This window comes from Streptomyces katrae, from assembly GCF_000717655.1.
In the GTDB taxonomy this organism is placed as follows: Bacteria; Actinomycetota; Actinomycetes; order Streptomycetales; family Streptomycetaceae; genus Streptomyces; species Streptomyces katrae_B.
This window is the reverse complement of record NZ_JNZY01000009.1, coordinates 171,460-222,025: the sequence shown is the minus strand read 5'-3', so window position 1 is coordinate 222,025 and position 50,566 is coordinate 171,460. Positions and strand designations below refer to the sequence as shown.

Sequence of the window (50,566 nt, the reverse complement as noted above, 5' to 3'; positions counted from 1 at the left end):
GCGCGGGGGTTCGGGGGCGGGCTCCCGGCAGTGGTCGCCGCACCGGCGGGGGTCCGGGCGGAGCCCGGGGAACGGGGGAAGGGCGGGTCGGGGAGACGGCTCCGCGCAGCGGGCCCGCACCGGCGAGGCCGGGCCGGGGCTGGGCGGGGTCCGGCCGGGCACCGCTCAGGGGTGGAGGAGACGGGCCTTGGCCTCCTTGAACTCCTGCGGGGTCAGGAGGCCCTCCCGGGCCAGCTTCGCCAGCTCCGCCAACTCGGCGGCCAGCCCCCCGAGTGGCGCCCCCGGCCCCGCGGTCGGGCCGCCGGGCGGGGGGCCGGGCTCCGTTCCCAGTTCGGTGGTCGGGCCGCCGGGCAGGGCGCCGGGCTCGGCCACCGGTTCGGAGCCCGGCTCCATCCTCTCCATCCCCGGCTCCGCCCCCGGCACGGGCAGCGGCACGGCCCCCGGCTCCGCCCCAGGCTCCATCCCCGGCACCGCCCCCGGCACAGGCACCGGCACGGCCCCCGGCTCCGCCCCAGGCTCCATCCCCGGCTCCATCCCCGGCTCCGCCCCCGGCACGGGCCCCGGCACGGCCCCCGGCACCCGTCCCGCCGCTCGGGTCAGGAGGCCGCGGAGCAGCGGGTGGCCCGAGGGGCGGCGGGCCGGTTCGATTCGTACGCCGACCGGGCGGATGAACATCAGGCCGCCCCCGTCCGCTCCGGCGGGATCCGGACCGAGCCGATGATCCGCCCGCCCGCCGCCCGTACGGCGATCGCCGCGTCCTCGGCCCACACGTGCTCCACCACCAGCAGCAGCGCGCAGCTGCCCCGCTCCAACAGCTCCGCCGCCTCCTCGATGTCCTCCGCCCCGATCAGCTGCGCGGCCTCACGGTGCCTCAGCAGCCCCTGGAGCTCCATGAACTCGTCGAACTCCGCCGCCAGCACCTCACCCGCCGCCGCCTTCGACACCACGAGCCCGTCGATGAGCCGGACCACCCCCGCCTTGCGCAGCCCCATCACGGCCTCGACCGCCGGCACGCGCAGCTGCTCCTCCGGGAAGGCGAGGACGATGAATTCCACAGGTCCCATGTGCCGCGGCTCCCATTCGTGCCCTCGTGACCGTTTCTGGCGGCTCTTTGACGGCTCTCCGACGACTCTTCTGACGACTCTTCGGCACTCTATGACATAACCGGACATACCATCCGTCCACTTGCTACGTTTCCCATATGACCGCTCTGACGGCAGAGGTGGCGGAGCCCGCCCCGCCCCCACCCCCCGACGGCTCCGCGTCCAAACGCAGAGGTGTCGAGCTGACGCTCCTCGCCGGCGCCGTCCTCATCTCCGTCCTCGGCCACCACTACGTCGGCCTCGCCACCACCGGCCGCACCCCCCGGCCGGCCGGCCACTACGCCGCGGGCCTCGCCGCCGCCGCCCTGATCGCGCACCTCGCCGTCCGCTTCCGGGCCCCGTACGCCGACCCGCTCGTCCTCCCCATCGCCGTCCTGCTCAACGGCCTCGGGCTCGTCCTCATCCAGCGCCTCGACGTCACCACCCCCGCCCATCTCACCGCCGGGGATCAACTGCGCTGGTCCGCGCTGGGCGTGGCCCTCTTCGTCCTCGTCGTCGTCCTGCTGCGCGACCACCGCGTGCTCCAGAAGTACGCCTACCTCTCCGTGGCCGCCGCCCTCGCGCTGATGCTCGTCCCCGTGTTCTTCCCGGCCGTCAACGGGGCCCACATCTGGATCCGGTTCGCCGGACTCTCCTTCCAGCCCGGGGAGTTCGCCAAGATCCTGCTCGCCGTCTTCTTCGCCGCCTACCTCGCCGCGAACCGCACCGCGCTCGCCCTCACCGGCCGCCGGCTCTTCTGGAAGCTGCGCCTCCTGCCCGGCCGGGTCCTCGGCCCGATCCTGGCGATCTGGCTGCTCAGCGTCGGCGTGCTCGTCCTCGAACGCGACCTGGGGACCTCGCTGCTCTTCTTCGGCCTCTTCGTCGTCATGCTGTTCACCGCCACCGGCCGGATCGGCTGGATCGCGATCGGGCTGCTGCTGGCCGCCCTGGGGGCGTACGCCGTCGGCACCTTGGAGCCGCACGTGCACAGCCGGGTCGAGGACTGGCTGAATCCTTTTGCCTCCGTCGAGCGCGGCGAGGGGCCCGGCCAGCTCGCCCAGTCCCTCTTCGCTTTCGGGGCCGGCGGACTCCTCGGCTCCGGACTCGGCCACGGCCAGTCCTTCCTCATCGGCTTCGCCGCCAAGTCCGACTTCATCCTCGCCACCGCCGGCGAGGAGCTCGGCCTCGTCGGCCTCACCGCGATCCTGCTGCTCTACGGGCTCCTCGTGGACCGCGGATTCCGCGCCGGGCTCGCGCTGCGCGACCCCTTCGGGCGCCTCCTCGCCACCGGGCTCGCCACGATCGTCGCGCTCCAGGTCTTCGTCATCGCCGGGGGAGTCACCGGGCTGATCCCGCTCACCGGCATGGCCATGCCCTTCCTCGCCCAGGGCGGCTCCTCCGTCGTCACCAACTGGATCATCGTCGCGCTGCTCGTCCGCCTCGGTGACAGCGCCCGCCGGCCCCGCCCGCCCGGAGCCGAGGCCGCCGAAGCCGCCGAGGCCCGAGGGGCCGCCGAGTGATCCGGTACATCCGCTGGTGCGCGTACTTCTGCGCGCTGCTGCTCGTCGCCCTGCTCGTCAACGTGGCCCGGGTGCAGGTCTGGGAAGCCGCCGCGTACGGGGCGAACCCGGCCAACAAGCGCCCCGCCATCGAGCGCTACGCCCAGCCCCGCGGGGACATCCTGGTCGACGGGCGGCCCGTCACCGGCTCCCGGGACAGCGGCCAGCTGCTGCGGTACGAGCGGACGTACGCGGACGGCCCGCTGTACGCGCCGGTCACCGGGTTCTCCTCGCAGACGTACGGGACCAGCCTCCTCGAGCGTGCCGAGGACGCGATCCTCTCGGGCACCGACCCGGGGCTCTCGGCCTTCCCGCTCTGGTACGACCTCGCCCGCGGCCGCCCGGCCGGCGGGAACGCGGCGACCACCGTCCGGGCCGGCCTGCAGCGGGCCGCGTACACCGGGCTGGCCGGCCGGCGCGGCGCGGTGGCCGCGCTCGACCCCGCCACCGGGAGGATCCTCGCGCTGGTCAGCAGCCCCTCGTACGACCCGGAGGTGCTCTCCGGCACGGGCGCGGGCGTCAAGGCGGCCTGGGCGCGGCTGAACGCGGACCCCGCGCGGCCGATGCTGAACCGGGCGCTGCGCGAGACGTACCCGCCGGGCTCCACCTTCAAGATCGTGACGGCGGCGGCGGCCCTGGACGCGGGCGTGGTCACCGACGTGGACGCCCCCACGCAGACCCCCGACCCCTACCCGCTGCCCGGCACCAGCACCCTGCTGCCGAACGCGGGCACCGGCTGCCAGGACGCCTCGATGGCGGAGGCGGTGCAGTGGTCCTGCAACACGGTGATGGCGAAGATCGGGGTCCAGGTCGGGCTGCGCGGGATGGTGGACGCGGCCCGCCGGTTCGGTTTCGACGACGACGGGCTGCGGGTGCCGGCCTGGGTGTCGCGGTCGAACTTCGACACCGACATGAGCCCGGACCAGCTGGCGCTGTCCTCGATCGGGCAGTTCAACACGACGGCGACGCCGCTGCAGATGGCGATGGTGGCGGCGGCGGTCGCGAACGGCGGCGAGCTCAAGTCCCCCTACCTCGTGGACCGGACCACCCAGGACGACGGGGACCGGGTCCGGAGCGGGCAGCAGCGAAGCCTGGGCCGGGCGATGAACCCGGCGACGGCGCTGCGCCTGCAGGAGTTGATGGTGCAGGTGGTGGAGAACGGCACGGGCCGCAACGCCGCGGTCCCGGGCGCGGTGGTCGGCGGCAAGACCGGCACCGCCCAGCACGGCGTCGGCAACGCGGGGACCCCGTACGCCTGGTTCATCGGCTGGGCCAAGGCCGAGGACGCGCCGCTGCCGGGGGTCGCGGTCGCCGTGGTGGTCGAGGACGCGGAGGCGCACCGCGGGGACATCAGCGGCAACGGCGCGGCGGCGCCCATCGCCCGCGCGGTGATGGAGGCCGCGCTGTACGGGCCGCCGCCCCCGCCCACCCAGTGAAACGCCCTGCGGGGGAGCCGGCACGGCCGGTCCCGCCGGAGCCGTCGGCGCAGCGCCCGGCCCTACCGGCTTTCGTTCCCGGCGGCGGACGCCGTCTCGGCCTCCGCGCCCTCCGCGATGGCCGCCTCGACCTCCGCCACCCGGTCCGCCTCCTCCGCCGCGAACCGTTCGCGGTCCAGCGCCTCTGCGATCTCCTCGTCCTGGCTCATCAGCAGGTCCAGGTTGGAGTTGCCCATCTCGAAGACGCCCATGTCCAGGTACGCCTTCTGCAGCCGCTCGCCCCACAGCCCGATGTCCTTCACGCACGGCACGATCCGGCTGAACAGCAGCTTCCGGAACAGGTGCAGGAACTCCGACTGCTCGCTGAACTCCTCGGCCTCCTTGCGCGGGATGCCGAAGTTCTCCAGCACCTCCACCCCGCGCAGCCGGTCCCGCATCAGGTAGCAGCCCTCGATCACGAACTCCTCGCGCTCACGCAGCTCGGCGTCCGTCAACTGCTTGTAGTAGTCGCGCAGCGCCATCCGCCCGAACGCCACGTGCCGGGCCTCGTCCTGCATCACGTACGCCAGGATCTGCTTCGGCAGCGGCTTGTCGGTCGTGTCGCGGATCATCCCGAACGCGGCCAGCGCCAGCCCCTCGATGAGCACCTGCATGCCCAGGTACGGCATGTCCCAGCGGGAGTCGCGCAGCGTGTCGCCGAGCAGTGCCTGGAGGTTGTCGTTGATCGGGTAGAGCATCCCGACCTTCTCGTGCAGGAAGCGGCCGAAGATCTCGGCGTGCCGGGCCTCGTCCATCGTCTGGGTCGCGGAGTAGAACTTCGCGTCCAGGTCCGGCACCGACTCCACGATCCGTGCCGCGCACACCATCGCGCCCTGCTCGCCGTGCAGGAACTGGCTGAAGTTCCAGGCGGTGTAATGCTGGCGCAGCTCGCCCTTGTCCTTCTCGGTGAGCCCCGACCAGTGCCGGGTGCCGTAGAGGGTCAGCGCCTCGTCCGGGGTGCCGAGGGGGTTGTACGGGTCCACCTCCAGCTCCCAGTCGATGCGCTTGGCGCCGTCCCACTGCTTGTCCTTGCCCTTCTGGTACAGGGCCAGGAGCCGCTCGCGGCCATCCTCGTATTCCCAGCTGAAGCGGGCCGCGCCGGAGGCCGGAACCTGCCAGACGGCCGCGCCCGGGTCCTTGGTGTAGAGCTCGTGCGTCGACACTGACGCCCCCTCGCCTCGTGTACTTCCGTACAGGACTGGATGGTTGGCAGCGTCACACGTTGGTAGACGCGGGGTCAACAAGTCGTGCGCAGGGGATTGACGGTCTTGCTGACAAGCAGTCTCATAAGTGATGACCGCCGGTAACCCGATGAGCGAGGTATCCGAAGCCATGACGACCGTGACCGATCGAGGCGCGCTGCAGGACGCGCTCGGCCTCCTCAAGGACCGCGAAGAGATCGCCGCGCGACTGCTCGAATCCTCGGCCAAGCACTCCTTCGACCCCGACAAGGAACTCGACTGGGACGCCCCGCCCGTCGACGGCAAGTACTACTGGCCGCCCGAGCTGCTCTCCCTCTACGACACCCCGCTGTGGAAGAAGATGGGCGAGGAGCAGCGCATCGACCTCTCCCGCCACGAGGCGGCGGCGCTCGGCTCGCTCGGCATCTGGTTCGAGATCATCCTGATGCAGCTGATGGTCCGGCACATCTACGACAAGTCCCTGACCAGCAACCACGTCCGTTACGCGCTCACCGAGATAGCCGACGAATGCCGCCACTCGATGATGTTCGCCCGCATGATCCAGAAGGCCGGCGCCCCCGCCTACCCGGTCTCCCGCCTCAACCACAACCTCGCCCGCATTCTCAAGACGGTCTCCACGACCCCGGGTTCCTTCGCCTGCACCCTGCTCGGCGAGGAGATCCTCGACTGGATGCAACGCCTCACCTTCCCCGACGAGCGCATCCAGCCTCTTGTACGCGGCGTCACCCGCATCCACGTCATCGAGGAGGCCCGGCACGTCCGCTACGCCCGCGAGGAACTGCGCCGCCAGATGCTGACCGCCCCGCGCTGGGAACAGGAGCTCACGCGCATCAGCTGCGGCGAGGCCGCCCGCGTCTTCTCCCTGGCCTTCGTCAATCCCCAGGTCTACGAGAACGTCGGCCTCGACCGGCGCGAAGCCGTGGCCCAGGTCCGGGTGAGCGGCCACCGCCGCGAGGTCATGCAGACGGGCGCCAAGCGGCTCACGGACTTCCTCGACGACATCGGCGTGCTGCGCGGGGTCGGCCGCAGGCTCTGGAAGAGCTCCGGACTCCTCGCCTGAACCGGCTCTTGCGGGGCTACCCTGCGGGCATGACGACCGTACGCGCGTACCGCAGGCTGAGCGTCGAGGAGCGGCGGGCCCAGCTCCTCGACGCCGCCTTGTCGCTGTTCGCGCACCGGGCCCCGGAGGAGGTCTCGCTCGACGACGTGGCCGAGGCGGCGGGCGTCTCGCGGCCCCTGGTCTACCGCTACTTCCCGGGCGGCAAGCAGCAGCTGTACGAGGCAGCCCTGCGCTCGGCGGCGGACCTCCTCGAGCAGTGCTTCGCCGAACCGCAGGCCGGCCCCCTGACCCAGCGCCTCTCCCGGGCGCTGGACCGCTACCTGGCCTTCGTTGACGAGCACGACGCTGGCTTCTCGGCGCTCCTCCAGGGCGGCAGCGTCGTCGAGACCTCGCGTACGACGGCGACGGTGGACGGCATCCGCCGGGCGGCGGCGCAGCAGATCCTCTACCACCTGGCCGTCCCGGCCCCCGGCCCGCGGCTGCGGATGATGGTCCGCACCTGGATCACGGCCGTCGAGGCGGCCTCCCTCATCTGGATCGACGAGGGCAAGCAGCCGGACGTCTCGGCCCTGCGCGACTGGCTCGTCGACCAGTTCATAGCCCTCCTGACCGCGACGGCCGCCACCGACCCGGAAACGGCAGCCGCGGCGCGGGCCGCGCTCGCCCTCGAATCGGCGGACGGCCCGGTCGGGGTCCTGGCCCGACGCGTGATCCCCGTGGTCTCCGAGGCCGCCCACCTGCTGTGACACTGGTGGGGTGAGAAGCGAACCGACCCCCTTCGAGGGCGGCCCGATGGACGGCCGTGTCCTCCCGATCCTCGTCGGCCCGACCGGCCACCCGCCGAAGTGGTACGAGATCCCGGTCCCTTCGGCCGACGGCGGCCCTGCGACGGTCCTGCTGTACGAGCGGGTCCCGGCGGGCTACTCGAAGCGGCTGCACCTCCAGAAGGGCTGGAAGTACACGTACGCCCCGTCCGGCCGGAAGCCCAAACTCCGCTGGCCCTGGACCAAGCCGACCCCGCCGCCGGCCTGACCTCCTGAGCCCCTGGGGGCGAGGCCGGGTCCGGGCGCTCCAGGAGGCGTCAGCACCGGGCACTTCCCCGGAGGCTGTTCCGGGAGGATCTTCAGGGGCGTCGGCGGATCAGCCCTCGGTGCGCCCCCGGCGCAGCATGGCGAAGCCGAGCCCGGCGGCGCCCACGGCCGCGATACCGCCGCCCGCGGCGAGCAGCAGCACACCGTCACCCGGCCCGTCGGCCAGCGGGTCCAGGGCCCCGGAGGCGACCGAGCGGGCATGCGGGGCCGAGGCCTGGACGACGCGCCCGTCCCGGGTGCCGGTCTTGTACCCGTCGGCGGCGGGCGCAGCGCCGTCGGCGCCGGTCTCGCCCGTGTCGCCGGCCCAGGAGGACAGCCGGCCGTCGGGCTGGAGCGCCACGTGCAGCGGGCCGGAGCCGCCGAAGCCGGCGGCGCCGTCGCGGCTGGTCAGGGTGGCCGCCCTGGCGCCGTCGGCGGCCAGGATGTCGGCCTGGAAGCCGCCCTTGGCGATGCGGTAGACGTTCGCCTTGGACACGCCGTCCGCGAGGGCGAGGCTCTTGACCAGGGTCCGGGGCGCGCCCGCGGAGTGCGCGGCCGAAGCGGCGGGCACCCCTTCGGCGAGGGCGGCCGCGGCGGGCAGCCCGAGGAGGGTTCCGGCGCAGACGGTCACTGCGGCGGCTCGTACGAGAGTGCGGCGGTTGACGGTGCTCACGGGAAATCCTTAGGTCCGGTCCGGGTGCGACAAACTTAGGAGCCCGCTGTGTCAGTCCAGCGATGGGCGTGTAACAGGTACCCGGCGGAATCCCGTAGAACCTGTTACTTGACCGAGAACTCCACCGGGGGATTGCCGCCGGGCGCCCGGGCTGCTCCCATGTACGGCGGGGGGTGAGGTCCATGCGGGGACTCAAGGTGCTGCCGAGCGGCCGCCCCGGCCGCGGCCGGCTCTACGTCAACCTGCCCGACGGCCGGGCGGTGGCCTGGTACGACCGGCAGGCCAACCGGATCAGCGTGCTCGCCGACCAGCACCGCGAGGCGGTCCTGGCGGCGTTGCGCCCGTACCTGGCCGGACCGTACACGGTCGGCCCGCCGCCGGTGCCCACGCCCGCGGACCTGCGCAGACTCGCCCTCCTGCCGGACGAGGACCTGGCCCCGAACCGGCCGGGCGAAGCCCTTCTGGGCGAACTGGAACACGGCTCGGCAGGCAGCCGGGCCCGGCACCGGCTCCGCCAGGACCTGACGGCCCAGCAGCGCATGGGCGACCTCCTCGACGCCCTGGAGCCGGACGACTGGCGGGTCCTGCACTCCGTGCCGCTCCCGGGGCTGGGCCGCATCGACCACCTGCTCATAGGCCCGGCGGGGATCTTCTGCATCCGCACGCTCCCGGGCCGCCGACAGCGCGCGGCCGTCGGCGACCTGCTGCTGACGGTGGGCCGCGCCGAGCCGCGCCCGGACCCCCGCTGGATCCGCCGTGCCGCCGCCGCGGCCACCCGGGCCCTGGCGGCCCCGGTGCTCCCGGCGCTGGCGCTGGTCGACGCCTCCCGCATCGAGGTGGCCCCGACGGTCCGCGACATCCGCATCCTCGAACCGGCGACGGCGGCGGCGCACCTCGCCGCGGCCCCGACCACCCTCAAACCCCCGGACATCGACGCCCTCTTCACCCAGGCCCGCACCACCCGAACCTGGCTCCCCCCACACCGAACCCGCCGACGCACCGCACCAACGGGCCGGCGGGACAAGAACGGCGCGTAGCGGGCCTCTCCCGGCCCGCCCGCCCTTCCACCCCGTCCGGCGCCTGAGGGCGGGGTCCGGGGTTCCCCGGAGCGGCGTGCAGCTCGCGCGGTCCCTCCCGCCCGTACGGCGTTCGAGTACCGGCGTTCGAGCACCGGAGCCCCGGGGAACGGGGGAAGGGCGGGGCGGGGAGCGGCGCCGCAGGCTCCGCCCCGCCCCTCAGGGCCCGTCAGGCCGACGTCCGCTTCCGCGGAGCCGCCTTCTTCGCCGACGCCCCCGCCCCGGCCGCGGTCGACTTCTTCGTCGAAGCCCCGCCCCCGGCAGCCTTCTTCGCCGAAGCCGTCTTCGAAGTGGACTTCGTCGCAGTCGACTTGCGCGACGTGGTCTTCTTCGCACCCGACGCCGTCTTCTTCGCCGCAGCCGTCGACGCGGTCGACTTCTTCCCGCCCACCGCCTTCGGCGCGGCCGCAGCCGCCTTCTTCCCGCTCCCACCCCTCCGCCTGATCGGCGTCACCTCCGCGGCCTCGGGCCCGGCCTCCCCCCGGGACTCCTTCGCCGCCCGCACGCTCTTCTCCAGCGCCGCCATCAGGTCGATGACCTTGCCGCCCGCCGGCTCGACCTCCGCCTCCGCCGGAGGCTCGAACGCCCCCTCCGACTTCGCCGAGATCATCGCCTCCACGGCCTCCCGGTACTCGTCCGTCAGCGAGGACATCTCCACCTCCCCCAACGTGGCCATCAGCGCGTCCGCCAGGTCCAGCTCGGCCTCCCGAACCGACACCCTCCCCTCCGGAGCCACGCCCTCCGGCACCCGGATCTCGTCCGGCCAGAGCAGCCCGTGCATCGCGATCACGTCGTCGACGACCCGCAGCATGCCCAGCCGCTCCCGCCCCCGCAGCGCGTACTTGGCGACCGCGACCCGCCGGCTCCGCTTCAGCGCCTCCCGCAGCAGCGTGTACGGCTTCGCCGCCGTCGGCCCGTTCGCCGCGAGGTAGTACGCCGCGTCCATCTGCAGCGGATCGATCTCGTCCGCCGGCACGAACGAAACGATCTCGATCGTCTTCGCCGTCGCGATCGGCAGCTGCGCCAAGTCCTCGTCCGTGATCGGGATGATCGACCCGTCCGCCTCCTCGTACCCCTTGCCGATCTCGGCAGTCGCCACCTCCTCCCCGTCCAGCTCGCACACCTTGCGGTAGCGGATCCGTCCGCCGTCGCTCAGGTGGATCTGGCGAAAGGAGATCGAGTGGCTCTCGGTGGCGTTCACCAGCTTGATCGGAATGCTGACCAAGCCGAAGGAGATCGCCCCGTTCCAGATGGATCGCACGGTTCCTCCCGTTTCATGGCAATCTCATCGTATGACGCCGATCACCATGGTGGAGGGGCGTCGCATCCCGCTCTCCAACCTCGACAAGGTCCTGTACCCCGAGACCGGTTTCACCAAGGGCGAGGTGCTGCACTACTACGCCACCGTCGCGGGTTCGCTGCTGGCCCACATCCACAACCGGCCGGTGTCGTTCCTGCGCTATCCCGACGGCCCGGACGGCCAGCTCTTCTTCACGAAGAACCCGCCGCCCGGCACACCCGCCTGGGTGAAAACCACCCCGGTGCCCCGCTCCGAGGACCTCTCCGCCGAACAGGTGGTCATCGCCGACCTGCCCTCCCTCATGTGGGCCGCCAACCTCGTCGTCGAGTTCCACACCCCCCAGTGGCCGGCGGGCAGCCCGGCCGTCGCCGACCGGCTGATCATCGACCTCGACCCCGGCGCTCCCGCGACCGTCGTCGAGTGCTGTGCCGTCGCCCTGTGGCTGCGCGAGCGCCTCGCCGCCGACGGCCTGCACGCGTACGCCAAGACCTCCGGCTCCAAGGGCCTGCACCTGGCCGTCCCCCTCGAGCCGACCCCGTCCGACCGCGTGTCGGCGTACGCGAAGGACCTCGCCCAGGAGGCCGAACGCGAGCTCCCCGGCCTCGTCCTGCACCGCATGGCCAAGGCCCTGCGCCCCGGCAAGGTCTTCGTCGACCACAGCCAGAACGCCGCAGCCAAGACCACCGCCGCCCCGTACACGCTGCGGGCGCGGGCCCGGCAGACCGTCTCCGCCCCCGTGTCCTGGGACGAGGTCGCGGCCTGCCGCACCCCATCCGACCTGGTGTTCCTCGCCGATGACATCCCGCCACGGCTGGAGCGCGACGGAGACCTGTTCGGGCCCTTGACCGACCCCGCCCGGGCCCACCGGCTGCCGAAGGAGGCCGGGCCGTGATCCGCGTCGCCCTCGCCGCCACCGTCCGCACCCTGCCGCGCGGGGCGGGCCTGGCGTACGAGCCGAAGTTCGACGGCCACCGCCTCGTGGTGGTGCGCACCGCCGAGGACGTCGTGCTGCAGGCGCGATCCGGCCGCATCGTGACCGCGGCCTTCCCCGATCTGGCCTCCGCGGCCGTGCAGTTGCCCGCGGGGACCGTCCTCGACGGGGAGGTGGTGGTCTGGCACGCGGGCCGTACGGACTTCGCCCTCGTCCAGCGGCGGGCCGCGGCCACGCCCGCGCGGGCCGCCGTGCTCGCCCAGAGCCTGCCGGCCTCGTACGCGGCGTTCGACGTGCTGGAACTGGCCGGGCTGGACCTGCGCGGGCGCACCTACGAGCGGCGCCGCGCCCTCCTGGTCGACCTGCTGCTCCCGCTGGGGCCGCCGCTGCAGCCGGTCCCGATGACGACCGACCCGGAACTGGCCGCCACCTGGTACGAGACCCTGCCCGCCAGCGGGATCGAGGGCCTGGTCGTCAAACGGCTGGACCAGACTTACCCGGCGGGCCGGCGCGGCTGGCAGAAGCTGCGGCACACGGAGGTGCGGGACGCGGCGGTGGTCGGCTACACCGGCACCCCGCGCCGCCCCCTCGCGCTGGTCCTGGTGCTGCCGGTCGGGGACGAGACCCCGCTGGTGTCGAGCCCGCTGACGGCCGCGCTGCGCGCGGACGTGGCGGCGGCGCTGGCCTCACGCGAAGCCCCGGCCGCGGGAGCCGCGCGGGCCGCAGCCCCGGCGGGCGGGGCGACGGTGACCGCGATCGGACTCGGCGAGATCCCGTTCCGCCCGCTCGACCCGCCGCTGACGGCGGAGGTCCGCCACCCCTCGACCGCCCGGCACCCGCCGCCGGAGGTGCTCAGGCTGCGGGCGGAGCTCTGACGCCGCTCTGACACCTCTGACCGGCACCTCTCATGCCTCTGACCTGTGCCCATACCTCTGACCTGCGCCGTGGGGTGGCGCAGGTCAGAGGCGCCGTGAGGCGTCGGGCCGGGTCAGGCGTTCCCGCTCGGCTTGGACACCGGCGGCTCGCCGTGCGGGGGCTGCTGCGGCCCCGGGTACTGCGGCGGGTTCCGGTACCCGGACTCCCGCTCGGCCCTGACGTCTTCGGGATGGCTGGAGGTGGTGGAGCCGAAGTTGCCGTAGCCCTGCATCTCGTGCGGGCGCAGGCCGCCCTCGGGAATCTCCACGCTGTCGCGCTCCTCGCGGACCTCGTGGACCGCGCCGCCGTCCGGCAGGTGGGGCTGGCTCTCGGGGGTCGGCGGCGGGGGCTCCTTGGCCCGGACCCGCTGGCCCAGCTTGAAGGCGCCGAGCAGGAAGCCGACCACGATAATCCCGACGACCAGGAACCACGCGATGTTGGTCAGCATCTGGTCCAGACTCAGGGTCATTTCCATACGTACTATTTTCCCGCATCGGTTCCGGTTTCACCCGAAAGCCGGGAAGATCCTCCGATCCGCGTACCGGGCGACTACCGTGCGGAATCAGGGGCAGGCGCAGCGGCGACCGCCCCGAGAAGCCCCGGAAGGAGCACGAGAATGCCCCGCGGATCTTCACCCAAACGAGAACGCCAGTACGAGCACATCAAGGAGAGCGCCGAGGAGCGCGGCGTGCCCGAGAAGCAGGCCGAAGAGATCGCCGCCCGGACCGTCAACAAGGAGCGGGCCCGGGCCGGCGAGTCCGAGACCGCGAGCAAGCTGTCGCTGGAGGACATGTCCTCCGGCCGGCGCGGCGGCCTGCGCTCCCACTCGGGCGCGCAGGGGCCGACGTACGAACAGCTCTACGCGGAGGCCAGGCGCCGCAACATACGCGGCCGCTCCGACATGAACAAGACGCAGCTCAGGCGCGCCCTCGGCACCTGAGACCCGGCCGTGCCCCGGGACGGCCCTTAGCGCAGCGGCCCGTCGGAATCCCGCAGCGCGCGGGCCTCGTAGCCCCCGAGCACGGCCAGGATCTCCGCACAGATGGCCAGCGCCGTCTCCGCGGGTGTCCGGGCCCCCAGGTCCAGCCCGATCGGCCCGTGCACCCGCGCCAGTTCCCCCTCGGACACCCCGGAGGCGATCAGCCCCTCGCGCCGCCGCGCGGTGGTCTTGCGGGACCCGAGGGTGCCGACGTACGGGATCCCGAGCGCGAGCGCGCTGCGTACGGTCGGTACGTCGAACTCCGGGTCGTGGCTCAGCATCACCAGGCAGGCGGCGTCCCGGCGCGCGGCCAGCAGCTTCTCGGCCTCGGCGACGGTGCCGACGGGTCCGGCGCCCCATCCGAGCAGCAGGGCCTGCGCCTCGATGATCCCGGCGAGCTCGCCGCCCCCGCCGATGACGACGTACGGCGCGGAGGGGTACGCCTCCACGAACACCAGCCCCTGCTCCCCGTACAGCGCGTCCCGGCCCGGCCGGCGCGTGGCCAGCAGTTCGCCCGCCCGCCGCTCGGCGTCGTTGGACGGCACGTCGACGGCCCGTACGACCTCGCTCACGGCGTGCTCCGCCTGCTCGTCGAGCCGGGTCACGAGCGCCACCCCGACGCCCTCCCCGAGCAGGTCCCACCACTCGGCGGGTACGGCCGCCAGCGGCTGCAGCAGGATCTCGGCCCGCCCGCCGCAGGTCAGCTTCGCGTCGGCCGCCTCAGCCGCCCCCACCGAGACGTCGCACACCCGGGCGGTGGTCCCGGCGGCCATGGCTCCCGCCTCCGCCACCAGCTCGGCGTCGAAGACCCCGCGGTACAGGGCCCCGACGCACTCCCCCCGCGCATCGACGAGCAGGGCCCCGGCGGGATCCCGCGGCCCGAACCCCTGCTCGGCCACCGGCCGGGCCAGGAACCCGGCCCGCCCCTCGGCCACCCACTGCCGCGCCGTCTCCACCAGCTCACGCATCGCGCCGCCCCATCCTCGTCGTCAGAGCCCGCCCCAAAGCACCAGGTCAGCGGCGCCACGCGGCCTCGCAGCCAACCTACGCACGCCCCCCACCCCTACCCATCCCCCAAAACCCACAGACCCGGACCCACCTCCCTCGTACAGACCACCGGACGGGGCCGCCGGACCGGACCACCCGTTGCCGACTTGCACGCGGGCGCCGGGAGGCGTTGTTTCGAAGTACGGCAGAGAACGTTGGGGATGACCCGGAATGCTCTTCACAGATCGCGACGACGCAGGACGACGACTCGGCACGGCGCTCCGGACGTACGCGGCGGACGGGCCCGTCGTCCTGGGGCTGCCCCGGGGCGGGGTCCCGGTGGCCTTCCATGTGGCGCAAGCCCTCGGCGCCCCCCTCGACGTGATCGTCGTCCGCAAGCTCGGGGTCCCGTACCAGCCCGAGCTGGCGTTCGGCGCGATCGGCGAGGGCGGCGTACGCGTGATCAGCGACGACATCGTCCGCTGCGGCCGGCTCAGCCCGCAGGACATCGCCTCCGTCGAGCGGGCGGAGCAGTCGGAACTGACCCGCCGGGCCGCCCGCTACCGTGCGGGGACGCCGCAACAGGACCTCCACGGCCGGACGGTGATCGTCGTGGACGACGGCATCGCGACCGGCGCCACCGCTGCGGCGGCCTGCCAGGTGGTACGGGCGCAGGGCGCGACCCGGGTCGTCATGGCGGCCCCCGTGGCCCCGCCGGACGCGCTGGCCCGGGTGGCCGCCGTGGCCGACGAGGTGGTCTGCCTCTCCACGCCGCCGGGCTTCTCCGCGGTCGGCCAGTGGTACCGGGACTTCTCCCAGACCCCGGACGAGGAGGTCGTCTCCCTCCTCACCCAGGCCGTCCGGCAACCGCCCGCCACGACGGAGGACGTCACGGTCTCCGCGGCAGGGCTGAGCCTCCCGGGCGACCTCACCCTCCCCCCGGCGGCGAAGGCGGTGGTCGTCTTCGCGCACGGCTCGGGCAGCAGCCGCCACAGCCCCCGCAACCGGCAGGTGGCGACGAGCCTGAACCGGGCCGGCCTGGGCACCCTGCTGTTCGACCTGCTCACCCCGGCCGAGGAGGGGAACCGCGCCAACGTCTTCGACATCGAGACCCTGGCCGCCCGCCTCGCCGAGGCCACCACCTGGGCCGGAACCCGTACCTCGGTCCCGGTCGCCTACTTCGGCGCGAGCACGGGCGCAGCAGCCGCCCTGGCCGCCGCGGCGGCCCCGGATTCACCCGTCTACGCGGTGGTCTCCCGCGGCGGCCGCCCGGATCTGGCGGGCAATCACCTCGGCGCGGTCCGCGCCCCGACCCTGCTCGTGGTCGGCTCGGAGGACTCCCTGGTCCTCACCCTCAACCGTGAGGCGCAGGCCCGGCTGCGCTGCGAGAACCGCCTGGAAATCGTCGAGGGGGCCACCCATCTTTTCGAGGAGCCGGGAGCCCTCCACGAGGTGTCCGTACTCGCCGAGCAGTGGTTCACCACCCATCAGCCGTAGCCCGCATGGGAAATCGGAATGCGTCGGACGGGCAGCCGCGCTTCCCGGCCGGAGTTCCTGGAGATGCCGGCCTTTATGAATTCCGCTCCTTGAGGCCGCCCGGGTGATCCTCGCGGGGACATGCGTCATGGTGTGATGAATTGATGACTCAGAGCCAACAATGGCTTCGTTCGTAGCCAGAGGCGAGGCGCGGCGCATTCGAATGACGCGCAAAGACCGTGCGCGATTGCGGCGTGACCCTCCAAGTCCGTGAGGAAGATTCTCTTGAGTCATCGAACGACCCGAACCACGCGCCTGAAGACCGCCACGATGGTGGGGGCCGGTGTGCTCGCCGTGGCGCTCAACGTCGTACCGACCACGACGGCCATCGCGGACGCGATCCACCGGTCCGGTACCACCGACAGCTCTGTGGCCCTGCCCGGCCCGGCCGGCGCCGTCGCGGGCGGCGACCACGGCAAGCGTGGCCCGCAGGGCCCGCAGGGCAAGCCGGGCCGGCCGGGTGTCCAGGGGCCGCAGGGCGCCCAGGGCGCTCAAGGTGCTCAGGGCGCTCAGGGCGGAGGCGTGGTCATCACCTACGTCAACACCGCCACCGACGACGACGGCAGCGTGATCGCCACGTGCAACCCGGGCGACCTCGCCACCGGCGGCGGAATCGCAACCAACACGGGCACCATCCGCACCAGCCGCCCCGTCGGCACCCCGCCCAACGGGTGGCAGGCAGAAATCACGTCCGAGCAGGACGTGTCCGCCTACGTGGTGTGCGTCGACACGACCCCGTAAGGCCCTGACCGCACGACGGTGCCCCGGGGCTTCGGCCCCGGGGCACCGTCGTCTTCATGGGCGCACGGCTAGACCAGCAGCGGCCCGCCGCAGCGCGCGGCGCCTTCCTTCATCGCGATGAGGTTGGCGACCACGTACGAGATGTCGTTCTTGGAGTGCCAGTCGGACGGGAAGTACGTGACCAGCCGCGACGACTGGAACCGGGCCTCGATGCTGGGCACGAAGGCCCGGTACTGCTCGTCCGTGTAGTACCAGAACGAGTTCTCGTTGTAGTACGCCACGTGCGTCGGGTCCTGGTAGGCGCCGCGGCCGTCCGAGCTGGGCGTCATGGTGAGGAGCATCCCGCCGGGCGCCAGCAGCCGGTACATCTCGTTGATCAGCGGCACCTTCGCGGGCACGTGCTCGAGGAAGTCCACCGCCCGCATCAGGCCGACGGAACCGTCCGGCAGGTCCAGCTTCCCGGGCAGCGTCGCGACGATGTCGACGCCCGTCCCCGGGTACTGGTCGACGCCGAGGTAGCCGGGGGGCTTGCGGTGGGCCGCGCCGAGGTCCAGCGCGAGCAGTCCGCGCCGGTGGGTCCAGGCGAGGGCGTTGGCCTCGATGTACCTGTCGTACAGGACGACCGTCTCGCGCTGGATGTGCGCGTTGATCTCCGGGTCGCTCTGTGTGTTCGCAGGGTGAACCCGCTGGAGGTACAGGCAACGGTTGATGTGGTGGAAGTCGCCCACATGGAAGAGGCGGCACATCAGGTCCTGGTCGTCCAGGACCGTGCGTGCGGCGTCGTACCCGCCGGCCTGCTCGTAGGCGTCCTTGCGGAAGGCCCGTACGTGGTTGGGGGCGTACCAGATGTAAGCGACGTTGTGCGGTGTCGGTGCCAGGGAGACGGCCTGGAGCAGCTTGCGGCCGTCGACGTCGACCTCCTCGTACTTCCAGCCGCACGCCTCGTCCCACCGCGTGTCGTCCCGGCCCCCGTCCTCGGTGATCTGCGCGGTGTTGCTGTAGACGAAGACGGCCCCGGGGTTCTCGTCGAACGCCGTGGCGAGCTCCGCCAGACACGTCTTCGCCAGCAGGTCGTCGTGGTCGAGTTCCACGAGGATCTCGCCGCGCGCCAGTTCGCAGGCCCTGCGCTTCGCGGCCCCGACGCCCTGGAGTTCGTCCGCGATCTCCACACGGACCCTCTCGTCCGGCTGTTCCGGCCGCCACCGGGCACCGTTGTTGAGCAGGACGACCCACTCCCAGTCCGGACACGTCTGCGCCTGCAGGGTGGCCAGGCACTCGTCGAGGAAACGAGGCCGGTGGCTGGGGGTGAATACGGAGAACCTCGGGGTCGCGGTCGACGTCATCTGGTGCTCCCTGCTGGGGTCGATGTCGGTGAGGGGCTTGCGAATTCCCGGAAATGCTCCGGTACTTGGGAGCGGAGCGAGGGATCGGCCGCGACGGCGCGACGGAACGCGCCGCCGGCCTCGTCGGAACGGTCCTGGTCCGCCAGGATGAATCCGAGTTGCAGATGGGCCGTGGCCGCCTTCGGATCGGCGGCGATGGCGCGCTTCAGGAGGCCGGCGGCCCGGTCGGGCTCGGTCGGCTTCACCAGGATCGCCTCGTTGAAGAGAGCCGACGTGAACGACGGGTCGATCTTCAGGGCCTTGTCGTAGGACGCGAGGGCGTCGGCCCTCTTGCCGTCCTGCTGCGCGATGACCCCCAGGTTGTACCAGGCGAGCTTGTTGCGGGGATCCAGCTCCACCGCGCGCCTCAAGGTACGGGCAGCCCCTTCGGAGTCGTGCCGGCTCTCCTGCACAAGGGCGCCCTGCAGCAGTGCATTTGCTTCTTGGGTCTTCAGGTTCACCGACGGGCTCTTGGATTCCGGGGCGGCCGTCGAATGGGACTGAACCGCCCAGACGGCCACCCCGGCACAAGCCGCAGCCACGCCGGCGATTCCGGCCCACCATCGCCTTCGTTTCACTCTGTCACATCTCGTGGAATCGGGAGGGGACGGAGATGTGGGCACCGGCCGCGACAGCGCCGAAGGCCGAACCCCCATCATTTCCGCCGACGTTACGAGCCCGCTCGGGTGATGCCGCCGTATGGCAGGCAATTGGGATGCAAGACCACTCGAATGTACGCATGAAAGAACTGGTGAGAAGAAAGGAATTCCGTGAATTGTCTTCTGGAATAAGGCGGTTGAACCCACACTCGCCGGCTCGGTGGCCGCGCACGGGCCCCGCGCACCGCCCCGCGCCCACGGAAGCCCCAGCCGACCCGCATCGGGGCGCAGCGCGTGGGCCCCCTCCCCAGGAAGCTCCCGCAGGACGGCAGACGCAAAAAGACCCCGTCCTCAGCGTTGCCGCTGATGGCGGGGTCTTCGGGCACTTCCTGCGAAGTGCCCCCGGCAGGATTCGAACCTGCGCACACGGCTCCGGAGGCCGTTGCTCTATCCCCTGAGCTACGGGGGCGTGTCGTTCGCGTTGCGGCGACGGGTTGAACACTACCAGCTTCCGTGGGGTGATCAGAAACGAGTTCCGGGGGAGGGGGAGGCGGGTCGCCCGGAGGGGGTGGAAGTGGCAAAAACCCGGACGCGGAAGCTTAGGCGGACCTACTCTCGAGTTGTGTCAGGCGCCTCGGGCCGGGTGCTTGTTGTCGACGACAACAAGGTCATCCGGCAGCTGATCAAGGTCAATCTCGAGCTGGAGGGCTTCGAGGTAGTGACCGCGAACGATGGTGCCGAATGTCTGGACGTCGTGCACCGCGTGCGCCCCGACGTGATCACCCTTGATGTGGTCATGCCCCGGCTGGACGGGTTCGGGACTGCCGCGCAGCTGCGCGCCGATCCGCGGACGCAGCACGTGCCCGTCGCCATCGTGAGCGCCTGTACGCAGCACGAGGTGGAGGCCGGGATCGAGGCCGGGGTGGATGCGTTCCTCGCCAAGCCCTTCGAGCCCGCCGAGCTCGTACGGGTCGTCCGCCGGCTCGTCGAGCGCAAGGACCGGGAGCGGAAGGGAGCCCCCGCGGGCCGGGGGAGAGGGTAGCTGCAGTCGGCTGTTCACATGGCGAAACCCTTCGCGGGATGAGTGGGCTTCTCGCCTAGGCTGGTCCCGTGACCCCCGCCGACCTCTCCCGTACCGTCGTACGCGCCGTGCGCTGCGCCGTCGAGGAGGGGGAGCTGCCCGCCGAGGCGGGCGTGCCCGAGCGGGTCGTCGTCGAGCGGACCCGGCCCGGTGGGGTGGGGGACTACGCGACCCCCGTCGCCTTCCAGGTCGCCAAGACGGCCGGATGCCCGCCCCGGGACGTGGCGGGCGTGCTGGCCCGCCGGCTCGGTGCGGAGCCCGGCATCGAGCACGTCGAGGTCACCGGAGCCGGGTTCCTCAACTTCGTGCTGCCGCCGCCCTCCGCCCCCTCCGTCGTCCGGGACGCCATCGTCCGCGACATCGTGATCCGGGACGTACGGGGCGGGGCCATGTTCGCCGCCCCGGTCCCCGCCCCCGCCGACGAGACCGGGACCGGGCTGCGCGCGTGCGTCGTGCGGTGCAGTGTCCTGCGGCTCGTGTGCGCCCTGGGCGGCACCGGGCGCGACCTGCCGCAGGGCCGGCCCGAGGACCTGCCCGTCGCGCCCCTCGCCAACCGGGACGGCGACGTCGTCGCCCGTTACGGCCGCGACGCCGCCCACTGGGCGATGCTCGCCGTGCCCGCCCGGGAGACCCCGGTCTTCTCCGGCACCCTGCTCGTGCAGGGGGAGGCCAGCGAGTTCTTCCGCGTGCGATACGCCCACGCGCGCAGCCGGGCCCTCGTACGGAACGCCGGTCAGCTGGGCTTCCACCCCGAGCCGGGCGACGTCGAGGCGCCCGCCCTGCTGCGCCTCCTCGCCGACCACGACCTCGTCCTGGAGGCCGCCGCGCACCACCGCGCGCCCGAGCGGCTCACCCGGCACCTCGTCGAGCTGGCCGACGAGCTGCTCGATTTCCAGTACGGCGTCCTGCCCAAGGGGGACGAGAAACCCTCGGCCGCCCACCGTGCCCGGCTGGCCCTTGCCGAAGCCGCCGGGACGGTGCTGGCCGGTGGCCTGGCCCTGCTCGGCATAGACGCACCTGACTGCCTGTGATCTGCGAAGAGAGATACCGATGAGCCGTTCCGCGCACCCCGCCGGGCCCCGCCACGCCGACGTCCTGCCCGAGGGGCACTACTCCCCGCCGCCCGCCGACCTCAACGCGCTCGACGAGAAGGTCTGGGCCCGGACCGTGGGACGGAACCCCGACGGTGTCGTGACGGTGGGCGGCGTCCCCGTCACCACCCTCGCCGAGGAGTTCGGGACGCCCGCCTACTTCCTCGACGAGGAGGACTTCCGGGCCCGGTGCCGGGCCTGGGCGCACGCCTTCGGGCCGGACGCCGACGTCTTCTACGCCGGCAAGGCGTTCCTCTCCAAGGCCGTCGTGAAGTGGCTGCGGGAAGAGGGGCTGAACCTCGACGTGTGTTCCGGCGGGGAGCTGGCCACCGCCCTCGCCGCCGGGATGCCCGCCGAGCGGATCGCCTTCCACGGCAACAACAAGTCCGCCCGGGAAATCACCCGGGCCGTCGAGGCCGGGGTCGGTCGCATCGTCCTCGACTCCTTCCAGGAGATCGCTCGAGTCGCGCACATCGCCCGTGAGCTCGGCGTGCGCCAGCCCGTCCAGATCCGCGTGACCGTCGGCGTCGAGGCGCACACGCACGAGTTCATCGCGACCGCGCACGAGGACCAGAAGTTCGGCATCGCCGTCGCCGACGGCGCCGCCGCGGAGGCCGTCCGGCGCGCGCTCGGGCACGACAGCCTCGAACTGCTCGGCGTCCACTCCCACATCGGCTCGCAGATCTTCGACATGGCCGGCTTCGAGGTGTCCGCCAAGCGGGTGGTCCAGCTGCTGGCCGCCGTACGCGACGAGCACGGCGTCGAGCTGCCCGAGATCGACCTCGGCGGCGGTCTCGGCATCGCGTACACCTCCTCCGACGACCCGCGCGAGCCCCACGAGATCGCCAAGGCCCTGCACGAGATCGTCGCCCGCGAATGCGAGTCCGCCGGGCTGCGCGCGCCCCGCATCTCCGTCGAGCCCGGCCGGGCCATCGTCGGGCCCACCGCCTTCACGCTGTACGAGGTCGGCACGGTCAAGCCGCTCGAGGGGCTCCGTACGTACGTCTCCGTCGACGGCGGCATGTCCGACAACATCCGCACCGCCCTCTACGACGCCGAGTACTCGGTCACCCTCGTCTCCCGCGTCTCCGACGCCGAGCCCATGCTCGTCCGCGTCGTCGGCAAGCACTGCGAGAGCGGTGACATCGTGGTGAAGGACGCCTTCCTGCCGGCCGACCTGGCCCCGGGGGACCTCCTCGCCGTACCCGCCACCGGGGCGTACTGCCGCTCCATGGCCAGCAACTACAACCACGCGCTCCGCCCGCCGGTCGTGGCCGTGCGCGACGGGGAGGCTCGAGTGATCGTCCGGCGGGAGACGGAGGAAGATCTCCTGCGTCTCGACCTCGGATGATGAAATAGGCATCTCACCCAATGGACCGAGGGTGGAAAGTGTTGTCCATTGAGTGAGACTGGTTCAGACCTGGCGCGCAATACCGCGCGCCGGGTGGTGATGGAAGATCGAAAGGCGTAGGTCGAATGATGCGTACGCGTCCGCTGAAGGTGGCGCTGCTGGGCTGTGGAGTGGTCGGCTCAGAGGTGGCGCGCATCATGACGACGCACGCCGACGACCTGACGGCCAGGATCGGCGCGCCCGTCGAGATCGCCGGCGTGGCCGTGCGCCGCCCCTCCAAGGTGCGCGAGGGCATCGACTCGGCGCTGGTCACCACCGATGCGACAGCCCTCCTCAAACGCGGCGACATCGACGTCGCCATCGAGGTCATCGGCGGCATCGAGCCCGCCCGCACCCTCATCACCACCGCCTTCGAGCACGGCATCTCCGTCGTCTCGGCGAACAAGGCGCTGCTCGCCCAGGACGGCGCCGCCCTGCACGCCGCGGCCGAGCAGCACGGGCTGGACCTGTACTACGAGGCCGCCGTCGCGGGCGCCATCCCGCTGGTCCGCCCGATGCGGGAGTCCCTCGCGGGCGACAAGATCAACCGCGTGATGGGCATCGTCAACGGCACGACGAACTTCATCCTCGACAAGATGGACTCCACGGGCGCCGGGTACCAGGAGGCGCTCGACGAGGCCACCGCCCTCGGGTACGCCGAGGCCGACCCGACCGCCGACGTCGAGGGCTACGACGCCGCCGCCAAGGCCGCGATCCTGGCCGGCATCGCTTTCCACACCCGGGTCCGTCTCGACGACGTCTACCGCGAGGGAATGACCGAGGTCAGCGCCGCGGACTTCGCCTCCGCCAAGCGCATGGGCTGCACCATCAAGCTCCTCGCGATCCTGGAGCGCGCGGCGGACGGGCAGTCCGTGACCGCTCGGGTGCACCCGGCGATGATCCCGCTCAGCCACCCGCTGGCCTCCGTGCGCGAGGCGTACAACGCCGTCTTCGTCGAGGCGGAGGCCGCCGGGCGGCTCATGTTCTACGGGCCCGGCGCGGGCGGTTCTCCGACCGCCTCGGCGGTCCTGGGCGACCTCGTCGCCGTCTGCCGCAACAAGCTCGCCGAGGCAACGGGGCCCGGCGAGTCGGCGTACACCCAGCTGCCGGTCAGCCCCATGGGCGACGTCGTCACGCGGTACCACATCAGCCTCGATGTGGCCGACAAGCCGGGCGTCCTCGCCCAGGTGGCGACGACGTTCGCGGAGCACGGTGTCTCGATCGACACCGTCCGCCAGAAGGGAAAGGACGGCGAGGCCTCCCTCGTCGTCGTCACCCACCGCGCACCCGACGCCGCCCTCTCCGGGACCGTCGAGGCGCTGCGGAAGCTGGACACCGTGCGCGGTGTCGCCAGCATCATGCGTGTTGAAGGGGAGTAAGGACCCATGAGCAGCAATCGCACCCACCAGTGGCGCGGCATCATCGAGGAGTACCGGGACCGCCTGCCGGTGACGGACACGACTCCCGTGGTCACACTCCGCGAGGGCGGCACTCCCCTCGTCCCCGCGCAGGTGCTCTCCGAGCGCACCGGCTGCGAGGTGCACCTGAAGGTCGAGGGCGCGAACCCCACGGGGTCCTTCAAGGACCGCGGCATGACCATGGCCATCAGCAAGGCCAAGGAGGAGGGCGCCAAGGCCGTCATCTGCGCCTCCACGGGCAACACCTCGGCCTCCGCCGCCGCGTACGCGGTGCGCGCCGGGATGGTCTCGGCCGTCCTCGTGCCCCGCGGCAAGATCGCGCTCGGCAAGATGGGCCAGGCCCTCGTGCACGGCGCCAAGATCCTCCAGGTGGACGGCAACTTCGACGACTGCCTGGACCTGGCCCGCGCGCTGTCCGACAACTACCCGGTCGCGCTGGTCAATTCCGTCAACCCCGTGCGCATCGAGGGCCAGAAGACCGCCGCGTTCGAGATCGTCGACGCGCTCGGCGACGCCCCCGACATCCATGTGCTGCCCGTCGGCAACGCCGGCAACATCACCGCGTACTGGAAGGGCTTCAAGGAGTACAAAGCCGACGGGCTGGCCTCCCGTACGCCCCGCGTGTGGGGTTTCCAGGCCTCCGGTTCCGCACCGATCGTGCGCGGCGAGGTCGTCAAGGAGCCGCACACCATCGCGACCGCGATCCGCATCGGCAACCCGGCCTCGTGGGACTTCGCGCTCGCCGCGCGCGACGAGTCGGGCGGCTTCATCGACGAGGTGACGGACCGCCAGATCCTGGCCGCCTATCGCCTGTTGGCCGCGCAGGAGGGCGTCTTCGTCGAGCCCGCCTCGGCCGCGTCCGTGGCCGGCCTGCTCAAGGCCGCCGAGCTGGGCCTGGTCGACCCCGGCCAGAAGATCGTATGCACCGTCACCGGAAACGGACTCAAGGACCCCGACTGGGCCGTCGCCGGCGCCCCGCAGCCGGTCACCGTCCCGGTCGACGCCGAAGCGGCGGCCGTCCGCCTCGGCCTGGTCTGACCCGGTCCGACCACCCGTGGCTGCACCCTGAGTTGCCGGGTTCCGGAACGCCTCCGCAATCCGGCAACTCAGGTCGTACGGCACAAAAGTCAACGGCGTCCAGCGCAATCCACCGGAAGACACCGACACGCATCGTGCGCCTCCTGTGCGCCCTATGTCGCGAGAGAACCTTCCTTCGATACGCTGTACTTACATCCGCCACCGCGCATATGACCGTGGTGCTGCCCAGCGGGCCTTCGGGTGTCGTACGTTCTCCAGTACATTCGCAGCGAGCCAGCGAAGATCTCGTCTCGCACAGTCACAAGGAGTGTCATCGGACGATGGCCGGTCCAGCGTTCCGCGCCGCCGCCGTACGGGTGCGCGTCCCCGCCAGCAGTGCCAACCTCGGCCCGGGCTTCGACGCCCTCGGCCTGGCCCTGGGGCTCTACGACGACGTGGTCGTCCGGGTGGCCGACTCCGGCCTGAACATCGACATCGCGGGCGAGGGCGCCGACACCCTCCCGCGGGACGAGAGCCACCTGCTCGTACGCTCCATGCGCACCGCCTTCGACCTGCTGGGCGGCCAGCCGCGCGGCCTCGAGGTCGTCTGCGCCAACCGCATCCCGCACGGCCGCGGCCTCGGGTCCTCCTCGGCCGCCATCTGCGCCGGCATCGTCGCCGCCCGCGCCGTGACCATAGGCGGAGAGGCCAAGCTCGACGACGCGGCCCTGCTCGAACTCGCCACCGAGATCGAGGGCCACCCCGACAACGTCGCCGCCTGTCTCCTCGGCGGTTTCACCCTCGCCTGGATGGACGGCGGCAGCGCCAAGGCGATCCGTATGGAGCCCGCCGATTCCATCGTTCCGGTGGTCTTCGTCCCCTCCAAGCCGGTCCTGACGGAGACCGCGCGCGGCCTGCTGCCGCGCAACGTCCCGCACGTGGATGCGGCCGTCAACGCAGGTCGTGCAGCCCTGCTCGTCGAAGCCCTGACCAGGCGTCCCGAGTTGCTGCTGCCGGCCACCGAAGACCGGCTCCACCAGGAGTACCGGTCCCCGGCGATGCCCGAGAGCGTGGCACTCGTCAACCGGCTGCGGGCGGACGGCATCCCCGCGGTCATCTCCGGCGCGGGCCCCACGGTCCTCGCGCTGGTCGACAACGGCGCGGCCGACAAGGTCGCGCAGCTCGCGGGCGAGGGATGGGCGGCGAACCGGCTCGCCCTCGACGCCGCGGGCGCGAGCGTACTTCCGCTGGGCACCCAGGGCGGCTAGGCCGTACGGGCATACCCGCCAGGGGCGGGCGGTCAGGGCAGGCCGCCCGCGCGGAAGGCGCGATTGCCGGTGATTGAGAGGGGGAATATCTGTTGGATCCGGTAGTGTTACTCTCAAGTGTGCAGCCGAAGCCGCCATGGCTCGGTGCTCAGTGTCCCCATTCGGGACCACCTTTCTTCCGGGAGCCTCCCCGACTGCTTTGATCGCTTCCAGCAGTTTCGAGCACGCTCCGGAATCGGCGTGACATTCCCACGCTTCCAGCTCGGGGGCTTCTCGCCGGAACCACCCATGCACGTTCTCTCCGCCGTATCTCTCTCGGCGGACCACCGCCCCGGCACGGTCTACACCTAGGACCGTTGTCGGACAGCACAACCGGTCGCCGAGCCAGACAGGCCGACGTCCGCTCCAGGGAAGGACCCTTCGTGAGCGACACCACCGATCTGATGGGCGCTGCCGACACCAATGTCGACACCAGTGCCCCCGCCGCGGGCGCCGCGGCGACCACTGCCGGACGGCGGCGCCGCTCCGGCACCGGCCTCGAGGGCATGGTCCTGGCCGAGCTGCAGCAGGTCGCGTCGGGCCTCGGTATCAGGGGCACCGCGCGGATGCGCAAGAGCCAGCTGATCGAGGTCATCAAGGAGGCGCAGGCGGGCAGTGGTGCCCCCAAGGCCGCGGCTCCCGCGGCCGACGCCGCCGAGGCCAAGCCGAAGCGCCGCGCCACCAGCAAGGCCCGTACGGGTGAGGCCGCCGCCGAGGCGCCCGCCGAGAAGCCTGCCGCGCAGGCGCAGATCGAGATCCCGGGCCAGCCTGCCAGCGACGACGCGCCGGTCGGCGAGCGCCGCCGCCGTCGGGCCACGGCCCCCTCCGGCAGCCCGGAGACCGCGGCTCCCGCCGCCGTGCAGGTCGAGGCGAAGACCGAGACCGCCACCACCACCGCGCCCGCCGAGGTCAAGGCCGAGGCCGCGACCGCCGTCTCCGCGCCCGCCCAGGAGGGCGAGGGCCGCGGCCGGCGCGACCGCCGCGACCGCGGGGACCGCGGGGACCGTGCCGAGCGCGGGGACGGCCGGCGCGACCGCCGTGACCGCGGTGCCAAGGCCGACGAGCCGGGCCAGGGCGCCCAGGGCCAGGGCCAGGGCGGCCAGGGTCAGGGCGGCCAGGGCGGCGGCCGTGCGGACCGTCAGGACCGCCAGCAGCAGGGCGGCCGTCAGGACCGTCAGCAGCAGGGCCGTCAGGACCGTCAGGGCCCCCAGGACAACGGCCCGCAGGACGACTTCGACGACGAAGGCGGTCGTCGTGGCCGTCGCGGCCGCTACCGCGACCGCCGGGGCCGTCGTGGCCGCGACGAGTTCGCGCCGAACGAGCCGCAGGTCGCCGACGACGACGTCCTGATCCCCGTCGCGGGCATCCTGGACATCCTCGACAACTACGCGTTCATCCGGACCTCGGGCTACCTGCCCGGCCCCAACGACGTGTACGTCTCCCTCGCCCAGGTCCGCAAGGCGGGTCTGCGCAAGGGCGACCACACCACCGGTGCCGTGCGCCAGCCCAAGGACGGCGAGCGCCGCGAGAAGTTCAACGCCCTCGTGCGTCTGGACTCCGTGAACGGCATGGCGCCCGAATCCGGCCGCGGCCGACCGGAGTTCCAGAAGCTGACCCCGCTGTACCCCCAGGACCGGCTCCGTCTGGAGACCGACCCGGGCGTGCTGACGACCCGCATCATCGACCTCGTGTCGCCGATCGGAAAGGGCCAGCGAGGCCTGATCGTGGCCCCGCCGAAGACCGGCAAGACCATGATCATGCAGGCGATCGCCAACGCGATCACCACGAACAACCCCGAGTGCCACCTGATGGTCGTCCTGGTCGACGAGCGTCCGGAAGAGGTCACCGACATGCAGCGGTCGGTCAAGGGCGAGGTCATCTCCTCGACCTTCGACCGCCCCGCCGAGGACCACACCACCGTCGCCGAGCTGGCCATCGAGCGCGCCAAGCGCCTCGTCGAGCTGGGTCACGACGTGGTCGTCCTGCTGGACTCCATCACCCGTCTGGGCCGCGCGTACAACCTCGCGGCGCCCGCCTCCGGCCGCATCCTGTCCGGTGGTGTCGACTCGACCGCGCTGTACCCGCCGAAGCGCTTCTTCGGTGCCGCGCGCAACATCGAGGACGGCGGCTCGCTGACCATCCTGGCCACCGCGCTGGTCGACACCGGCTCGCGCATGGACGAGGTGATCTTCGAGGAGTTCAAGGGCACCGGCAACATGGAGCTCAAGCTCGACCGGAAGCTCGCCGACAAGCGCATCTTCCCGGCCGTCGACGTCGACCCGTCGGGCACCCGCAAGGAGGAGATCCTCCTCAACAGCGAGGAGCTCGCCATCGTCTGGAAGCTGCGCCGGGTGCTGCACGCGCTCGACTCGCAGCAGGCCATCGAGCTCCTGCTCGACAAGATGAAGCAGACGAAGTCGAACGCCGAGTTCCTGATGCAGATCGCCAAGACGACCCCGTCCGGCAAGAACGACGACTGACCGTCGCCGCACCGCATCACCGAGGCCGCCCCCACCGCACACGCGGTGGGGGCGGTCCCGTGTTTTCGGCGGTTTTCAGGCGCTTTCTCGTGTTTTCCTCAGGTGCGAGCTTCGCCACACTCGCGGTTTTCGTGAACCTCGCAGCCGCGCCGTGCGTCCCCCCGGGAAACCGCAGGTGGGAGCGGCGCGGCGGCGCGCTCCTCCCGCCCCGGCCACCACAGCGCACCTGGCTCGGGGCCTACGCCCGCCGTGGAACCCTGGACGGCGTTCGGCCGTCTGTGTCAGGGGGCGGTGCGGGGAAGCCACTGGGCCGGACATGCGGCCGGAAACGCATTCAGGACTGAGGAGAGCATGAGCGAGGACAGCAGGGGCAGCGGCCGGCGCGCCGCGGGCCGACGCCGACGGAAACCCTCGAAGCGGCGCAAGGCCCTCGTCATCGCCGCGTGGAGCGCCGCCGGCGTGGTCCTCCTGGGCGGGGCGGGTCTCGGCTGGTTCTACTTCCACCTGAACGGGAACCTGAAGACGGTCGACATCGACCAGGCACTCGGCACCGACCGCCCGCAGAACGTGGACAACGGCTCGATGGACATCCTCGTCCTCGGCTCCGACTCCCGCGGCGGCGCGAATTCCGAGTACGGCCAGGACGACGGCGGCTCGGCCCGCTCCGACACGGCGATGATCGTCCACCTGAACGAGGGCCACAAGCAGGCCACCGTCGTCTCGATCCCGCGCGACACCATGGTCAACCGGCCGCCGTGCACGCTGGGCAACGGCAAGACCGACCGCGGCAGCTCGCGCTCGCAGTTCAACGAGTCGTTCACCATCGGCGGGGCCGCCTGCGCGGTCAAGACCGTCGAGAAGATGTCGGGGATCCGCATGGACCACTACATCGAGGTCGACTTCACCGGCTTCAAGAAGATCATCGACAACCTCGGCGGCGTCCAGCTCACCACCACCAAGCCCATCAAGGACGGCTCGAGCCACCTCGACCTCCCCGCCGGCCCCAACAAGCTGAACGGCGAGCAGGCCCTGGGCCTCGTACGGACCCGCAAGAGCGTCGGCGACGGCAGCGACCTGGGCCGAATACAACTCCAGCAGGCGTTCATGAAGGCCCTGATCAAGCAGGTCAGGGGCATCGGCATCTTCGACAACCCGAAGCGCCTGCTCGACCTCGCCGACACCGGCACCAAGGCGCTCACCACCGACAAGTCGCTCGGCGACGTGAAGTCCCTCATGGGCTTCGCCCAGAGCCTCCAGGGCATCGACGCCCAGGACATGAAGATGATCACGCTGCCGGTGGGTCCGGACGCCCGCGACGCCGACCGGGTCGCCCCGCTGGCCAAGGAGTGCCAGCTGGTCTGGAGCGCCCTCCTGGCCGACCAGCCGGTCCCCGCCGAGGCCACTGCGAACTCGATGGGTGACAAGGGAACGGCCGGCGCGATCGTCCAGCAGCCGTAAAAAGCCTGCTCAGGGACGTTCTGCAAGACCCCGGAATAGATGCCGCCCCCGCCCCGTTGAGGGAGGCGTCCTCAGAATTTTGACAGGCAGCCCGGTCCTGGCAGACTGGTCTGTCGGCCCCGGTTCACGCAGTGCGCAATTCGGCTCCTGCGACCCGGCGCCCTCCCGAATCTAGGAGACACCTTGAAGCGCGATGTTCACCCCGAGTACGTCGAGACCCAGGTCAGCTGCACCTGTGGCGCGTCGTTCACCACCCGTAGCACCCTGACCGAGGGCACCATCCGTGCCGAGGTCTGCTCCGAGTGCCACCCGTTCTACACGGGCAAGCAGAAGATCCTCGACACCGGTGGCCGTGTCGCCCGCTTCGAGGCCCGCTTCGGCAAGGCTGCCGGCTCGAAGTAGCGAGCCCCCGGCGCCGGACCCCGGCTGCACCCTGTCCACACGGGGGCAGCCGGACCGGCGCCTTTGTCGTCCCGCAGCCCTTTTTCGTACTTTTCACCCCAGGAGCCCCCGATGTTCGAGGCGGTCGAGGAACTGGTCGGCGAGCACGCCGACCTTGAGAAGAAGCTCGCCGACCCTTCGGTCCACTCGGATCAGGCCAACGCGCGCAAGCTCAACAAGCGCTATGCGGAGCTGACCCCGATCGTCGCGACCTTCCGTGCCTGGAAGCAGTCCGCCGAGGACATCGAGACGGCGAAGGAGTTCGCGGCCGACGACCCGGATTTCGCGGCCGAGGCGAAGGTACTGAGCGCGCAGCGCGAGGAGCTCACCGAGAAGCTCCGCCTGCTGCTCGTCCCGCGCGACCCCAGCGACGACAAGGACGTGCTCCTGGAGATCAAGGCGGGCGCGGGCGGCGACGAGTCCGCCCTGTTCGCCGGCGACCTGCTGCGCATGTACCTGCGCTACGCCGAGCGCGTGGGCTGGAAGACCGAGATCATCGACTCCACCGAGTCCGAGCTCGGCGGTTACAAGGACGTCCAGGTCTCCGTCCGCACCAAGGGCGGCAACGGTGCCACCGAGCCCGGCCAGGGCGTCTGGGCCCGTATGAAGTACGAGGGCGGCGTGCACCGCGTCCAGCGTGTTCCGGCCACCGAGTCGCAGGGCCGCATCCACACCTCCGCCGCCGGCGTGCTCGTCACCCCGGAGGCCGAGGAGGTCGAGGTCGAGATCAACCCGAACGACCTCCGCATCGACGTGTACCGCTCGTCGGGACCCGGCGGCCAGTCCGTCAACACCACCGACTCGGCCGTCCGCATCACGCACATCCCCACCGGTGTGGTCGCCTCCTGCCAGAACGAGAAGAGCCAGCTCCAGAACAAGGAGCAGGCGATGCGCATCCTCCGGTCGCGCCTGCTGGCCGCGGCCCAGGAGGCCGCCGAGCAGGAGGCCTCCGACGTGCGCCGCAGCCAGGTGCGCTCGGTGGACCGCTCCGAGAAGATCCGGACGTACAACTTCCCGGAAAACCGGATCTCGGACCACCGGACCGGGTTCAAGGCGTACAACTTGGACCAGGTGCTCGACGGCGACCTCGATTCGATGATCCAGGCCTGCGTCGACGCGGACTCGGCCGCCAAGCTGGCGTCCGCGCACTGACCCCCGCCCGACCTGCTCGACCTCGCCGACACCGGCACCCGCTCCACCCCCGTACGACAGCAGCCCGGAGGACCAGCGTGAACTTGCTGCTTGCCGAGGTGGCCCAGGCCACCCAGCGGCTGGCCGCCGCCGGCGTGCCCTCACCGCGCTTCGACGCGGAGGAGCTCGCGGCCTTCGTGCACGGCGTCAAGCGGGGGGAACTGCACCACGTCAAGGACGCGGACTTCGACGCCCGCTACTGGGAGGCCGTCGCCCGCCGCGAGGCGCGCGAGCCGCTCCAGCACATCACCGGCCGCGCCTTCTTCCGGTACCTGGAGCTCCAGGTCGGGCCCGGGGTCTTCGTGCCCCGGCCCGAGACCGAGTCGGTCGTGGACTGGGCCATACACGCCGTCCGGGCGATGGACGTCGTCGAGCCGATGATCGTGGACCTGTGCACCGGGTCCGGCGCCATCGCACTGGCCATGGCGCAGGAGGTGCCGCGCTCGCGCGTGCACGCGGTCGAGCTGTCCGAGGACGCCCTGCGGTGGACCCGCAAGAACGCCGAGGGCTCCCGGGTCACCGTCCACCAGGGCGACGCGCTGAGCGCGCTGCCCGAGCTGGACGGGCAGGTCGACCTGGTGATCTCCAACCCGCCGTACATCCCGCTCACCGAGTGGGAGTACGTGGCCCCCGAGGCCCGCGACCACGATCCGGAGATGGCCCTCTTCTCCGGAGAGGACGGCCTCGACACCATCCGCGGCATCGAGCGCACCGCGCACCGGCTGCTGCGGCCCGGCGGCATCGTCGTCATCGAGCACGCCGACACCCAGGGCGGCCAGGTCCCGTGGATCTTCGCGGAGGAGCGCGGCTGGGCCGACGCCGCCGACCACCCCGACCTGAACAACCGCCCCCGCTTCGCCACCGCCCGCAAGGCCCTGCCGTGACGGGCGCGACCCACCCCTCCACCCCCCTGCTGCACGAGGAGTCCCGCTGATGGCCCGGCGATACGACTGCAACGACGCGACGGACCGCAAGACGGGTCTGCGTGAAGCCGCATCCGCCGTGCGCCGCGGCGAGCTTGTCGTGCTGCCCACCGACACCCTGTACGGGATCGGCGCGGACGCCTTCAGCGCGGAGGCCGTCGGCGACCTGCTCGCCGCCAAGGGGCGCGGCCGCAACATGCCGACCCCCGTGCTCATCGGCTCCCCGAACACCCTGCACGGCCTCGTCACGGACTTCTCCGAGCAGGCCTGGGAGCTCGTCGACGCCTTCTGGCCGGGCGCGCTGACGCTGGTCGCCAAGCACCAGCCGTCGCTCGCCTGGGACCTGGGGGAGACCCGCGGCACCGTGGCCGTCCGCATGCCGCTGCACCCCGTCGCCATCGAGCTGCTCACCGAGGTCGGCCCGATGGCCGTGTCCTCGGCGAACCTCACCGGGCACCCGGCGCCGGAGGACTGCGACGCGGCGCGCGAGATGCTGGGCGACTCCGTGTCCGTGTACCTGGACGGCGGTCCGACGCCGGGGATCCAGCCCTCGTCGATCGTCGACGTCACCGGGAAGGTTCCCGTCCTGCTGCGCGAGGGGGCGCTGACCGCCGAGCAGCTGCGGGAGGTCGTACCCGACCTCGAGGTGGCCCCGTGAGCCCTCAGGGGCGTGGCATAGCAAGCGGGCACACCCCCGGCGGCAGCCACGGCTGGGGGGACTCCCACCCGGCGGCAGCCGGAGGGGACACCTTCCGCATCCTCCACGTCAGCACCGGCAACGTGTGCCGCTCGCCCATCACCGAGCGGCTGACCCGGCATGCGCTGGCACACCGGCTGGGGGGCATCCCGGCGAGCGACCTGATCGTGGAGAGCGCGGGGACGTGGGGCCACGAGGGCGCCCCGATGGAGGCGAACGCGGCGGCCGTGCTCGCGGACTTCGGCGCGGACGCCTCCGGGTTCACCGGGCGGGAGCTGCTCGACGAGCACGTCATACGCGCCGACCTCGTGTTGACCGCCACGCGCGACCACCGTGCGCAGGTCATCTCGATGGGGCACTCGGCGGGGCTGCGCACGTTCACGCTGAAGGAGTTCACGCGGCTGGTGCGGGCCATAGATCCGGCCACGCTGCCGCCGCTCGACGACGGCGTCGCGGAGCGGGCCCGTGCGCTGGTACGGGCCGCTGCCGCGCTGCGCGGCTGGCTGCTGGCGCCGTCGCCCGACGCGGATGAGGTGTACGACCCGTACGGGGCGCCGATCACCTTCTTCCGCTCGATCGGCGACGAGATCAACCAGGCCCTGGACCCGGTGGTCACAGCCCTGACGGGCGTCACGGCCCGCCGCTGAGCGCTGCCGCTGCGCGGCGCCTCCCGGCCGCCCCGCCCCTTCTCCGCATTCCGGCTCTGCCCGGACCCGCTCCTCAAACGCCGGCGTGGCCGGATCTCGCCGGCGGCGCCCGAAGGTCCGCAGGGCGGGATCAGGGCCCCGGGCCTAGAGTGGGCCTATCCGGGACCGGCCACTGGGAGTCGCCATGAGCGTCATCACCCCGCCCACGGACCTGCTGCGGCAGCAGGATCCGCAGATGGCCGACGTGCTCGCAGGAGAGGCGCAGCGCCAGGCCGCCACCCTGCAGCTGAGCGCCGCCGAGAACTTCACTTCGCCCGCCGTGCTCGCAGCGCTCGGCTCGGCGCTCGCCAACAAGTACGCCGAGGGGTATCCGGGCCACCGGTACCACGGCGGCTGCGAGTACGCCGACCTCGCCGAAGGACTGGCCGTCGAACGGGCCCGCGCCCTGTTCCGCGTCGAGCACGCCAACGTGCAGCCGCATTCCGGTTCCGCCGCCGTGCTGGCCGCGTACGCCGCGCTGCTGCGGCCCGGGGACACCGTGCTGGCGATGGGGCTCCCGTACGGCGGCCACCTCACCCACGGTTCGCCGGCCAACTTCTCCGGACGCTGGTTCGACTTCGTCGGGTACGGCGTCGACGCCGAGAGCGGCCTCATCGACTACCGCCAGGTGCAGGAGCTGGCGCGCACGCACCGGCCCAAGGCGATCGTCTGCGGGTCGATCTCCTACTCGCGGCACCCGGAGTACTCGGTGTTCCGGGAGATCGCCGACGAGGTCGGGGCCTACCTCATCGCGGACGCCGCCCATCCGATCGGGCTCGTCGCCGGCGGGGCCGCGCCCAGCCCCGTCCCGTACGCCGACATCGTCTGCGCGACGACCCACAAGGTGCTGCGCGGCCCGCGCGGCGGGATGGTCCTGTGCGGCGCCGAGTTCGCCGAGCGGATCGACCGGGCGGTGTTCCCCTTCACCCAGGGCGGCGCCCAGATGCACACCATCGCCGCCAAGGCAGTGGCCTTCGGCGAGGCCGCTGCGCCCGCGTTCACCACGTACGCCCATCGGGTGGTGGCCAATGCCCGGGTGCTGGCCGAAGCGCTCGCGGCCAACGGCTTCGCGGTGACGACGGGCGGCACCGACACCCATCTGATCACCGCCGACCCGGCGCCGCTCGGCGTCGACGGCCCGACCGCCCGCGGCCGGCTCGCCGCCGCCGGGATCGTGCTGGACACCTGCGCCCTGCCGTACGGGGACCAGCGCGGGATCCGGCTCGGCACGGCCGCCGTCACCACCCAGGGGATGCGGGAGCCCGAGATGGCCCGGATCGCCGTCCTGTTCACCGCCGCACTGCGCGCGGAAGGGGCGAACACCCGTGCGGAAGTGACCGAGCTGACGCGTGGATTTCCCCCGTACGGGGCGTAAGGCGGACAAGCGGGGCGTACCGCAACCGGGATACCGCCCCCTCGCGTCCTCGGTGAGGGGTACATCGCAGCTAATGTGTGGGGCTGAGATGGCCGGCGATACATCTGGGGCAGCCCGTGCGTGAATATCTGCTGACGCTTTGCGTCACGGTCGCGGTGACCTACCTGCTCACCGGGCCCGTGCGGAAGTTCGCGATCGCGGCCGGTGCGATGCCGGAGATCCGCGCCCGCGACGTGCACCGCGAGCCCACTCCGCGGCTCGGCGGCATCGCCATGTTCGGCGGACTGTGCGCGGGGCTGCTGGTCGCCGACCACCTGCGCAACCTCAACGGCGTCTTCGAGCTGTCGAACGAACCGCGGGCGCTGCTCTCCGGAGCCGCCCTGATCTGGCTGATCGGCGTGCTCGACGACAAGTTCGAGATCGACGCCCTGATCAAGCTCGGCGCGCAGATGATCGCCGCCGGTGTGATGGTCATGCAGGGTCTGACCATCCTGTGGATCCCCGTCCCGGGCATCGGGACGGTCGCGCTGACCCAGTGGCAGGGCAACCTGCTCACGGTGGCCCTCGTCGTGATCACCATCAACGCGGTGAACTTCGTGGACGGGCTCGACGGCCTGGCCGCCGGCATGGTCTGCATCGCCGCCGCCGCGTTCTTCCTCTACTCGTACCGGATCTGGTTCGGCTACGGCATCGAGGCGGCCGCGCCCGCGACCCTGTTCGCGGCGATCCTGATGGGCATGTGCCTCGGCTTCCTACCGCACAACATGCACCCGGCCCGGATCTTCATGGGCGATTCCGGATCGATGCTCATCGGCCTGGTGCTGGCCGCCGCCGCGATTTCGATCACCGGGCAGGTGGACCCGGACACCATGGCCCTGTTCGCCGGCGGTGAGCGCAACGCGGTGCACGCGATGATCCCGGTCTTCATTCCGCTTCTGCTCCCGCTGACCATCATCGCGATCCCGATGGCGGACCTGATCCTGGCCATCGTGCGGCGTACGTGGAAGGGGCAGTCGCCGTTCGCGGCCGACCGCGGGCACCTGCACCACCGGCTGCTGGAACTCGGGCATTCGCACAGTCGCGCGGTGCTGATCATGTATTTCTGGTCAGGACTGATCGCCTTCGGCGCGGTGGCCTATTCGGTGCATTCCGCCTCGATGTGGATCGTGCTCGCCATCGTCGCGCTGAGCGCGGTGGGCCTGGTCCTGCTGCTCCTGCCGCGCTTCACCCCGCGTGCCCCGCGGTGGGCCGAGGGCCTGGTCCCGCCGCGCTACCGGCACGCGGAGCGCGCCGCCGAGGCGGCCGCGCAGGATGCCTCGGGCCGCGAGCCGGAGCCCGCCAGGCCGGTCAGGGTCGGCGTCTCGGGCGTCAACGGAGCGACCGCGGTAGGCCCCCGTTCGCGCTTCCCCGACCGGCGTAAGGCGGAGTCGACGCGCTGACGGCCACAGCGCATGTCCGACATGGGCGGCCTTTACCACACACAACGACAGCTTGTCGTGCACACACGGGCGGGTTAGCTCTCATGTGTGACAGTCAGCACACTCCGCAGGTAAAGCTCTCATCAAATAGTTTGTGATACCGTTCACTAAACCCGGCGACAGAGCCGAAGGACCGTAGTGCGACGGCCCATCGGCCCGAGGATCCATCTCGGACCGGGCTTACGCTCGTCCCGTACGAGTCCGTGCCCCCACCACCACGCGGAGCAACCCGCCATGCGGTCAGATGACGTCCGATCCCTCCTGCAATGTGCTGTCCCCACAGCTGTCGCCGGCGCTCTTGCCGCCGTCATCAGCGCCGTGGTGGCCGGCGGCAAGGGGGCTCTTGGCGCTGTCATCGCCACTCTGCTGGTGATGCTGTTCATGGGCATCGGATTCGTCGTTCTTCAACGCACCGCGAAATCGCTGCCGCACTTGTTCCAGGCCATGGGGCTGATGCTCTACACGGCCCAGATCCTGTTGCTCTTCGTCTTTCTCGCCGTGTTCAAGAACACGACGCTGTTCAACCCCCGTGCATTCGCGATCACGCTCGTCGCCACCACCCTCGTGTGGATCGGCGCACAGACGCGTGCTCACATGAAGGCCAAGATCCTGTACGTCGAACCGGACTCGACGAAGGGCGACAAGCCCGAAAATTCGGGGCCGAAGTCGTGAGGGGTAGGGCCGGGATAAGCGAGCGTTCGAGATGCTGCTATCGTCCGGTTCCAACTGCGGCATTGCGGGCGCGGGCATCTGAGCTGACGCCTGTTCCATCGCGAGGCTCGATGCCTGATCGCCGCCCCCACACCCGTAACACCAGTCCAGTGCCGAACAGCGGCTGTGCGCCGCGCCGACACAACGAGGTTGCCGTACCTATGCGCCACGCTGAAGGAGCCCGCGGTGAGTGCTGACCTGACGCAGGTGCTCGCTTTCGAGACCGACTGTCACATCTTCGACGGATGTGGCTTCCCCGGCCCGGGCCTGCACTCGTTCCTCTTCGAGCCGCTTTGGGGCGAAGCCGGCACCACCGGTGCGTACTTCAACAAGCCGATGCTGCTGGCCCTCCTGGGCTCGGTGATCATCGTCGCCTTCTTCTGGGCCGCGTTCCGGAAGCCGAAGGTCGTACCGGGCAAGCTCCAGATGGTCGCCGAGGCCGGCTACGACTTCGTGCGCCGCGGCATCGTGTACGAGACGCTGGGCAAGAAGGAGGGCGAGAAGTACGTCCCCTTCATGGTGTCGCTGTTCTTCTTCGTCTGGGTCCTGAACGTCTGGTCGATCGTTCCCGTGGCCCAGTTCCCGGTGACCGCGATCATCGCGTACCCGGCGGCGCTCGCGGCGATCGTCTACTTCATCTGGATGTCGGTGACGTTCAAGCGTCACGGCTTCGTCGGCGGACTCAAGAACCTGACGGGCTACGACAAGTCGCTCGGCGGCGTCCTGCCCCTGGTCATGGTCATCGAGTTCTTCTCGAACGTCCTGGTGCGCCCGTTCACCCACGCGGTCCGACTGTTCGCGAACATGTTCGCCGGTCACACCCTGCTGCTGCTGTTCACCATCGCCAGCTGGTACCTGCTGAACGGGATCGGGATCGCCTACGCGGGCGTCTCTTTCATCATGGTCATCGTGATGACGGCCTTCGAGCTCTTCATCCAGGCTGTCCAGGCCTACGTCTTCGTACTGCTGGCCTGCAGCTTCATCCAGGGCGCACTCGCCGAGCACCACTGAGTCCGGCCCTCCCCCAAACCCCCTGTCGTCCGGTGGCCAACCCCCACCGGTCCGTGAAAGAGAAGGAAGAACTGGCATGTCCCAGATCCTCGCTGCCGCCGAAGGCGTCACCGGCTCCCTCAGCTCCGTTGGTTACGGTCTCGCGGCCATCGGCCCGGGTGTCGGCGTCGGCATCATCTTCGGTAACGGCACGCAGGCTCTCGCCCGTCAGCCCGAGGCTGCCGGTCTGATCCGCGCCAACCAGATCCTCGGCTTCGCCTTCTGTGAGGCGCTCGCCCTCATCGGTCTGGTCATGCCGTTCGTCTACAGCTGACGAACCGCGACCACTAGTCCGATTAGACGAAAGGCACTGATGTGAACCTCCTGGTTCTCGCGGCCGAGACGGAAAACCCGCTCGTCCCGCCGATCCCCGAGCTCGTCATCGGTCTGATCGCCTTCGTCATCGTCTTCGGTTTCCTCGCGAAGAAGCTCCTCCCGAACATCAACAAGGTTCTGGACGAGCGTCGCGAGCAGATCGAGGGCGGTATCGAGAAGGCTGAGGCCGCTCAGACCGAGGCCCAGAGCGTGCTGGAGCAGTACAAGGCCCAGCTCGCCGAAGCCCGGCACGAGGCCGCGCGCCTGCGCCAGGAAGCGCTGGAGCAGGGCACTGCGCTCAAGGAAGAACTGCGCGCAGAGGGCCAGCGGCAGCGTGAGGAGATCATCGCTGCCGGCCACGCCCAGATCGCGGCCGACCGCAAGGCCGCCTCTCAGGCGCTGCGCCAGGACGTGGGCAAGCTCGCCACCGACCTGGCCGGAAAGCTCGTCGGCGAGTCCCTCGAGGACGCCGCCCGCCAGAGCCGCACGATCGACCGCTTCCTCAGCGAGCTCGAGGAGAAGGCCGAGGCGGCCCGATGAACGGAGCGAGCCGCGAGGCGCTGGCCTCCGCGCGCGAGCGTCTCGACGCGCTGACGGACAACACGTCCGTCGACGCGGCGAAGCTCGCCGGTGAGCTGGCCGCCGTTACCGCGCTGCTCGACCGTGAGGTCTCGCTGCGTCGGGTCATCACGGACCCGGCGCAGTCCGGCGAGGCCAAGGCCGAGCTGGTCGGCCGTCTGCTGTCCGGCCAGGTGGGCGGGGAAACCCTCGACCTGGTGTCGGGCATGGCCCGGTCCCGCTGGTCGCAGTCCCGCGACCTGGTGGACGCGCTCGAGGAACTGGCGGCCACCGCCGACCTCACGGCGGCCCAGCAGGCAGGCGCGCTCGACAACGTCGAGGACGAGCTGTTCCGCTTCGGCCGGATCGTCGCCTCGAGCACCGAGCTGCGCGCCGCGCTGACCGACCGGGCGGCCACCGCCGCCGCCAAGAGCACGCTGCTCGGCAGCCTGCTCGGCGGCAAGGCGAACGCCGTCACCGAGCGTCTCGTCACGCGTCTCGTCACGCACCCGCGTGGACGTAGCCTGGAAGCGGGACTCGAGTCCCTCTCCAAGCTCGCCGCCGAGCGCCGTGACCGCATGGTCGCCACCGTGACCACCGCGGTTCCGCTCAGCGACGTGCAGAAGCAGCGTCTCGGCGCGGTGCTGGCCAAGCTGTACGGCCGCCAGATGCACCTGAACCTCGACGTGGACCCCGCGGTCCTCGGCGGGATCACCGTGCGGGTCGGCGACGAGGTCATCGACGGCAGCATCGCGGACCGCCTCGCCGAGGCGTCCCGCCGCATGGCCGGCTGACCGGCCACCAATAGAACAACGCATTTCCAGCGGCCCGGTTGGGCCGTGCAGAACTTGCAGAAGATTCCTGGGGGTCGCCCCCAGACCCCTAAGAAGCTTCAGGCCCAACAAGGAGAGCAGGGAACCCAGATGGCGGAGCTCACGATCCGGCCGGAGGAGATCCGGGACGCACTGGAGAACTTTGTCCAGTCGTACCAGCCGGACGCGGCCTCGCGCGAGGAGGTCGGAACGGTCAGCGTTGCCGGCGACGGCATCGCGAAGGTGGAGGGCCTGCCCTCCGCCATGGCGAACGAGCTGCTGAAGTTCGAGGACGGCACCCTCGGTCTCGCCCTCAACCTCGAGGAGCGCGAGATCGGTGCGATCGTCCTCGGCGAGTTCAGCGGTATCGAGGAGGGCCAGCCGGTGCAGCGCACCGGTGAGGTTCTCTCCGTAGGTGTCGGCGAGGGCTACCTCGGCCGCGTCGTCGACCCGCTCGGCAACCCGATCGACGGCCTCGGCGAGATCGCGACCGAAGGACGCCGCGCCCTCGAGCTGCAGGCCCCGGGCGTCATGGTCCGTAAGTCGGTGCACGAGCCCATGCAGACCGGCTACAAGGCCGTCGACGCGATGGTGCCGATCGGCCGTGGCCAGCGTCAGCTGATCATTGGTGACCGTCAGACCGGCAAGACCGCTCTGGCCGTCGACACGATCATCAACCAGCGCGACAACTGGCGCTCCGGCGACGTGAACAAGCAGGTCCGCTGCATCTACGTCGCCATCGGCCAGAAGGGCTCGACCATCGCGTCCGTTCGCGGCGCCCTGGAAGAGGCCGGCGCGCTCGAGTACACGACGATCGTCGCCGCCCCGGCGTCCGACCCGGCCGGCTTCAAGTACCTGGCGCCGTACACCGGTTCCGCCATCGGCCAGCACTGGATGTACGCCGGCAAGCACGTCCTGATCATCTTCGACGACCTGTCGAAGCAGGCCGACGCCTACCGCGCCGTGTCGCTGCTGCTGCGCCGCCCGCCGGGCCGTGAGGCCTACCCGGGTGACGTCTTCTACCTGCACTCGCGTCTGCTCGAGCGCTGCGCCAAGCTGTCCGACGAGATGGGCGCCGGTTCGATGACCGGTCTGCCGATCGTCGAGACCAAGGCGAACGACGTGTCGGCGTTCATCCCGACCAACGTCATCTCGATCACCGACGGCCAGTGCTTCCTGGAGTCCGACCTGTTCAACGCGGGCCAGCGCCCGGCACTGAACGTCGGTATCTCGGTCTCCCGCGTCGGTGGCTCCGCGCAGCACAAGGCCATGAAGCAGGTTTCCGGCCGTCTGCGCGTGGACCTCGCCCAGTACCGCGAGCTGGAGGCGTTCGCCGCCTTCGGTTCCGACCTGGACGCCGCGTCGAAGGCCTCGCTGGAGCGCGGCAAGCGCATGGTCGAGCTGCTGAAGCAGGGCCAGTACCAGCCGATGCCGGTCGAGGAGCAGGTCGTCTCCGTCTGGGCCGGTACCACCGGCAAGATGGACGACGTCCCGGTCAACGACATCCGTCGCTTCGAGTCGGAGCTGCTGGAGCACCTGCGCCGCGAGCGCAAGGACCTCCTCACCTCCATCGCGGAGGGCGGCAAGATGTCGGACGACACCCTGACGTCGGTCGCGGACGCCATCGCCGGCTTCAAGCGCCAGTTCGAGACCTCGGACGGCAAGCTCCTGGGCGAGGACGCACCGGCCGTCAACGTCTCCAAGTGACGACGGAAGGGACCTGACTCATGGGAGCGCAGCTCCGGGTCTACAAGCGTCGCATCCGTGCCATCACGGCGACCAAGAAGATCACCAAGGCGATGGAGATGATCTCCGCCTCGCGCATCGTCAAGGCGCAGCGCAAGGTGGCGGCATCGATGCCGTACGCGACCGAGCTCACCCGTGCGGTGACCGCGGTGGCGACCGGTTCGAACGCCAAGCACGCCCTGACCACCGAGGTCGAGGCGCCGACCCGCGCCGCGGTCCTGCTCATCACGAGCGACCGCGGTCTGGCCGGCGGCTACTCCTCGAACGCCATCAAGCAGGCCGACCGGCTCACCGAGCGGCTGCGCGCTGAGGGCAAGGAGGTCGACGCCTACATCGTCGGCCGCAAGGGTGTCGCGTACTACGGGTTCCGCGAGCGCAAGGTCGCGGACTCGTGGACCGGCTTCACCGACCGGCCGGAGTACGCCGACGCCAAGCGCGTCGCGGGGCCGCTGATCGAGGCCATCCAGGCGGACACCGCCGAAGGTGGCATCGACGAGCTGCACATCGTCTACACGGAATTCGTGTCGATGATGACGCAGAACGCGGTCGACAGCCGGATGCTGCCGCTCAGCCTCGACAAGGCTGCGGAGGAGACCGGCACGAAGGGCGAGATCCTTCCGCTGTTCGACTTCGAGCCGTCGGCGGAGGACGTCCTCGACGCCCTGCTGCCGCGCTACGTCGAGAGCCGTATCTACAACGCACTGCTGCAGTCGGCTGCTTCCGAGCACGCCGCCCGCCGCCGCGCGATGAAGTCGGCGACCGACAACGCCGGAGACCTCATCAAGAGCCTCTCCCGGCTTGCCAACGCGGCCCGCCAGGCCGAAATCACCCAGGAAATCAGCGAGATCGTCGGTGGCGCGAGCGCCATGGCTGACGCGACCGCGGGGAGTGACAAGTAATGACGACCACTGTTGAGACGGCCGCCGCCACGGGCCGCGTCGCCCGGGTCATCGGCCCGGTCGTCGACGTGGAGTTCCCCGTCGACGCCATGCCCGAGATCTACAACGCCCTCAAGGTCCAGGTCGCAGACCCGGCCGAGGACGGCAAGCTCAAGACCCTGACCCTCGAGGTCGCGCAGCACCTGGGTGACGGCCTCGTCCGTACCATCTCGATGCAGCCGACCGACGGCCTGGTCCGCCAGGCCGCGGTGACCGACACGGGCGAGGGCATCACCGTCCCCGTCGGTGACTTCACCAAGGGCAAGGTCTTCAACACCCTGGGCGAGGTGCTCAACTACCCCGAGGCGAACGCCGAGGTCACCGAGCGCTGGCCCATCCACCGCAAGGCCCCGAGCTTCGACGAGCTCGAGTCCAAGACGGAGATGTTCGAGACCGGCGTCAAGGTCATCGACCTTCTCACCCCGTACGTCAAGGGTGGAAAGATCGGTCTGTTCGGTGGTGCCGGTGTCGGCAAGACCGTTCTGATCCAGGAAATGATCTACCGCGTCGCCAACAACCACGACGGTGTGTCGGTGTTCGCGGGCGTCGGTGAGCGCACCCGTGAGGGCAACGACCTCATCGAGGAAATGGGCGACTCGGGCGTCATCGACAAGACGGCCCTCGTCTTCGGCCAGATGGACGAGCCCCCGGGCACCCGTCTGCGCGTCGCGCTCGCCGGTCTGACCATGGCGGAGTACTTCCGCGATGTGCAGAAGCAGGACGTGCTCTTCTTCATCGACAACATCTTCCGTTACACCCAGGCCGGTTCCGAGGTCTCCACGCTGCTCGGCCGCATGCCGTCCGCGGTGGGTTACCAGCCGAACCTGGCTGACGAGATGGGTCTGCTGCAGGAGCGCATCACCTCGACCCGCGGTCACTCGATCACCTCGATGCAGGCGATCTACGTCCCCGCGGACGACCTGACCGACCCGGCGCCGGCGACCACCTTCGCCCACCTCGACGCGACGACGGTTCTCTCCCGTCCGATCTCCGAGAAGGGCATCTACCCGGCCGTGGACCCGCTGGACTCGACGTCCCGCATCCTCGACCCGCGGTACATCGCGGCGGACCACTACGCGACCGCCATGCGTGTCAAGGGGATCCTCCAGAAGTACAAGGACCTCCAGGACATCATCGCGATCCTCGGTATCGACGAGCTGGGCGAGGAGGACAAGCTCGTTGTCCACCGTGCCCGTCGCGTCGAGCGCTTCCTGTCGCAGAACACCCACGTCGCCAAGCAGTTCACCGGCGTGGACGGTTCGGACGTTCCGCTCGACGAGTCGATCACCGCGTTCAACGCGATCTGCGACGGCGACTACGACCACTTCCCCGAGCAGGCGTTCTTCATGTGCGGTGGCATCGAGGACCTCAAGGCCAACGCCAAGGAGCTGGGCGTCTCCTGAAGCCGCGCTCCTCGTGAGCACAGCTGACTGACGGAGAGGGGCGGGTGTGTCCCGTCCCTCTCCCCACGCCCATTAGAATTTGACCCAACACCCGGCTGACCCGCCGGGTGGTGACCCGAGGAGCCACCTTGGCTGCTGAGCTGCACGTCGAGCTGGTCGCGGCGGACCGCAATGTCTGGTCCGGCGAGGCCACCCTTGTTGTCGCCCGCACCACGTCCGGCGACATCGGCGTCATGCCCGGTCACCAGCCGCTTCTCGGTGTGCTGGAATCGGGCCCGGTGACCATCCGCACCAGCGAGGGCAACACTGTCGTCGCCGCGGTGCACGGCGGATTCATCTCGTTCGCGGACAACAAGCTGTCCCTGCTGGCCGAGATCGCCGAGCTCGCTGACGAGATTGACGTCCAGCGGGCGGAACGGGCACTGGAGCGCGCGAAGTCGGAGGCCGATGCGGCCGCCGAGCGTCGCGCCGATGTCCGGCTGCGCGCGGTGACGGGGCACTGAGCCCCGTTCCGCAGAGTGTGCGACCTCAGCCGCGGTCCGTGCTGGAATTTTCCAGACCGGGTCGCGGCTGAGGCGATGTACGTCCGTTTTTCGTTGGTGCGGGATTCGATGAGCGAGGAGGTCGGTGAAGATGCTCCTCGCTCTGCTTGTGAGCGGCCTGGTCGTAGCCCTGGTGGTGATCGGGCTGTTTGTCTTCGGACTGCGCCGCAGGCTCATCCAGCGTTCCGGCGGCACCTTCGACTGCAGCCTGCGCTGGGGCGTGTCCGAGGAACCCGACATCTCCGGCAAGGGCTGGGTGTACGGGGTCGCCCGCTACAGCGGTGACCGCATCGAGTGGTTCCGCGTCTTCTCGTACTCCCCGCGGCCGCGCCGGCTGCTGGAGCGCTCCTCCATCGAGGTGGTCGCCCGCCGCGCCCCCGAGGGCGAGGAGGAGCTGGCGCTGCTGTCCGACGCCGTCGTGCTCGGGTGTGTCCACCGCGGGACCCGCCTGGAGCTCGCGATGAGCGAGGACGCACTGACCGGTTTCCTGGCCTGGCTGGAGGCTGCGCCTCCCGGGCAGAGGGTGAACGTGGCCTGAGTTCCTGCTTGACATGAAGAAGCCGGGGAGACGGGGGGCGGACCCCGTCTCCCCGGCTTCGTTCGTGTTACTGGAGCCCGGTGTGGACCGCGGACGCGAGCTCGCCGTTCGCCGTGTCACCGCTGAACTCCCAGTAGAAGGCGCCCCTGAGGCCCTGCTGCTTGGTCCAGTTCATCTTCCCGGCGATGGTGGCGGGGGTGTCGTAGCTCCACCAGTTGCTGCCGCACTTGGCGTAGGCCGTGCCGGCGACGGTCCCGGTGGCCGGGCAGCTGCCCTTCAGCACCTTGTAGTCCTCGATGCCCTGCTCGTACGTGCCCTGCGCGGGCCCGCTGGCGGTGCCGCCGGGGGCGTCCTGCGTGACACCGGTCCAGCCGCGGCCGTAGAAGCCGATGCCGAGGTTGAGCTTGGAGCCGGCGATGCCCTTGCCCTTGAGCTTGGTGATCGCGGCCTCGGAGTTGAAGCCGGCGATCGGGATGCCGGTGTACGAGGTGAGCGGGGAGTGCGGGGCGGTCGGGCCCTGCGCCGCCCACGCGCCGAAGAAGTCGTACGTCATGACGTTGTAGAAGTCGACGTACTGGGAGGCGCCCGCGTAGTCGGCGGCGTCGAGCTTGCCGCCGTTGGAGCCGTCGGCGGAGATCGCGGCGGTCACCAGGTTGCTGCTGCCGAACTTGGTGCGCAGCGCGGACAGGACGTTCTTCAGGGAGGCGGCGCCGCTGGTGTCGCAGGACAGGCCGCAGGCGTTCGGGTACTCCCAGTCGATGTCGATGCCGTCGAAGACGTCCGCCCAGCGCGGGTCCTCGACGAGGCTGTAGCAGGAGTCGGCGAAGGCGGCCGGGTTCGCCGCGGCCTGGCCGAAGCCGCCGGACCAGGTCCAGCCGCCGAAGGACCACAGCACCTTGATGTTCGGGTACTTCGCCTTGAGCTTGCGCAGCTGGTTGAAGTTGCCGCGCAGCGGCTGGTCCCAGTTGTCGGCGACGCCGTCGACGCTCTGGTCGGCGGTGTAGGCCTTGTCGTAGTCGGCGTAGGCGTCACCGATGGTGCACTTGCCGCCCTGGACGTTGCCGAACGCGTAGTTGATGTGGGTGATCTTCGCGGCGGAGCCGGAGGTGTCCAGGTTCTTCACGTGGTAGTTGCGCCCGTAGACCCCCCACTCGGTGAAGTAGCCGAGCTTGACCTTGCCGCCCGGGTCCGGGGGATTGGTACCGCCGGTCGTGGTGACCGAGACGGAGCCGGAGGCAGGGCCCGTCTGGTCGGCGGTGTCGCGGGCGACGACGCTGTACGTGTACGTCGTGCCCCTGGTGAGGCCGGAGTCGGCGTAGCTCGTGCCCGTGACGGTCGCGACCTTGGCGCCGCCGCGGTAGACGTCGTAGTTCTTGACGCCCTTGTCGTCGGTGGCCGCGGACCAGCCGATGGTCAGCGAGGTGTTGGTGACCCCGCTCGCGGTGGGGGTCCCGGGGGCCGACGGCGGGCTGTCGGTGGGGTTCGAGCCGCCGTCGCAGGGGCCGCCGTTGACCTTGCAGCCGCTGGGGGCACCGGAGCCGGCGCCGTTGAAGCCGAAGCTGATCGTGGCTCCGGGGGCGAGGGTGCCGTTCCAGCCGACGTTCTTTCCGGTCCAGTGGGTGCCTGAGCTGGTGACGGTGGCGTCCCAGGCGGAGGTGACCGTCGTGCCGGAGGGGTAGTCCCACTCCACGGTCCAGCCGGTGAGGGTGGTGGTGCCGGTGTTCTTCACCGTCCACTTGCCCTCGAACCCGGTGCCCCAGTCGGAGACCTTCGTGTACGTGGCCGTCGCGGAGGCGGCGGCCTGGGCGGGGCCGGCCAGGGCCACGAGCCCGGCGATCGGCAGGGCGAAGGCCGCCACGGTCGCGGCGAGCCTTCTGAAGAGACGGATGCGGGGTGGGGGTGCTGTGCTCAAGGGTGCTCCTCCGTAGGTCCGTCGCGGTCGTGGGGCCGACCGGGACTGGGGATGGGACCTGCGCCGCCCGTGAGCACGCTTGTCATGGCACGCTCACCACAGTTGCCGCGAGCGTAGAAAGGTCTGGACCAACCGTCAAGAGGTCCAGACCTTCCCTCCAGGAGTCCGCTAGAGGCCCAACTCCTGGGCCAGTACGGCCGCCTGGACCCGGCTGCGCAGCTCGAGCTTCCCCAGCAGCCTGCTGACGTGCGTCTTCACCGTCGCCTCCGCCATCTCCAGCCGCAGCGCGATCTCCGCGTTCGACAGCCCCTCGCCCAGACAGCCGAGCACCTCTCGCTCACGCCGCGTCAGCGAGGCCACCGCCGCGGCCGTCTCCGGAGCCACGGGAGCCTTCACCGGCCGCGGAGCGGCGAACTCGGCGATCAGCCGCCGGGTCACCGCGGGAGCGATCAGACCCTCCCCGCGCGCGACCGTCCGTACCGCCTCGATCAGCTCCGCCGCGTCCGCGTTCTTCAGCAGGAAGCCCGCGGCCCCCGCTCGCAGCGCGCCGAACACGTACTCGTCCAGGTCGAAGGTGGTCAGCACCAGGACGTCGGCCAGCCCCTCCGCGACCACCTGGCGGGTCGCCGACACCCCGTCGAGCCGCGGCATCTGCACGTCCATGAGGACGAGATCCGGCCGCAGCTCCCGCGCCAGGCGCACCGCCTCCTCCCCGTCCGCCGCCTCGCCCGCGACCTCGATGTCGCCCGCGCTGCGCAGGATCAGCACCAGGCCCGCCCTTACCGCGCTCTGGTCCTCGGCCACCACGACCCGGATGCTCATTCCGCCACCGCCTTCTCGTCCGCGGGCAGATCCGCCCGCACCACCCACACCGATCCGTCCCGGCCCGCCGTGAACTCCCCGCCCAGCAGTTCAGTGCGCTCCCGCATGCCGGTCAGCCCGGCTCCCGAGCCGGGCGCGCGGGGGCCCGGGCGGTCCCCGTACGGGGAGTCCACTTGTACGGTCAGCAGCCCCCCGGCCGCGCCGTCGCGGCTCACGCGGACCCGGACCGTGCCCGGGGCGGCGTGCTTGAGGGCGTTCGTCAGCGACTCCTGGACGATCCGGTACGCCGCCAGCTCCACGGGGGCCGGCAGCGGCTCCCCGGGCGGCCGGCCGCCCTGGAGCACGAAGTCCAGCCCGCTCGCGGCGCCGTTGACACGGGCCTGTGCCAGCAGGGCGTCGAGCCCGTCCAGGGAGGGCGTGGCGGCCGCCTCCTGCTCCGCGCCGGCGTCCCGCAGCAGCCCGATCAGCCGGCGCATCTCGGCCAGCCCCTGCACGCTGTTCTCGCGGATCACCCCGAGGGCCTCCCGGCTCGTCGCGGGCGAGTCGATGGAGAGCGCGGCGGTGGAGTGGATGGCGATGGCGGACAGGTGGTTGGCCACCATGTCGTGCAGCTCGCGGGCCATCCGGGCGCGCTCGGCGACGACGGCCTGGCTGCGGTCCATCTCGGCCAGCAGTGCGGTCTGCTCGGCGCGCAGCCGGGCGGCCTCGGCGGCCTCGCGGTGGTTGCGCAAGGTGGCGCCGGTCAGGGCCGGGCCGAAGCTCACGATGCCGGTGATCACGCCGATCATCAGGGCCTGCGGGGTGCGCAGCCAGGCCACGGAGGCGACGGTGACGGCGATGGTGATCAGGCCGGTGGAGACCGGGAGCCGCCGGGCCATGGCGGGCTTGCCGTAGACGACGGCCGCGTACATCAGGTCCGTGAAGATCAGGACGGTGCCGAGGTTCCCCACGGTGAACTGGTCGGCGACCACCCCGAGGGTTCCGACGGTCAGACTGACGCGGGGCGCGGTGCGGCGCAGCAGCTCCATCGGGCCGAGCACGAGGAGCGGGACCAGGGCCGCCCAGGCGGGGAAGAAGTGCCGGTTGTTGGTGCTGTAGATGCCGAGCGACCAGAGCAGCAGGCCCGCGAGCACGCTGAGCACCGCGAGGAGGACGTCGTCGCGGTGGGGGCGGAAGGCGCTGGCGGGCGCCGTGGCGGTGATGGTCGGGGTCACGGTCCCATCCAACAGGGTGGGGGAGCGCCGGGCGTCGCCGCCGGGGCGGAGGCCGGGTGGCGCGCCACTACACCGAACGATGCAGTCGGGGTTCGTCACCGGCGACGACGAAGGGGCGCGGATCGGACGGGAGCCTGGACGCAGTGGTCGTCGCCTCGGACGTGCCGACCGGAACGGAGAGGAGATCCCCGTGCTCGTCGCCCTGATCATCGCCTGCGAGGCCGGCTTCTGGGTGCTGCTGGCCGGCGGGCTGGCGCTGCGCTACCTCGCGAAGATGCCGAGGCTGGGGGCGGCCGTGCTGTTGTGCGAGCCGTTGCTGGAGCTGGTCCTGCTGGTGGTCACCACCCTGGACCTGAAGAACGGCGGCGAGCCGAGCTGGACGCACGGCCTGGCCGCGCTGTACATCGGCTACACCGTCGGCTACGGCCACTACACGGTCAAGTGGCTCGACCGGCACGCGGCGTACCGCTTCGGCGGGGGGCCGAAGCCGCCCGGCCCGAAGTACGGCAAGGCCAGGGCGGTCCACGAGTGGAAGCTGTGGACCCGCACCCTGGCGGGCGCGGCCGTCGCGCTCGGGCTGCTGCAGGCCGCGATCTGGTACGTGGGCGACGCGGCCGACACCGGCAGCCTGCAGAGCTGGCAGTACGCCGCCCTGCGGGTCCTCGGCATCCAGGCCGTGATCGCCGCGGCGTACACGCTGTGGCCGCGCAAGGCCCCGGCGGGGGAGCCGCAGGAGGAGCCCTTGGAGGTCAGGCGCTAGCGCTCGCCGCCCGGGACCCAGAGGACGTCGCCGACCTCCTTGTTGGCCGTACGGGCCAGGATGAAGAGGAGGTCGGAGAGGCGGTTCAGGTAGGTCGCGGTCAGCGGGTTCATCACCTCGCCGTGCACTTCCAGGGCCGCCCAGGTGGAGCGCTCGGCGCGGCGGACGACGGTGCAGGCCTGGTGCAGGAGGGCCGCGCCGGGGGTGCCGCCGGGGAGGATGAAGCTGCGGAGCTTCTCCAGCTGCTCGTTGAAGTGGTCGCAGTCCGCCTCGAGCTTGTCGATGTAGAACTGCTCGACGCGCAGCGGCGGGTACTCGGGGTTCTCGACGACCGGGGTGCACAGGTCGGCGCCGACGTCGAACAGGTCGTTCTGCACCCGTACCAGGACCTTCGCGACATCCGCCGGCAGACTGCCGAGCGCGATCGCCGTGCCGATGGCGGCGTTGGCCTCGTTGGCGTCGGCGTAGGCGGAGATCCGCAGGTCGGTCTTGGCCGTACGGCTCATGTCGCCGAGGGCGGTCGTGCCCTTGTCGCCGGTACGGGTGTAGATGCGCGTGAGGTTCACCATGCGGTCAGCGTAGACGGGCCCGCCGGGGAAATTCCGGGCGAGAGCGCCGCTGCCCGGCGTACTGTCCTGCGGAGCC

At 71.1% G+C, this 50,566-nt stretch carries 50 protein-coding genes and 1 tRNA gene; 37 read left to right on the top strand and 14 right to left on the bottom strand.

The features are described 5' to 3' along the window. Positions 1-165: 165 nt before the first annotated feature. Together IF09_RS45595 and IF09_RS0113735 are read right to left on the bottom strand one after the other, a co-directional pair. A complete protein-coding gene (locus tag IF09_RS45595; RefSeq protein ID WP_158709959.1) occupies positions 166-402 on the bottom strand; it encodes a hypothetical protein in 237 nt (78 codons plus the stop codon). Between the two features lie 272 nt (positions 403-674). Then, the gene (locus IF09_RS0113735) at positions 675-1,064 is read right to left on the bottom strand and encodes a DUF6325 family protein (RefSeq protein WP_030295343.1); all 390 of its coding nucleotides are present in this window, start codon (positions 1,062-1,064) and stop codon (positions 675-677) included. 137 nt (positions 1,065-1,201) lie between these two features. Here IF09_RS0113735 and IF09_RS0113730 point away from each other — a divergent pair, with 137 nt between their 5' ends. Both IF09_RS0113730 and IF09_RS0113725 read left to right on the top strand, forming a co-directional pair. Beyond that, positions 1,202-2,602, top strand: a complete 1,401-nt coding sequence (locus IF09_RS0113730; protein ID WP_051832419.1) for an FtsW/RodA/SpoVE family cell cycle protein — start codon at positions 1,202-1,204, stop codon at positions 2,600-2,602. Next, positions 2,599-4,077, top strand: a complete 1,479-nt coding sequence (locus IF09_RS0113725) for a penicillin-binding transpeptidase domain-containing protein (protein WP_030295339.1) — start codon at positions 2,599-2,601, stop codon at positions 4,075-4,077. Before IF09_RS0113730 ends, IF09_RS0113725 begins: the two co-directional genes overlap by 4 nt. 62 nt (positions 4,078-4,139) lie before the next feature. On the opposite strand, the gene IF09_RS0113720 is transcribed toward IF09_RS0113725, so the two are convergent. Next, entirely contained in the window at positions 4,140-5,279 is a 1,140-nt protein-coding gene (locus IF09_RS0113720; RefSeq protein ID WP_030295337.1) for a ferritin-like domain-containing protein, read from the bottom strand. Positions 5,280-5,448: 169 nt separating this feature from the next. On the opposite strand from IF09_RS0113720, the gene IF09_RS0113715 reads away from it, so the two are divergent. From IF09_RS0113715 to IF09_RS0113705, 3 genes are read left to right on the top strand one after another with little or no spacing between them, the layout of a single operon-like run. Further along, a complete protein-coding gene (locus IF09_RS0113715) occupies positions 5,449-6,378 on the top strand; it encodes an AurF N-oxygenase family protein (RefSeq protein WP_030295335.1) in 930 nt (309 codons plus the stop codon). A gap of 29 nt (positions 6,379-6,407) precedes the next feature. Further along, entirely contained in the window at positions 6,408-7,124 is a 717-nt protein-coding gene (locus IF09_RS0113710; protein ID WP_030295333.1) for a TetR/AcrR family transcriptional regulator, read from the top strand. Between the two features lie 10 nt (positions 7,125-7,134). After that, on the top strand, positions 7,135-7,410 hold the full coding sequence (locus IF09_RS0113705) for a hypothetical protein (RefSeq protein ID WP_030295331.1): 276 nt from the start codon (positions 7,135-7,137) through the stop codon (positions 7,408-7,410). Positions 7,411-7,518: 108 nt separating this feature from the next. On the opposite strand, the gene IF09_RS0113700 is transcribed toward IF09_RS0113705, so the two are convergent. Then, on the bottom strand, positions 7,519-8,121 hold the full coding sequence (locus tag IF09_RS0113700) for a hypothetical protein (protein ID WP_030295329.1): 603 nt from the start codon (positions 8,119-8,121) through the stop codon (positions 7,519-7,521). A gap of 182 nt (positions 8,122-8,303) precedes the next feature. Here IF09_RS0113700 and IF09_RS0113695 point away from each other — a divergent pair, with 182 nt between their 5' ends. Then, positions 8,304-9,158, top strand: coding sequence for a nuclease-related domain-containing protein (locus tag IF09_RS0113695; protein WP_063607372.1), 855 nt, complete (start codon positions 8,304-8,306; stop codon positions 9,156-9,158). Between the two features lie 208 nt (positions 9,159-9,366). Here the strand turns inward: IF09_RS0113695 and IF09_RS0113690 are convergent, their stop codons facing one another. Further along, entirely contained in the window at positions 9,367-10,458 is a 1,092-nt protein-coding gene (locus IF09_RS0113690) for a Ku protein (RefSeq protein ID WP_030295326.1), read from the bottom strand. A 31-nt stretch (positions 10,459-10,489) separates the two neighbouring features. On the opposite strand from IF09_RS0113690, the gene ligD reads away from it, so the two are divergent. Continuing rightward, positions 10,490-11,389: a non-homologous end-joining DNA ligase gene (ligD, locus tag IF09_RS0113685; RefSeq protein ID WP_030295324.1), complete on the top strand. Its 900-nt coding sequence runs from the start codon at positions 10,490-10,492 to the stop codon at positions 11,387-11,389. Then, positions 11,389-12,303 (top strand): DNA ligase, encoded by a 915-nt coding sequence (locus IF09_RS0113680; protein ID WP_030295322.1) that lies wholly within the window; start codon positions 11,389-11,391, stop codon positions 12,301-12,303. The genes ligD and IF09_RS0113680 overlap by 1 nt, the downstream gene beginning before the upstream one ends. A gap of 113 nt (positions 12,304-12,416) precedes the next feature. Here IF09_RS0113680 and IF09_RS40170 read toward each other — a convergent pair whose 3' ends face one another. Then, entirely contained in the window at positions 12,417-12,818 is a 402-nt protein-coding gene (locus IF09_RS40170) for a DUF6479 family protein (protein ID WP_030295321.1), read from the bottom strand. 141 nt (positions 12,819-12,959) lie between these two features. Here IF09_RS40170 and IF09_RS0113670 point away from each other — a divergent pair, with 141 nt between their 5' ends. After that, positions 12,960-13,283 carry a hypothetical protein gene (locus IF09_RS0113670; protein WP_030295319.1) on the top strand — a complete coding sequence of 108 codons (324 nt, stop codon included), beginning with the start codon at positions 12,960-12,962 and terminating at the stop codon, positions 13,281-13,283. A gap of 26 nt (positions 13,284-13,309) precedes the next feature. On the opposite strand, the gene IF09_RS0113665 is transcribed toward IF09_RS0113670, so the two are convergent. Continuing rightward, positions 13,310-14,290 (bottom strand): XdhC family protein, encoded by a 981-nt coding sequence (locus tag IF09_RS0113665; protein WP_030295317.1) that lies wholly within the window; start codon positions 14,288-14,290, stop codon positions 13,310-13,312. A gap of 250 nt (positions 14,291-14,540) precedes the next feature. Here IF09_RS0113665 and IF09_RS0113660 point away from each other — a divergent pair, with 250 nt between their 5' ends. Both IF09_RS0113660 and IF09_RS41695 read left to right on the top strand, forming a co-directional pair. Further along, positions 14,541-15,806, top strand: coding sequence for an alpha/beta family hydrolase (locus tag IF09_RS0113660; RefSeq protein ID WP_030295315.1), 1,266 nt, complete (start codon positions 14,541-14,543; stop codon positions 15,804-15,806). 264 nt (positions 15,807-16,070) lie between these two features. Further along, on the top strand, positions 16,071-16,586 hold the full coding sequence (locus IF09_RS41695) for a hypothetical protein (protein ID WP_158709958.1): 516 nt from the start codon (positions 16,071-16,073) through the stop codon (positions 16,584-16,586). Positions 16,587-16,654: 68 nt separating this feature from the next. Here IF09_RS41695 and IF09_RS0113650 read toward each other — a convergent pair whose 3' ends face one another. The 3 genes from IF09_RS0113650 to IF09_RS0113640 form a co-directional block, all read right to left on the bottom strand. Then, entirely contained in the window at positions 16,655-17,929 is a 1,275-nt protein-coding gene (locus IF09_RS0113650) for a glycosyltransferase (RefSeq protein WP_030295312.1), read from the bottom strand. Next, on the bottom strand, positions 17,926-18,429 hold the full coding sequence (locus IF09_RS42925; RefSeq protein ID WP_158709957.1) for a tetratricopeptide repeat protein: 504 nt from the start codon (positions 18,427-18,429) through the stop codon (positions 17,926-17,928). Before IF09_RS42925 ends, IF09_RS0113650 begins: the two co-directional genes overlap by 4 nt. Positions 18,430-18,964: 535 nt before the next feature. Next, positions 18,965-19,036, bottom strand: a tRNA-Arg gene (locus IF09_RS0113640). A gap of 105 nt (positions 19,037-19,141) precedes the next feature. Here IF09_RS0113640 and IF09_RS0113635 point away from each other — a divergent pair. From IF09_RS0113635 to IF09_RS0113515, 25 genes are all read left to right on the top strand, one after another. Next, positions 19,142-19,609, top strand: a complete 468-nt coding sequence (locus IF09_RS0113635; RefSeq protein ID WP_418953046.1) for a response regulator — start codon at positions 19,142-19,144, stop codon at positions 19,607-19,609. A gap of 68 nt (positions 19,610-19,677) precedes the next feature. After that, positions 19,678-20,679, top strand: a complete 1,002-nt coding sequence (gene nrtL / locus IF09_RS0113630) for an ArgS-related anticodon-binding protein NrtL (protein ID WP_030295307.1) — start codon at positions 19,678-19,680, stop codon at positions 20,677-20,679. Between the two features lie 19 nt (positions 20,680-20,698). Further along, positions 20,699-22,090: a diaminopimelate decarboxylase gene (gene lysA, locus IF09_RS0113625; RefSeq protein WP_030295305.1), complete on the top strand. Its 1,392-nt coding sequence runs from the start codon at positions 20,699-20,701 to the stop codon at positions 22,088-22,090. A gap of 128 nt (positions 22,091-22,218) precedes the next feature. Continuing rightward, positions 22,219-23,508: a homoserine dehydrogenase gene (locus IF09_RS0113620; protein WP_051832425.1), complete on the top strand. Its 1,290-nt coding sequence runs from the start codon at positions 22,219-22,221 to the stop codon at positions 23,506-23,508. A gap of 6 nt (positions 23,509-23,514) precedes the next feature. After that, entirely contained in the window at positions 23,515-24,585 is a 1,071-nt protein-coding gene (gene thrC, locus IF09_RS0113615) for a threonine synthase (RefSeq protein WP_030295301.1), read from the top strand. 320 nt (positions 24,586-24,905) lie between these two features. After that, the gene (thrB, locus tag IF09_RS0113610; RefSeq protein ID WP_030295292.1) at positions 24,906-25,832 is read left to right on the top strand and encodes a homoserine kinase; all 927 of its coding nucleotides are present in this window, start codon (positions 24,906-24,908) and stop codon (positions 25,830-25,832) included. Positions 25,833-26,254: 422 nt separating this feature from the next. Then, complete coding sequence (gene rho / locus IF09_RS0113605; protein WP_030295291.1) at positions 26,255-28,351, top strand: transcription termination factor Rho; 2,097 nt, start codon at positions 26,255-26,257, stop codon at positions 28,349-28,351. Positions 28,352-28,702: 351 nt separating this feature from the next. Then, positions 28,703-29,809, top strand: a complete 1,107-nt coding sequence (locus IF09_RS0113600; protein ID WP_030295289.1) for an LCP family protein — start codon at positions 28,703-28,705, stop codon at positions 29,807-29,809. 183 nt (positions 29,810-29,992) lie between these two features. Then, positions 29,993-30,211: a 50S ribosomal protein L31 gene (gene rpmE / locus IF09_RS0113595; protein WP_030153765.1), complete on the top strand. Its 219-nt coding sequence runs from the start codon at positions 29,993-29,995 to the stop codon at positions 30,209-30,211. A 111-nt stretch (positions 30,212-30,322) separates the two neighbouring features. Continuing rightward, entirely contained in the window at positions 30,323-31,402 is a 1,080-nt protein-coding gene (gene prfA, locus IF09_RS0113590) for a peptide chain release factor 1 (protein WP_030295287.1), read from the top strand. A 77-nt stretch (positions 31,403-31,479) separates the two neighbouring features. Next, positions 31,480-32,325, top strand: coding sequence for a peptide chain release factor N(5)-glutamine methyltransferase (gene prmC, locus IF09_RS0113585; RefSeq protein ID WP_030295285.1), 846 nt, complete (start codon positions 31,480-31,482; stop codon positions 32,323-32,325). A gap of 49 nt (positions 32,326-32,374) precedes the next feature. Continuing rightward, on the top strand, positions 32,375-33,022 hold the full coding sequence (locus IF09_RS0113580) for an L-threonylcarbamoyladenylate synthase (protein ID WP_030153769.1): 648 nt from the start codon (positions 32,375-32,377) through the stop codon (positions 33,020-33,022). Continuing rightward, positions 33,019-33,708 carry a low molecular weight phosphatase family protein gene (locus IF09_RS0113575; RefSeq protein WP_030295282.1) on the top strand — a complete coding sequence of 230 codons (690 nt, stop codon included), beginning with the start codon at positions 33,019-33,021 and terminating at the stop codon, positions 33,706-33,708. The genes IF09_RS0113580 and IF09_RS0113575 overlap by 4 nt, the downstream gene beginning before the upstream one ends. Before the next feature lie 184 nt (positions 33,709-33,892). Then, positions 33,893-35,122: a serine hydroxymethyltransferase gene (gene glyA / locus IF09_RS0113570; protein WP_030295281.1), complete on the top strand. Its 1,230-nt coding sequence runs from the start codon at positions 33,893-33,895 to the stop codon at positions 35,120-35,122. 104 nt (positions 35,123-35,226) lie between these two features. Beyond that, positions 35,227-36,561: an MraY family glycosyltransferase gene (locus IF09_RS0113565; protein ID WP_199827952.1), complete on the top strand. Its 1,335-nt coding sequence runs from the start codon at positions 35,227-35,229 to the stop codon at positions 36,559-36,561. Positions 36,562-36,834: 273 nt separating this feature from the next. After that, positions 36,835-37,272 carry a hypothetical protein gene (locus IF09_RS0113560; RefSeq protein ID WP_030295278.1) on the top strand — a complete coding sequence of 146 codons (438 nt, stop codon included), beginning with the start codon at positions 36,835-36,837 and terminating at the stop codon, positions 37,270-37,272. A 225-nt stretch (positions 37,273-37,497) separates the two neighbouring features. After that, complete coding sequence (atpB, locus tag IF09_RS0113555; protein WP_030295276.1) at positions 37,498-38,322, top strand: F0F1 ATP synthase subunit A; 825 nt, start codon at positions 37,498-37,500, stop codon at positions 38,320-38,322. Between the two features lie 76 nt (positions 38,323-38,398). After that, positions 38,399-38,635 (top strand): ATP synthase subunit C, encoded by a 237-nt coding sequence (locus IF09_RS0113550; RefSeq protein WP_030295275.1) that lies wholly within the window; start codon positions 38,399-38,401, stop codon positions 38,633-38,635. 41 nt (positions 38,636-38,676) lie between these two features. Further along, on the top strand, positions 38,677-39,216 hold the full coding sequence (locus IF09_RS0113545; RefSeq protein ID WP_030295274.1) for a F0F1 ATP synthase subunit B: 540 nt from the start codon (positions 38,677-38,679) through the stop codon (positions 39,214-39,216). Continuing rightward, on the top strand, positions 39,213-40,028 hold the full coding sequence (locus IF09_RS0113540; RefSeq protein WP_030295272.1) for a F0F1 ATP synthase subunit delta: 816 nt from the start codon (positions 39,213-39,215) through the stop codon (positions 40,026-40,028). The genes IF09_RS0113545 and IF09_RS0113540 overlap by 4 nt, the downstream gene beginning before the upstream one ends. Before the next feature lie 129 nt (positions 40,029-40,157). Beyond that, entirely contained in the window at positions 40,158-41,753 is a 1,596-nt protein-coding gene (atpA, locus tag IF09_RS0113535) for a F0F1 ATP synthase subunit alpha (RefSeq protein WP_030295270.1), read from the top strand. Between the two features lie 20 nt (positions 41,754-41,773). Then, positions 41,774-42,691 (top strand): F0F1 ATP synthase subunit gamma, encoded by a 918-nt coding sequence (locus tag IF09_RS0113530; RefSeq protein WP_030295269.1) that lies wholly within the window; start codon positions 41,774-41,776, stop codon positions 42,689-42,691. Continuing rightward, on the top strand, positions 42,691-44,133 hold the full coding sequence (gene atpD, locus IF09_RS0113525) for a F0F1 ATP synthase subunit beta (RefSeq protein ID WP_030295268.1): 1,443 nt from the start codon (positions 42,691-42,693) through the stop codon (positions 44,131-44,133). Before IF09_RS0113530 ends, atpD begins: the two co-directional genes overlap by 1 nt. Positions 44,134-44,261: 128 nt before the next feature. Beyond that, complete coding sequence (locus tag IF09_RS0113520; protein WP_008738187.1) at positions 44,262-44,636, top strand: F0F1 ATP synthase subunit epsilon; 375 nt, start codon at positions 44,262-44,264, stop codon at positions 44,634-44,636. Between the two features lie 130 nt (positions 44,637-44,766). Next, positions 44,767-45,213, top strand: a complete 447-nt coding sequence (locus tag IF09_RS0113515) for a DUF2550 domain-containing protein (RefSeq protein WP_030295266.1) — start codon at positions 44,767-44,769, stop codon at positions 45,211-45,213. A gap of 67 nt (positions 45,214-45,280) precedes the next feature. Here IF09_RS0113515 and IF09_RS0113510 read toward each other — a convergent pair whose 3' ends face one another. The 3 genes from IF09_RS0113510 to IF09_RS0113500 all read right to left on the bottom strand — a co-directional run bounded on the left by IF09_RS0113510 (position 45,281) and on the right by IF09_RS0113500 (position 49,173). Then, on the bottom strand, positions 45,281-47,125 hold the full coding sequence (locus IF09_RS0113510) for a glycoside hydrolase family 18 chitinase (RefSeq protein ID WP_199920434.1): 1,845 nt from the start codon (positions 47,123-47,125) through the stop codon (positions 45,281-45,283). A 168-nt stretch (positions 47,126-47,293) separates the two neighbouring features. After that, positions 47,294-47,947, bottom strand: a complete 654-nt coding sequence (locus IF09_RS0113505) for a response regulator (RefSeq protein ID WP_030295263.1) — start codon at positions 47,945-47,947, stop codon at positions 47,294-47,296. Continuing rightward, positions 47,944-49,173 (bottom strand): sensor histidine kinase, encoded by a 1,230-nt coding sequence (locus IF09_RS0113500; RefSeq protein ID WP_418953045.1) that lies wholly within the window; start codon positions 49,171-49,173, stop codon positions 47,944-47,946. Before IF09_RS0113500 ends, IF09_RS0113505 begins: the two co-directional genes overlap by 4 nt. A 178-nt stretch (positions 49,174-49,351) precedes the next feature. On the opposite strand from IF09_RS0113500, the gene IF09_RS0113495 reads away from it, so the two are divergent. After that, positions 49,352-49,921 carry a hypothetical protein gene (locus tag IF09_RS0113495; RefSeq protein WP_030295259.1) on the top strand — a complete coding sequence of 190 codons (570 nt, stop codon included), beginning with the start codon at positions 49,352-49,354 and terminating at the stop codon, positions 49,919-49,921. Here the strand turns inward: IF09_RS0113495 and IF09_RS0113490 are convergent. Beyond that, complete coding sequence (locus IF09_RS0113490) at positions 49,918-50,490, bottom strand: cob(I)yrinic acid a,c-diamide adenosyltransferase (protein ID WP_030295257.1); 573 nt, start codon at positions 50,488-50,490, stop codon at positions 49,918-49,920. The genes IF09_RS0113495 and IF09_RS0113490 overlap by 4 nt on opposite strands. Positions 50,491-50,566 lie beyond the last annotated feature (76 nt).

Excerpts from the sequence above, each read along its gene's own strand:
- IF09_RS45595 (WP_158709959.1), bottom strand. The coding sequence starts at position 402 with ATGGAGAGGATGGAGCCGGGCTCCGAACCGGTGGCCGAGCCCGGCGCC.
- IF09_RS0113735 (WP_030295343.1), bottom strand. The coding sequence starts at position 1,064 with ATGGGACCTGTGGAATTCATCGTCCTCGCCTTCCCGGAGGAGCAGCTG.
- IF09_RS0113730 (WP_051832419.1), top strand. The coding sequence starts at position 1,202 with ATGACCGCTCTGACGGCAGAGGTGGCGGAGCCCGCCCCGCCCCCACCC.
- IF09_RS0113715 (WP_030295335.1), top strand. The coding sequence starts at position 5,449 with ATGACGACCGTGACCGATCGAGGCGCGCTGCAGGACGCGCTCGGCCTC.
- IF09_RS0113710 (WP_030295333.1), top strand. The coding sequence starts at position 6,408 with ATGACGACCGTACGCGCGTACCGCAGGCTGAGCGTCGAGGAGCGGCGG.
- IF09_RS0113695 (WP_063607372.1), top strand. The coding sequence starts at position 8,304 with ATGCGGGGACTCAAGGTGCTGCCGAGCGGCCGCCCCGGCCGCGGCCGG.
- ligD (WP_030295324.1), top strand. The coding sequence starts at position 10,490 with ATGACGCCGATCACCATGGTGGAGGGGCGTCGCATCCCGCTCTCCAAC.
- IF09_RS40170 (WP_030295321.1), bottom strand. The coding sequence starts at position 12,818 with ATGGAAATGACCCTGAGTCTGGACCAGATGCTGACCAACATCGCGTGG.
- IF09_RS0113670 (WP_030295319.1), top strand. The coding sequence starts at position 12,960 with ATGCCCCGCGGATCTTCACCCAAACGAGAACGCCAGTACGAGCACATC.
- IF09_RS0113665 (WP_030295317.1), bottom strand. The coding sequence starts at position 14,290 with ATGCGTGAGCTGGTGGAGACGGCGCGGCAGTGGGTGGCCGAGGGGCGG.
- IF09_RS0113660 (WP_030295315.1), top strand. The coding sequence starts at position 14,541 with ATGCTCTTCACAGATCGCGACGACGCAGGACGACGACTCGGCACGGCG.
- IF09_RS0113650 (WP_030295312.1), bottom strand. The coding sequence starts at position 17,929 with ATGACGTCGACCGCGACCCCGAGGTTCTCCGTATTCACCCCCAGCCAC.
- lysA (WP_030295305.1), top strand. The coding sequence starts at position 20,699 with ATGAGCCGTTCCGCGCACCCCGCCGGGCCCCGCCACGCCGACGTCCTG.
- IF09_RS0113620 (WP_051832425.1), top strand. The coding sequence starts at position 22,219 with ATGCGTACGCGTCCGCTGAAGGTGGCGCTGCTGGGCTGTGGAGTGGTC.
- thrC (WP_030295301.1), top strand. The coding sequence starts at position 23,515 with ATGAGCAGCAATCGCACCCACCAGTGGCGCGGCATCATCGAGGAGTAC.
- thrB (WP_030295292.1), top strand. The coding sequence starts at position 24,906 with ATGGCCGGTCCAGCGTTCCGCGCCGCCGCCGTACGGGTGCGCGTCCCC.
- IF09_RS0113600 (WP_030295289.1), top strand. The coding sequence starts at position 28,703 with ATGAGCGAGGACAGCAGGGGCAGCGGCCGGCGCGCCGCGGGCCGACGC.
- prfA (WP_030295287.1), top strand. The coding sequence starts at position 30,323 with ATGTTCGAGGCGGTCGAGGAACTGGTCGGCGAGCACGCCGACCTTGAG.
- IF09_RS0113580 (WP_030153769.1), top strand. The coding sequence starts at position 32,375 with ATGGCCCGGCGATACGACTGCAACGACGCGACGGACCGCAAGACGGGT.
- glyA (WP_030295281.1), top strand. The coding sequence starts at position 33,893 with ATGAGCGTCATCACCCCGCCCACGGACCTGCTGCGGCAGCAGGATCCG.
- IF09_RS0113560 (WP_030295278.1), top strand. The coding sequence starts at position 36,835 with ATGCGGTCAGATGACGTCCGATCCCTCCTGCAATGTGCTGTCCCCACA.
- IF09_RS0113550 (WP_030295275.1), top strand. The coding sequence starts at position 38,399 with ATGTCCCAGATCCTCGCTGCCGCCGAAGGCGTCACCGGCTCCCTCAGC.
- IF09_RS0113540 (WP_030295272.1), top strand. The coding sequence starts at position 39,213 with ATGAACGGAGCGAGCCGCGAGGCGCTGGCCTCCGCGCGCGAGCGTCTC.
- atpA (WP_030295270.1), top strand. The coding sequence starts at position 40,158 with ATGGCGGAGCTCACGATCCGGCCGGAGGAGATCCGGGACGCACTGGAG.
- IF09_RS0113530 (WP_030295269.1), top strand. The coding sequence starts at position 41,774 with ATGGGAGCGCAGCTCCGGGTCTACAAGCGTCGCATCCGTGCCATCACG.
- atpD (WP_030295268.1), top strand. The coding sequence starts at position 42,691 with ATGACGACCACTGTTGAGACGGCCGCCGCCACGGGCCGCGTCGCCCGG.
- IF09_RS0113515 (WP_030295266.1), top strand. The coding sequence starts at position 44,767 with ATGCTCCTCGCTCTGCTTGTGAGCGGCCTGGTCGTAGCCCTGGTGGTG.
- IF09_RS0113505 (WP_030295263.1), bottom strand. The coding sequence starts at position 47,947 with ATGAGCATCCGGGTCGTGGTGGCCGAGGACCAGAGCGCGGTAAGGGCG.
- IF09_RS0113490 (WP_030295257.1), bottom strand. The coding sequence starts at position 50,490 with ATGGTGAACCTCACGCGCATCTACACCCGTACCGGCGACAAGGGCACG.